The sequence below is a fragment of the Kitasatospora sp. NPDC101176 genome (assembly GCF_044768035.1).
In the GTDB taxonomy this organism is placed as follows: Bacteria; Actinomycetota; Actinomycetes; order Streptomycetales; family Streptomycetaceae; genus Kitasatospora.
The window spans coordinates 479180-534853 of sequence record NZ_JBIWPA010000002.1; the positions used below are offsets into that span (position 1 = coordinate 479180).

Annotated in this window: 56 protein-coding genes (2 of these 56 only partly in view); 43 read left to right on the forward strand and 13 right to left on the reverse strand. The window is 73.2% G+C overall.

Annotation, left to right across the window (positions count from 1 at the left end; translation table 11 throughout):
• The 6 genes from ftsZ to ACIRS1_RS04930 all read left to right on the forward strand — a co-directional run.
• A protein-coding gene (gene ftsZ / locus ACIRS1_RS04905) for a cell division protein FtsZ (RefSeq protein WP_360207333.1) crosses the window boundary here: on the forward strand, nt 1-472 show its 3' end. Its footprint begins 752 nt before the window's first position; the window shows 472 of its 1224 coding nt (coding positions 753-1224); the start codon falls outside the window, past its left edge; its stop codon occupies nt 470-472.
• Nucleotides 469-1200 carry a peptidoglycan editing factor PgeF gene (gene pgeF / locus ACIRS1_RS04910; RefSeq protein WP_402836803.1) on the forward strand — a complete coding sequence of 244 codons (732 nt, stop codon included), beginning with the start codon at nt 469-471 and terminating at the stop codon, nt 1198-1200. The genes ftsZ and pgeF overlap by 4 nt, the downstream gene beginning before the upstream one ends.
• Nucleotides 1200-1988: a YggS family pyridoxal phosphate-dependent enzyme gene (locus ACIRS1_RS04915; RefSeq protein ID WP_360207328.1), complete on the forward strand. Its 789-nt coding sequence runs from the start codon at nt 1200-1202 to the stop codon at nt 1986-1988. Before pgeF ends, ACIRS1_RS04915 begins: the two co-directional genes overlap by 1 nt.
• A 295-nt stretch (nt 1989-2283) precedes the next feature.
• Nucleotides 2284-2886, forward strand: coding sequence for a cell division protein SepF (locus tag ACIRS1_RS04920; RefSeq protein WP_360207325.1), 603 nt, complete (start codon nt 2284-2286; stop codon nt 2884-2886).
• Between the two features lie 98 nt (nt 2887-2984).
• Nucleotides 2985-3266 carry a YggT family protein gene (locus ACIRS1_RS04925; protein ID WP_360207322.1) on the forward strand — a complete coding sequence of 94 codons (282 nt, stop codon included), beginning with the start codon at nt 2985-2987 and terminating at the stop codon, nt 3264-3266.
• Between the two features lie 59 nt (nt 3267-3325).
• Nucleotides 3326-4654 carry a DivIVA domain-containing protein gene (locus ACIRS1_RS04930; protein WP_387898424.1) on the forward strand — a complete coding sequence of 443 codons (1329 nt, stop codon included), beginning with the start codon at nt 3326-3328 and terminating at the stop codon, nt 4652-4654.
• Between the two features lie 145 nt (nt 4655-4799).
• On the opposite strand, the gene ileS is transcribed toward ACIRS1_RS04930, so the two are convergent.
• A complete protein-coding gene (ileS, locus tag ACIRS1_RS04935) occupies nt 4800-7928 on the reverse strand; it encodes an isoleucine--tRNA ligase (RefSeq protein WP_402836806.1) in 3129 nt (1042 codons plus the stop codon).
• Nucleotides 7929-8547: 619 nt separating this feature from the next.
• Here ileS and ACIRS1_RS04940 point away from each other — a divergent pair.
• The 6 genes from ACIRS1_RS04940 to ACIRS1_RS04965 all read left to right on the forward strand — a co-directional run bounded on the left by ACIRS1_RS04940 (nt 8548) and on the right by ACIRS1_RS04965 (nt 15139).
• Complete coding sequence (locus tag ACIRS1_RS04940) at nt 8548-9015, forward strand: TraR/DksA family transcriptional regulator (protein WP_360207314.1); 468 nt, start codon at nt 8548-8550, stop codon at nt 9013-9015.
• Between the two features lie 162 nt (nt 9016-9177).
• Nucleotides 9178-9813, forward strand: a complete 636-nt coding sequence (lspA, locus tag ACIRS1_RS04945) for a signal peptidase II (RefSeq protein ID WP_387898680.1) — start codon at nt 9178-9180, stop codon at nt 9811-9813.
• Between the two features lie 72 nt (nt 9814-9885).
• The gene (locus ACIRS1_RS04950) at nt 9886-10824 is read left to right on the forward strand and encodes an RluA family pseudouridine synthase (protein WP_360207309.1); all 939 of its coding nucleotides are present in this window, start codon (nt 9886-9888) and stop codon (nt 10822-10824) included.
• Between the two features lies 1 nt (nt 10825).
• A complete protein-coding gene (locus ACIRS1_RS04955) occupies nt 10826-11287 on the forward strand; it encodes a GNAT family N-acetyltransferase (RefSeq protein ID WP_360207306.1) in 462 nt (153 codons plus the stop codon).
• 163 nt (nt 11288-11450) lie between these two features.
• On the forward strand, nt 11451-14267 hold the full coding sequence (locus tag ACIRS1_RS04960) for an alpha/beta fold hydrolase (protein WP_402836809.1): 2817 nt from the start codon (nt 11451-11453) through the stop codon (nt 14265-14267).
• Nucleotides 14264-15139, forward strand: a complete 876-nt coding sequence (locus ACIRS1_RS04965; RefSeq protein WP_387898432.1) for an ABC transporter permease — start codon at nt 14264-14266, stop codon at nt 15137-15139. The genes ACIRS1_RS04960 and ACIRS1_RS04965 overlap by 4 nt, the downstream gene beginning before the upstream one ends.
• Before the next feature lie 154 nt (nt 15140-15293).
• Here ACIRS1_RS04965 and ACIRS1_RS04970 read toward each other — a convergent pair whose 3' ends face one another.
• Nucleotides 15294-16997 (reverse strand): alkaline phosphatase D family protein, encoded by a 1704-nt coding sequence (locus ACIRS1_RS04970; protein ID WP_402836890.1) that lies wholly within the window; start codon nt 16995-16997, stop codon nt 15294-15296.
• 267 nt (nt 16998-17264) lie between these two features.
• Between ACIRS1_RS04970 and ACIRS1_RS04975 the strand changes: the two genes are divergently transcribed.
• Both ACIRS1_RS04975 and ACIRS1_RS04980 read left to right on the forward strand, forming a co-directional pair.
• A complete protein-coding gene (locus tag ACIRS1_RS04975) occupies nt 17265-17843 on the forward strand; it encodes a dienelactone hydrolase family protein (protein WP_360207302.1) in 579 nt (192 codons plus the stop codon).
• Nucleotides 17844-17886: 43 nt separating this feature from the next.
• Nucleotides 17887-18282 (forward strand): DUF3052 domain-containing protein, encoded by a 396-nt coding sequence (locus tag ACIRS1_RS04980; RefSeq protein ID WP_402836812.1) that lies wholly within the window; start codon nt 17887-17889, stop codon nt 18280-18282.
• A gap of 86 nt (nt 18283-18368) precedes the next feature.
• Here the strand turns inward: ACIRS1_RS04980 and ACIRS1_RS04985 are convergent, their stop codons facing one another.
• Nucleotides 18369-19277, reverse strand: coding sequence for a LysR substrate-binding domain-containing protein (locus tag ACIRS1_RS04985; RefSeq protein ID WP_402836814.1), 909 nt, complete (start codon nt 19275-19277; stop codon nt 18369-18371).
• Between the two features lie 72 nt (nt 19278-19349).
• On the opposite strand from ACIRS1_RS04985, the gene ACIRS1_RS04990 reads away from it, so the two are divergent.
• A complete protein-coding gene (locus tag ACIRS1_RS04990) occupies nt 19350-19739 on the forward strand; it encodes a RidA family protein (protein WP_387898439.1) in 390 nt (129 codons plus the stop codon).
• A 113-nt stretch (nt 19740-19852) separates the two neighbouring features.
• On the opposite strand, the gene ACIRS1_RS04995 is transcribed toward ACIRS1_RS04990, so the two are convergent.
• Nucleotides 19853-20320, reverse strand: a complete 468-nt coding sequence (locus ACIRS1_RS04995; RefSeq protein ID WP_402836816.1) for a DUF3995 domain-containing protein — start codon at nt 20318-20320, stop codon at nt 19853-19855.
• A 255-nt stretch (nt 20321-20575) separates the two neighbouring features.
• On the opposite strand from ACIRS1_RS04995, the gene ACIRS1_RS05000 reads away from it, so the two are divergent.
• The 3 genes from ACIRS1_RS05000 to ACIRS1_RS05010 all read left to right on the forward strand — a co-directional run bounded on the left by ACIRS1_RS05000 (nt 20576) and on the right by ACIRS1_RS05010 (nt 22571).
• Entirely contained in the window at nt 20576-21082 is a 507-nt protein-coding gene (locus ACIRS1_RS05000; RefSeq protein WP_360207285.1) for an RNA polymerase sigma factor, read from the forward strand.
• Nucleotides 21079-21558 (forward strand): hypothetical protein, encoded by a 480-nt coding sequence (locus ACIRS1_RS05005; protein WP_402836818.1) that lies wholly within the window; start codon nt 21079-21081, stop codon nt 21556-21558. The genes ACIRS1_RS05000 and ACIRS1_RS05005 overlap by 4 nt, the downstream gene beginning before the upstream one ends.
• Nucleotides 21559-21635: 77 nt before the next feature.
• Nucleotides 21636-22571, forward strand: coding sequence for a DUF6193 family natural product biosynthesis protein (locus ACIRS1_RS05010; protein ID WP_402836820.1), 936 nt, complete (start codon nt 21636-21638; stop codon nt 22569-22571).
• Between the two features lie 80 nt (nt 22572-22651).
• On the opposite strand, the gene ACIRS1_RS05015 is transcribed toward ACIRS1_RS05010, so the two are convergent.
• Entirely contained in the window at nt 22652-22864 is a 213-nt protein-coding gene (locus ACIRS1_RS05015) for a cold-shock protein (RefSeq protein ID WP_360207276.1), read from the reverse strand.
• Nucleotides 22865-23451: 587 nt separating this feature from the next.
• Between ACIRS1_RS05015 and ACIRS1_RS05020 the strand changes: the two genes are divergently transcribed.
• The gene (locus ACIRS1_RS05020; RefSeq protein ID WP_402836822.1) at nt 23452-25536 is read left to right on the forward strand and encodes a transglycosylase domain-containing protein; all 2085 of its coding nucleotides are present in this window, start codon (nt 23452-23454) and stop codon (nt 25534-25536) included.
• A 313-nt stretch (nt 25537-25849) separates the two neighbouring features.
• Nucleotides 25850-26845: a ribosome-inactivating family protein gene (locus ACIRS1_RS05025; protein WP_402836824.1), complete on the forward strand. Its 996-nt coding sequence runs from the start codon at nt 25850-25852 to the stop codon at nt 26843-26845.
• A 68-nt stretch (nt 26846-26913) separates the two neighbouring features.
• On the opposite strand, the gene ACIRS1_RS05030 is transcribed toward ACIRS1_RS05025, so the two are convergent.
• Together ACIRS1_RS05030 and ACIRS1_RS05035 are read right to left on the reverse strand one after the other, a co-directional pair.
• Nucleotides 26914-27105, reverse strand: coding sequence for a DUF397 domain-containing protein (locus ACIRS1_RS05030; RefSeq protein ID WP_402836826.1), 192 nt, complete (start codon nt 27103-27105; stop codon nt 26914-26916).
• Between the two features lie 10 nt (nt 27106-27115).
• Entirely contained in the window at nt 27116-27964 is an 849-nt protein-coding gene (locus ACIRS1_RS05035) for a helix-turn-helix domain-containing protein (RefSeq protein ID WP_402836828.1), read from the reverse strand.
• Nucleotides 27965-28157: 193 nt separating this feature from the next.
• Here ACIRS1_RS05035 and ACIRS1_RS05040 point away from each other — a divergent pair, with 193 nt between their 5' ends.
• The 5 genes from ACIRS1_RS05040 to dnaE all read left to right on the forward strand — a co-directional run bounded on the left by ACIRS1_RS05040 (nt 28158) and on the right by dnaE (nt 33819).
• On the forward strand, nt 28158-28520 hold the full coding sequence (locus ACIRS1_RS05040; RefSeq protein WP_402836830.1) for an ATP-binding protein: 363 nt from the start codon (nt 28158-28160) through the stop codon (nt 28518-28520).
• Nucleotides 28517-28774 carry a hypothetical protein gene (locus ACIRS1_RS05045; RefSeq protein ID WP_402836832.1) on the forward strand — a complete coding sequence of 86 codons (258 nt, stop codon included), beginning with the start codon at nt 28517-28519 and terminating at the stop codon, nt 28772-28774. Before ACIRS1_RS05040 ends, ACIRS1_RS05045 begins: the two co-directional genes overlap by 4 nt.
• The gene (locus tag ACIRS1_RS05050) at nt 28762-28884 is read left to right on the forward strand and encodes a hypothetical protein (protein WP_402836834.1); all 123 of its coding nucleotides are present in this window, start codon (nt 28762-28764) and stop codon (nt 28882-28884) included. Before ACIRS1_RS05045 ends, ACIRS1_RS05050 begins: the two co-directional genes overlap by 13 nt.
• A gap of 14 nt (nt 28885-28898) precedes the next feature.
• On the forward strand, nt 28899-30128 hold the full coding sequence (locus ACIRS1_RS05055; protein ID WP_402836835.1) for a hypothetical protein: 1230 nt from the start codon (nt 28899-28901) through the stop codon (nt 30126-30128).
• A gap of 157 nt (nt 30129-30285) precedes the next feature.
• Nucleotides 30286-33819, forward strand: a complete 3534-nt coding sequence (gene dnaE, locus ACIRS1_RS05060; protein WP_402836837.1) for a DNA polymerase III subunit alpha — start codon at nt 30286-30288, stop codon at nt 33817-33819.
• Nucleotides 33820-33898: 79 nt separating this feature from the next.
• Here the strand turns inward: dnaE and ACIRS1_RS05065 are convergent, their stop codons facing one another.
• On the reverse strand, nt 33899-34786 hold the full coding sequence (locus ACIRS1_RS05065; protein ID WP_402836839.1) for a LysR family transcriptional regulator: 888 nt from the start codon (nt 34784-34786) through the stop codon (nt 33899-33901).
• A 72-nt stretch (nt 34787-34858) separates the two neighbouring features.
• On the opposite strand from ACIRS1_RS05065, the gene ACIRS1_RS05070 reads away from it, so the two are divergent.
• From ACIRS1_RS05070 to ACIRS1_RS05095, 6 genes are all read left to right on the forward strand, one after another.
• Nucleotides 34859-35749 carry a dihydrodipicolinate synthase family protein gene (locus tag ACIRS1_RS05070; RefSeq protein WP_402836841.1) on the forward strand — a complete coding sequence of 297 codons (891 nt, stop codon included), beginning with the start codon at nt 34859-34861 and terminating at the stop codon, nt 35747-35749.
• Nucleotides 35750-35862: 113 nt separating this feature from the next.
• Entirely contained in the window at nt 35863-36909 is a 1047-nt protein-coding gene (locus tag ACIRS1_RS05075) for an aspartate-semialdehyde dehydrogenase (protein WP_360207244.1), read from the forward strand.
• A gap of 316 nt (nt 36910-37225) precedes the next feature.
• Nucleotides 37226-38569: an NYN domain-containing protein gene (locus ACIRS1_RS05080; RefSeq protein WP_402836843.1), complete on the forward strand. Its 1344-nt coding sequence runs from the start codon at nt 37226-37228 to the stop codon at nt 38567-38569.
• 161 nt (nt 38570-38730) lie between these two features.
• The gene (locus ACIRS1_RS05085; protein WP_402836845.1) at nt 38731-39729 is read left to right on the forward strand and encodes an ABC transporter ATP-binding protein; all 999 of its coding nucleotides are present in this window, start codon (nt 38731-38733) and stop codon (nt 39727-39729) included.
• On the forward strand, nt 39726-40541 hold the full coding sequence (locus ACIRS1_RS05090; RefSeq protein ID WP_387898474.1) for an ABC transporter permease: 816 nt from the start codon (nt 39726-39728) through the stop codon (nt 40539-40541). The genes ACIRS1_RS05085 and ACIRS1_RS05090 overlap by 4 nt, the downstream gene beginning before the upstream one ends.
• 96 nt (nt 40542-40637) lie before the next feature.
• The gene (locus ACIRS1_RS05095; protein ID WP_402836847.1) at nt 40638-41456 is read left to right on the forward strand and encodes a hypothetical protein; all 819 of its coding nucleotides are present in this window, start codon (nt 40638-40640) and stop codon (nt 41454-41456) included.
• 52 nt (nt 41457-41508) lie between these two features.
• On the opposite strand, the gene ybaK is transcribed toward ACIRS1_RS05095, so the two are convergent.
• The 3 genes from ybaK to ACIRS1_RS05110 form a co-directional block, all read right to left on the reverse strand.
• Nucleotides 41509-42003 carry a Cys-tRNA(Pro) deacylase gene (gene ybaK / locus ACIRS1_RS05100; RefSeq protein ID WP_402836849.1) on the reverse strand — a complete coding sequence of 165 codons (495 nt, stop codon included), beginning with the start codon at nt 42001-42003 and terminating at the stop codon, nt 41509-41511.
• 90 nt (nt 42004-42093) lie between these two features.
• Nucleotides 42094-42822, reverse strand: coding sequence for an LON peptidase substrate-binding domain-containing protein (locus ACIRS1_RS05105; RefSeq protein WP_360207226.1), 729 nt, complete (start codon nt 42820-42822; stop codon nt 42094-42096).
• Between the two features lie 84 nt (nt 42823-42906).
• Nucleotides 42907-44484 carry an oxidoreductase gene (locus tag ACIRS1_RS05110; RefSeq protein WP_402836851.1) on the reverse strand — a complete coding sequence of 526 codons (1578 nt, stop codon included), beginning with the start codon at nt 44482-44484 and terminating at the stop codon, nt 42907-42909.
• A 91-nt stretch (nt 44485-44575) separates the two neighbouring features.
• On the opposite strand from ACIRS1_RS05110, the gene hisD reads away from it, so the two are divergent.
• The 8 genes from hisD to hisF are packed head-to-tail and all read left to right on the forward strand — an operon-like array spanning nt 44576 to nt 50407.
• Nucleotides 44576-45883 (forward strand): histidinol dehydrogenase, encoded by a 1308-nt coding sequence (hisD, locus tag ACIRS1_RS05115; protein ID WP_402836853.1) that lies wholly within the window; start codon nt 44576-44578, stop codon nt 45881-45883.
• Complete coding sequence (locus ACIRS1_RS05120) at nt 45880-47031, forward strand: histidinol-phosphate transaminase (RefSeq protein WP_360207218.1); 1152 nt, start codon at nt 45880-45882, stop codon at nt 47029-47031. The genes hisD and ACIRS1_RS05120 overlap by 4 nt, the downstream gene beginning before the upstream one ends.
• 6 nt (nt 47032-47037) lie before the next feature.
• On the forward strand, nt 47038-47631 hold the full coding sequence (gene hisB, locus ACIRS1_RS05125) for an imidazoleglycerol-phosphate dehydratase HisB (protein WP_360207215.1): 594 nt from the start codon (nt 47038-47040) through the stop codon (nt 47629-47631).
• On the forward strand, nt 47628-47780 hold the full coding sequence (locus tag ACIRS1_RS05130; RefSeq protein ID WP_360207213.1) for a hypothetical protein: 153 nt from the start codon (nt 47628-47630) through the stop codon (nt 47778-47780). Before hisB ends, ACIRS1_RS05130 begins: the two co-directional genes overlap by 4 nt.
• 43 nt (nt 47781-47823) lie before the next feature.
• Complete coding sequence (hisH, locus tag ACIRS1_RS05135; RefSeq protein ID WP_360207210.1) at nt 47824-48459, forward strand: imidazole glycerol phosphate synthase subunit HisH; 636 nt, start codon at nt 47824-47826, stop codon at nt 48457-48459.
• Nucleotides 48460-48489: 30 nt separating this feature from the next.
• Entirely contained in the window at nt 48490-49212 is a 723-nt protein-coding gene (gene priA, locus ACIRS1_RS05140) for a bifunctional 1-(5-phosphoribosyl)-5-((5-phosphoribosylamino)methylideneamino)imidazole-4-carboxamide isomerase/phosphoribosylanthranilate isomerase PriA (protein ID WP_360207208.1), read from the forward strand.
• Nucleotides 49209-49640, forward strand: coding sequence for a RidA family protein (locus ACIRS1_RS05145; RefSeq protein WP_402836857.1), 432 nt, complete (start codon nt 49209-49211; stop codon nt 49638-49640). Before priA ends, ACIRS1_RS05145 begins: the two co-directional genes overlap by 4 nt.
• Nucleotides 49637-50407, forward strand: a complete 771-nt coding sequence (gene hisF / locus ACIRS1_RS05150) for an imidazole glycerol phosphate synthase subunit HisF (protein ID WP_402836858.1) — start codon at nt 49637-49639, stop codon at nt 50405-50407. The genes ACIRS1_RS05145 and hisF overlap by 4 nt, the downstream gene beginning before the upstream one ends.
• Nucleotides 50408-50600: 193 nt before the next feature.
• Here hisF and ACIRS1_RS05155 read toward each other — a convergent pair whose 3' ends face one another.
• Nucleotides 50601-51386 (reverse strand): VOC family protein, encoded by a 786-nt coding sequence (locus tag ACIRS1_RS05155; RefSeq protein WP_396317476.1) that lies wholly within the window; start codon nt 51384-51386, stop codon nt 50601-50603.
• 170 nt (nt 51387-51556) lie between these two features.
• Nucleotides 51557-52543 carry a LuxR C-terminal-related transcriptional regulator gene (locus ACIRS1_RS05160; RefSeq protein WP_402836859.1) on the reverse strand — a complete coding sequence of 329 codons (987 nt, stop codon included), beginning with the start codon at nt 52541-52543 and terminating at the stop codon, nt 51557-51559.
• Nucleotides 52544-52883: 340 nt separating this feature from the next.
• Between ACIRS1_RS05160 and ACIRS1_RS05165 the strand changes: the two genes are divergently transcribed.
• The 4 genes from ACIRS1_RS05165 to ACIRS1_RS05180 form a co-directional block, all read left to right on the forward strand.
• Nucleotides 52884-53129: a hypothetical protein gene (locus tag ACIRS1_RS05165; protein ID WP_402836861.1), complete on the forward strand. Its 246-nt coding sequence runs from the start codon at nt 52884-52886 to the stop codon at nt 53127-53129.
• 37 nt (nt 53130-53166) lie between these two features.
• Nucleotides 53167-53442 carry a hypothetical protein gene (locus ACIRS1_RS05170; RefSeq protein ID WP_402836862.1) on the forward strand — a complete coding sequence of 92 codons (276 nt, stop codon included), beginning with the start codon at nt 53167-53169 and terminating at the stop codon, nt 53440-53442.
• 185 nt (nt 53443-53627) lie between these two features.
• Entirely contained in the window at nt 53628-55025 is a 1398-nt protein-coding gene (locus ACIRS1_RS05175) for an FG-GAP-like repeat-containing protein (protein WP_402836864.1), read from the forward strand.
• A gap of 57 nt (nt 55026-55082) precedes the next feature.
• Nucleotides 55083-55674 carry part of the coding region annotated (locus ACIRS1_RS05180; RefSeq protein ID WP_402836866.1) for an FG-GAP-like repeat-containing protein on the forward strand (this coding region is incomplete at its 3' end). 445 nt of the annotated region lie beyond the right edge of the window, so 592 of the 1037 annotated nt are shown.

The following is a 55674-nucleotide window of genomic DNA, read 5'->3' on the forward strand; positions in this document are numbered from 1 at the left end:
CGACGGCGCCCGCGGCGTGCTGCTGTCCATCTCGGGCGGCTCCGACCTCGGTCTGTTCGAGATCAACGAGTCGGCCCAACTGGTCAGCGAGGCCGCCCACCCGGAGGCCAACATCATCTTCGGTGCGGTCATCGACGACGCGCTCGGCGACGAGGTGCGCGTCACCGTCATCGCGGCCGGCTTCGACGGCGGGCAGCCGCCGGCGATCGTCCGCGACCCGGTGGTCAAGTCCACCCCGGCCGCCGCGACCACCCCGTCCGCCGCCCCGGAGCGCCCGGCCGCCCGGCCGTCCTACGGGAGCATCGGTTCGGTGACCTCCCGCTCGGAGGGCGAGGCCCCGGCCGCCCCGCGCGCCGCGGAGGCCCCGGCCACCGCCACCGCCGCCCCGGTGCCCCCGCAGGTGCAGCCGGCCCGCCAGCCGTACGTGGAGAGCCCGGCGGAGGAGCTCGACGTCCCGGACTTCCTTAAGTGATCGATCACGCGGTACGCGCGGGTGCTCACTTCGCCTTCACCGACCGGTGGGGCGGGGTGAGCACTTCGCCGTACGGGGAGCTCAACCTCGGCGGCGCGGTGGGCGACGACCCGGCGGCCGTCCGCGAGAACCGGGCGATAGCCGCCCGGGAGCTCGGACTGGACCCGGCCGACGTGGTCTGGATGAACCAGGTGCACGGCGCGGACGTCGCCGTGGTGACGGAGCGCCAGTCACTCGGGGAGGCCCCGACGGTCGACGCGATGGTCACCGACCGGCCGCTCGCGCTCGCCGTGCTGACCGCCGACTGCACCCCGGTGCTGCTGGCCGACCCGGTGGCGGGGGTGGTGGGCGCGGCCCACGCCGGCCGCCCGGGCCTGGCGGCCGGGGTGGTGCCCGCGGTGGTGCGGGCGATGGTCGAACTGGGGGCCGAGCCGGGCCGGATCGCCGCCGCGACCGGCCCCGCGGTCTGCGGCCGCTGCTACGAGGTGCCGGCCGCGCTGCGGGCCGAGGTCGCCGCGGTGGTGCCCGCCGCGTTCGCCGAGACCTCCTGGGGGACGCCGGCACTGGACGTGCCGGAGGGGGTCGCGGCCCAGCTGGCCGCGGCCGGGGTCACGGGACCGGTGCGGTCACCGGTCTGCACCCTGGAGTCCGCCGATCACTACTCCTACCGCCGCGAGCAGCGCACCGGCCGGCTCGCGAGCTACGTCTGGTTGGGCCCTGATCACTGATGACGAACGACATCTACGGACCGTTCCCGGGGAGCGCGGACTTCCTGGACGCGCTGACGGAGGGCCAGCGGGCCCGGTACGAGGAGCTGGGGACCAACCTCGACGTGGTGGAGCGGCGGATCGCCGACGCCTGTGCGGCCGCCGGACGGCCGCGCGACGAGGTCACCCTGATCGTCGTGACCAAGACCTACCCCGCCGAGGACAGCGCGCTGCTGGCCGGCCTGGGGGTGACCGACGTCGCGGAGAACCGCGACCAGGACGCCGCACCCAAGGCAGTGCAGTGCAGAAACCTTCCTCTTGACTGGCACTTCGTCGGACAGCTGCAGACCAACAAGGTCCGCTCGGTCGTCGGCTACGCCAACCACGTGCACTCGGTGGACCGGCTGCGGCTCGTGGAGTCGCTCTCGGCCGCGGTGCTGAAGGCGGAGCGCCCCGAACTCGGCTGTCTGGTGCAGGTGGCCCTGGACAAGGAGCACGGCGAGGGCGGGCACCGGGCCGGGGTCGCCCCGGAGGACGTCGCGGAGCTCACCGACGCGATCGCCGACACGCCCGGGCTCCGGCTGGACGGTGTGATGACCGTCGCCCCGCTGGCCGGACCGCTGGCCGGGGACCCGGCCCGGGCCTTCGCGCGGCTGGCGGAAATCGCAACCGCCGTACGGACGGACCATCCTGCTGCCACCATGGTCTCCGCAGGGATGAGCGGTGACCTCGAGCAGGCGATTGCCGCCGGGGCGACACATGTGCGCGTCGGAACGGCGGTACTCGGAGTGAGGTCACCCCTCAGGTAACGTCACCGGGTAGTAGATCAGACTGCAGGACAAAATAGGACAGAATCTAGCAGCTCCCCGGAGCGCTAGCGAACCGTGGATCGCAGCTCCGCGGCCCCCACCCCACGAACTCTGAGCGGCCGTCGGCCTGACGCGCCGTCGTGGGTGGACCGCGGAATCCGCGGGCAGGGCCGTAACGGCCTGGCCGCCGGGACGGAGTCGGTCCGCACGGAGCGAGCGACCACCGGAAGGTGCGCGTTTCGCGAAGCAGCCACCGGGCGCCTGCGCGGTGGCCATGAGCGGAGGAGACAGGAGCATGGCCGGCGCAATGCGCAAGATGGCGGTCTACCTCGGCCTCGTGGAGGACGAGACGTACGACGGCCAGGGGTACGACCCCGACGACGACTACGACGCGGACCCCGAGCCGATTCGCACGGGACAGCGGACCGAGGACATTCCCCGGCCGGCCCCCGCGCCCGCCCCGGTCTCCTCGATCACCCCGCAGCCGGTGCCGGCGGCGGTCCCGATCCGGCAGGAGACCCCAAGGATGGCACCAGTGTCGTCCATCACACCCGAACGCCGCCACAACCTGGAGAAGAGCGCCCCGGTGATCATGCCCAAGGTAGTGAACGAACGAGAGCCCTACCGCATCACCACGCTGCACCCCCGGACCTACAACGAGGCCCGTACCATCGGGGAACAGTTCCGCGGCGGGACCCCTGTGATCATGAATCTCACCGAGATGGACGACACGGACGCCAAGCGGCTCGTAGACTTCGCCGCTGGACTCGTCTTCGGTCTGCACGGCAGTATCGAGCGCGTGACACAGAAGGTGTTCCTGCTGTCGCCTGCTAACGTCGATGTCACGGCGGAGGACAAGGCTCGGATCGCCGAGGGTGGGTTCTTCAACCAGAGCTGACCCGGCCACGACTTTACGTGTGGATCCGATCAACAGTGGGTTAGCGACAGGCGACGAGCGGCAGGCCCCAGGGCCGGACCGGGGAGAGGGAAAACGCGATGGACATCGTGTGGGCGGTGCTCTACTACGCCCTGACCGTCTTCCTGGTGTTCCTGCTTGCACGGCTGGTCATGGACTGGGTCTTCCAGTTCGCGCGTTCGTGGCGGCCGGGCAAGGCCATGGTCCTGGTCCTGGAGGCCACGTACACTGTCACGGATCCGCCGCTCAAGCTTCTTCGGCGGTTCATCCCGCCGTTGCGTTTCGGGGGCGTGGCGCTCGACCTGTCCTTCTTCGTACTGATGATCATTGTGTATGTCCTGATCTCGCTTGTGCGGCCCTAGTCGTAGGTGAGCGATGCGACAGGATGCCGGTGTGCCGACGATCACGTTGAGGTGAAGAGATGCCATTGACCCCCGAGGACGTTCGGAACAAGCAGTTCACGACCGTCCGCCTGCGCGAAGGCTATGACGAGGACGAGGTCGATGCCTTCCTCGACGAGGTCGAGGCGGAGCTGACCCGCCTGCTCCGCGAGAACGAGGACCTGCGCGCCAAGCTGGCGGCCGCCACCCGTGCCGCCGCCCAGAACCAGGCCAACATGCGGAAGGAGCCGCCGCAGGACAGCCGTCCCGGCGCCCCCGTCCCGGCCGCCATATCCGGCCCGCCGGTCCCCGGCCAGCAGGGCCCGGGCGGCCCGCAGCAGATGGGCGGCCCCGGTGGCCCCCAGCAGCAGCAGATGGGCGGCCCGCAGCAGCAGATGGGCAACCAGCCCCTCGGCCTGCCCTCCGGTGCCCCGCAGCTCCCCGCCGGCCCCCAGCAGATGGGCGGCCCGCAGCAGCAGATGAACCAGACCATGGGCGGCCAGCAGCAGCTGGTCCAGCCGATGGGCGGTCAGATGCTGCAGCCCATGGGCGGTCCCGGTGGCCCGCAGCAGATGGGCAACCCGATGGGCCAGGGCATGGGCCAGCAGCAGATGCAGCCGATGGGCGGCCCCATGGGCGGCCCGCCGCAGCAGATGGGCGGCCCGATGGGCGGCCCCATGCAGCAGCAGGGCCCCGGTGGCGACAGCGCCGCCCGCGTCCTGGCACTCGCTCAGCAGACCGCCGACCAGGCGATCTCCGAGGCCCGCTCCGAGGCCAACAAGATCGTCGGCGAGGCGCGCAGCCGGGCCGAGGGCCTGGAGCGCGACGCCCGTGCCAAGGCCGACGCCCTGGAGCGGGACGCGCAGGAGAAGCACCGCGTCGCGATGGGCTCCCTGGAGTCCGCCCGCGCCACGCTGGAGCGCAAGGTCGAGGACCTGCGGGCCTTCGAGCGCGAGTACCGCACGCGTCTGAAGTCGTACCTGGAGACCCAGCTGCGCCAGCTGGAGTCGCAGGCCGACGACTCGCTCGCCCCGCCGCGGATCCCCGCCACCGCGTCGCTGCCGCCGGCGGCCTCGTCGATGGCTCCGGCCGGTGCCGGTTCGATGGGCGGCGCGCCGTCCTTCGGCGGCAACCAGCCGTCCTTCGGTGGCAGCACGCCGTCGTTCGGCGGTCAGAGCTCCTTCGGCGGCAACGCCCCGGCGCCGAGCTTCGGTGTGCCGGCCCCCGGTGGCAACACCGGTGCGCCGCAGATGCAGCCGGCCGGGATGACCCAGCCGATGGCCGCGGTCCGTCCGCAGCCGCCGCAGCCGATGCAGCAGGCCCCGGCGCCGATGCGCGGCTTCCTCATCGACGAGGACGGCGACAACTGAGGTCCTAGCCCGACCTTCCGGAGCGCCCCCCGTCCGACCCCCAGGGTCGGGCGGGGGGCGCTCCCGTCGTTGGAGGGGGCGGCCGGACGGAAACGGCGGAGCCGCCGCCACCCCGGCGAGGGGTGACGGCGGCTCCGGGTGTCGGTCAGGCCTTGCGGAGCTGGAAGGCGAGGCCGAGGGAGTCGTCGGAGAAGGTCTCGGAGTCCCAGTCCGCCGCGCCCGCGGCGAAGTCGGTGGCGAGGACCTCCTCGGCGACCAGGGGGCCGTGCTCGGCGATGGCCTCGGCGGTCTCCTCGGCGGTCGCCCGCCAGCGCAGGACGATGCGGTCGGCGACGTCCAGGCCGGAGTTCTTCCGGGCCTCCTGGATCTGGCGGATGGCGTCGCGGGCGACGCCGAGCCGCTTGAGCTCCGGAGTGATCGCCAGGTCGAGCGCGACGGTGGCACCGGACTCGTTGGCGACGGCCCAGCCCTCGCGCGGGGTCTCGGTGATGATCACCTCGTCCGGGGAGAGCGTGACCGTCTCGCCGTCCAGCTCGACCGAGGTCTCGCCGTCGGCGCGCAGCTCGGCGGCCAGGCGGGCGGCGTCGGTGGCGGCGACCGCCTTGGCGACGTCCTGCACGCCCTTGCCGAAGCGCTTGCCCAGCGCACGGAAGTTGGCCTTGGCGCTGGTGTCGACCAGCGAGCCCCCCACCTCCGCCAGGGACTCCAGGGCGGAGACGTTGAGCTCCTCGGCGATCTGCGCGCGCAGGTCGGCGGGCAGCTCGTCCCAGCCCTGGGCGGCGACCAGCGCGCGGGACAGCGGCTGGCGGGTCTTGACGCCCGACTCGGCGCGGGTCGCCCGGCCGAGCTCGACCAGGCGGCGGACCAGCGCCATGTGGCGGGAGAGGTCGGCGTCGACGAGCGACTCGTCGGCCACCGGCCAGGCGGACAGGTGCACCGAGGCCGGGGCGTCCGGGACGACCGGGACGACCAGGTCCTGCCAGACCTGCTCGGTGATGAACGGCGTCAGCGGCGCCATCAGGCGGGTGACCGTCTCCAGCGCCTCGTGCAGGGTCGCGAGCGCGGCGGCGTCGCCCTGCCAGAAGCGGCGGCGGCCGCGGCGGACGTACCAGTTGGACAGGTCGTCGACGAAGCCGGAGAGCAGCTTGCCGGCGCGCTGGGTGTCGTACGCCTCGAAGGCCGCGTCGACCTCGCGGACCAGGGTGTTGAGCTCGGAGAGCACCCAGCGGTCCAGCTGCGGGCGGTCGGCCGGGGCCGGGTCGGCGGCGGAGGGGGACCAGCCGGCGGTGCGCGCGTACAGGGCCTGGAAGGCGACGGTGTTCCAGTAGGTGAGGAGGGTCTTGCGGACCACCTCCTGGATGGTGCCGTGGCCGACCCGGCGGGCCGACCAGGGCGAGCCGCCGGCCGCCATGAACCAGCGGACGGCGTCGGCGCCGTGCTGGTCCATCAGCGGGATCGGCTGCAGGATGTTGCCCAGGTGCTTGGACATCTTGCGGCCGTCCTCGGCCAGGATGTGGCCCAGGCAGACGACGTTCTCGTAGCTGTTCCTGTCGAACACCAGGGTGCCGACGGCCATCAGCGTGTAGAACCAGCCGCGGGTCTGGTCGATCGCCTCGGAGATGAACTGCGCCGGGTAGCGCTTCTCGAACAGCTCCTTGTTCTCGTACGGGTAGCCGTACTGGGCGAAGGGCATCGAGCCCGAGTCGTACCAGGCGTCGATGACCTCGGGCACCCGGGTGGAGCTGCCGCCGCACTCGCGGCAGCCGAAGGTCACGTCGTCGATGTACGGGCGGTGCGGGTCGAGGGCGCTCTGGTCGGTGCCGGTGAGCTCGGAGAGCTCGGCCAGCGAGCCGACGCAGGTGAGGTGGCCCTCCTCGCAGCGCCAGATCGGCAGCGGGGTGCCCCAGTAGCGGTTGCGGCTGAGCGCCCAGTCGATGTTGTTGTTCAGCCAGTCGCCGAAGCGGCCGTGCTTGACCGTCCCGGGGAACCAGTTGGTGGCCTCGTTCTCGCGGATCAGCGCGTCCTTGACGGCGGTGGTCCGGATGTACCAGGACGGCTGCGCGTAGTAGAGCAGCGCGGTGTGGCAGCGCCAGCAGTGCGGGTAGCTGTGCTCGTACGGCAGGTGGCGGAAGAGCAGGCCGCGCTCCTGGAGGTCCGCGACCAGGGCCTCGTCGGCCTTCTTGAAGAACTGGCCGCCGACCAGCGGGACCTCGGGGGCGAAGGTGCCGTCGGCCAGCACCGGGTTGACCACCGGCAGGCCGTACCTGCGGCAGGTCGCGAGGTCGTCCGCGCCGAAGGCGGGCGACTGGTGGACGATGCCGGTGCCGTCCTCGGTGGTGACGTAGTCGGCGTTGAGGACGTAGTGCGCGTCCTCGATCTCGACCAGGTCGAAGGGGCGGCGGTAGGCCCAGCGCTCCATCTCGGCACCGGTGAAGGACTCGCCGGTGGTCTCCCACCCCTCGCCGAGCGCCTTGGCGAGCAGCGGCTCGGCGACGACGAGCTGTTCCGTCCCGTCGGTGGCCACCACGTAGGTGACCTCCGGGTGGACGGCGGCGGCGGTGTTGGAGACCAGGGTCCACGGGGTGGTGGTCCACACCAGCAGGGCGGCCCGGCCGGCCAGCGGTCCGCCGGTCAGCGGGAAGCGGACGAAGACCGAGGGGTCGACCACGGTCTCGTAGCCCTGGGCCAGCTCGTGGTCGGACAGGCCGGTGCCGCAGCGCGGGCACCAGGGGGCGACCCGGTGGTCCTGGACCAGCAGGCCCTTGTCGAAGATCTGCTTGAGCGACCACCAGACGGACTGGACGTACGACGGGTCCATCGTGCGGTAGGCCTCGTCGAGGTCGACCCAGTACCCCATGCGGGTGGTCAGCTCGGCGAACGCGTCGGTGTGGCGGGTCACCGACTCGCGGCACTTGGCGTTGAACTCGGCGATGCCGTACGCCTCGATGTCCTGCTTGCCGGAGAAGCCGAGCTCCTTCTCGACGGCGAGCTCGACCGGGAGGCCGTGGCAGTCCCAGCCGGCCTTGCGGGCGACGTGGTAGCCCTTCATCGTCCGGTAGCGGGGGAAGACGTCCTTGAAGACGCGGGCCTCGATGTGGTGGGCGCCGGGCATGCCGTTCGCGGTCGGCGGGCCCTCGTAGAAGACCCACTCGGGGCGGCCCTCGGACTGCTCCAGGCTGCGCTGGAAGACCTTGTCGTCCTGCCAGAAGGACAGGATCCGGTGCTCGAGGGCAGGCAGGTCGACCTGTGCGGGGACGGGGTTATAGGTGCTCATCGCTGGCGTCTACCTCCGGCGGATGCGTGGGCTGGATCCTCCGGAGGGACGAGACGGCGTGCCGTCCCGCGGTACCACCCTCCTTGGCCGCGATGGTGACTGCGGCCCTCTTGTTTGGGCTTGCTGCCGGGTCTACCGGGCCGCCGGGGGGCGGCCGTTCTTCCGGCGGCTCCGGGGTGATCTTCCCGCCGCGCACACCCCCGGGCTCGCACCGTCCCCGGGTCGCTGGTGGCTGCGTACGTCGGTACTCGTCCCATCTGCGCCTTGCACGGCCAGTGTATCGGCCGGGCGAACCCGTTTGTCCAAACCGTTTCCCGGGGGCCCGTCCAGGGGGTGGGAAGGGGCGGTTAGGCGGGGGTGATCTGGGCACAAGTCTGGTCAGCGCGCGGGGCGTGGCGGCTGGGGCGGCTGCCTGGGTGGGATCATCGTGAGGCGTCGGTATGTCATGTTGTGACCGGTTTTGATCGGGATTATCGTTCCGGCACTGGAGGCCGCCGGGAACCGGCGGCTCGATTCGTTCGTAGATGGGGTCGAAGCCATGGCTGAGAAGGCAACCGGCGCGGGTACCGCCACCAAGCGGGCACGCAAGGCCGTGGCGGCCGATCCAGGGGAGGGGACCGTGACCACTACCGCACGGCAGAACAGCAGCACCGACACCGTCACCGTGACGCGCGGCGCGGAGTCCGTCGACCCGGCCACGCTGCCGATCCGGCCCGGCGAGGACCCGTGGACCACCGGCGAGGTGCACGAGCTGCACACCGAGCTCATCAGCGAACTGGACCGCCTGCGCAACGAGATCGACGCCGCCGAGGCCGCCATCTCCGGCCTGATGCGCGACTCCAACGACGGAGCCGGCGACGACCAGGTGGACGCCGGCACGAAGAACATCTCCCGGGAGAGCGAGCTCGCGCTGGCCAACAACGCCCGGGACAGCCTCGCCCAGACCGAGCGCGCCCTGGCCCGGCTGGAGGGCGTCGGCTTCGGCACCTGCGAGTCCTGCGGCAAGGCGATCGGCAAGGCCCGGATGCAGGCCTTCCCCCGGGCGACGCTCTGCGTGCAGTGCAAGGCCAAGCAGGAACGCCGCTGAACCGACCGACCGGCGCGACGCGGGGGGTCGGGCTTGCCGTACGCTCGACCCCGTAACGTCGCCCGACCCCTGCAGCGCATCCGGCCCGGATGCGCCGGGCCCGGCGACCAGGGCCCACCCTCCCCCGCTCCGGACGGGGGAGCTCCATCGGCAGCGGAGCGGATCATCAGTACGCAAGGTTCCCCCCAGACCCGGGACGACGCCGTCCCGACCCCCGCCGAAGCCGTGGAGGTGGCCGTGGCCGAGCCCACCGAGCCCACCGAGGCGCCCGCTCCGGTCGCGGCGGAGGCGCCGAAGGGCCCCCGGCGGATCGGCGTGCTGCTGGTCGTCGCCCTGCTCGCCTTCCTGATCGACTTCGGCAGCAAGCTGCTGGTGGTGGCCCGGCTGGAGAACCACTCGGCGATCAAGGTGATCGGCGACGTCGTCACCTTCCAGGTCATCCGCAACTCCGGCGCCGCCTTCGGCATGGGCCAGGCGCTGACCGTCGTCTTCACGATGATCGCCTCGGCCGTCATCGTGGTGATCTGGCGGATCGCCCGCCGGCTGTACAGCCTGCCCTGGGCGATCGCGCTCGGGCTGCTGCTCGGCGGCGCCCTGGGCAACCTCACCGACCGGCTGTTCCGCGCGCCGGGCGTCTTCCGCGGGCACGTCGTCGACTTCATCTCCGTCCAGCACTTCGCGGTGTTCAACCTCGCCGACTCGGCGATCGTCTGCGGCGGCATCCTCGTGGTGCTGCTCTCCTTCCGGGGCAGCAACCCGGACGGCACCGTCCACCAGCAGAGCGCCAAGGGCGAGTAGCGGGCCCTCCCGCCAGGGGCGGGCGGAGCTCGGCGGACGGGGGCGGCCCGGGTTTCCGGCATACTCGTACGGGTGAGTACCGCAGCGCAGATCCGCAGCCTCCCCGTACCCGACGGCCTGGAGGGCGAGCGCCTCGACGCCGCCCTCGCCCGGATGTTCGGCTTCTCCCGGACGAAGGCCGCCGAGCTGGCCGCCGACGGCAAGGTGACGCTCGACGGCGCCGTGGCCGGCAAGTCGGACCGGGTGACCGCCGGCTCCTGGCTGGAGGTCGAGATCCCCGCCCCCGCCGCCCCGGTGCAGATCGTCGCCGAGCCCGTCGAGGGCATGCGGATCGTCCACGACGACGAGGACATCGTGCTCGTCGACAAGCCGGTCGGCGTCGCCGCGCACCCCAGCCCCGGCTGGACCGGCACCACCGTCATCGGCGGTCTGGCCGCCGCCGGCTACCGGATCTCCACCTCCGGCGCGGCCGAGCGCCAGGGCATCGTGCACCGGCTCGACGTCGGCACCTCGGGCCTGATGGTCGTCGCCAAGTCCGAGCGCGCGTACACCGACCTCAAGCGGCAGTTCCACGACCGGATCACCGAGAAGCGCTACCACACGCTCGTCCAGGGGCACCCGGACCCGATGAGCGGCACCGTGGACGCGCCGATCGGGCGCCACCCCAGCTCCGACTGGAAGTGGGCCGTCACCCGCGACGGCAAGGCCTCCATCACCCACTACGACCTCATCGAGGCGTACCGCGCGGCCTCGCTGCTCGACATCAAGCTGGAGACCGGCCGCACCCACCAGATCCGGGTGCACATGTCCGCGCTGCGCCACCCCTGCGTCGGCGACCTGACCTACGGCGCCGACCCGACGCTCGCCAAGCGCCTCGGGCTGACCCGGCAGTGGCTGCACGCCGTCTCGCTCGGCTTCGAGCACCCGGCGGACGGGCAGTGGGTCGAGTTCAAGAGCGAGTACCCGGCCGACCTGCGGAAGGCGCTCGACATCATCTCGGCGGAGAGCTGACATGGCGGTGACCGTCCGGGTCGCCGAGGGCGAGGCGGACCTCGCGCTGGTGCACGGTGTGCGGCGCGCGGTGTTCATCGTCGAACAGGGGATCCCCGAGGACGAGGAGTGGGACGACCTCGACCCCACCTCGGAGCACCTGCTGGCCGTCGGCGCCGACGGCACCCCGCTGGGGACGGCGCGGCTGATCCACGGCGAGCAGGCCCTGAAGCTCACCGGCGGCGTCGAGGGGCGGGTGCTGCTCGGGCGGCTCGCCGTCGTCGCGGCGGCCCGGGGGACCGGGCTCGGCGCGGACCTGGTGCGGGCGATCGAGGCGGCCGCACTGGCCCGCGGCGCCCGTGAGGTGGAGCTGCACGCGCAGGTGCAGGCGCTCGGGTTCTACGAGCGGCTCGGGTACGCGGCGGAGGGGCCGGTGTACCAGGACGGCGGGATCCCGCACCGGACGATGACCCGGGTGCTGTAGCCGCCCCCCTCCGGAGGGCCGTCAGACGGTTCCCCGTGCCCGGTCAGGGCACGGGGAACGCGGCTTTCCGGGCGGTGCGGGGCGGAGTCGGAGGGCGGCCCCGGCGGGCGGGGCGGCCGGCTTTATCGGACGCCTACCGCTGCGGCGGATACGATCAGCCCCCATGGAGTTCGGTGGGGCGTGGCGCCGGTGGCGCGGCCGGGGTACGACGGTACGGCGCAGGCTGGTGGCCGGTGCGGTCGCCCTGGTGGCGGTGGTCGGGGCCGGTACGGCCGCGGTGGCGTCCGGCGGTGAGCAGGCGGTCCGACAGGAGGACCGGTTCCTGAGCATGCCCGAGACCCCCGGCAGCGACCGGCAGGTCCAGCTGGACACCTCCTTCTTCACCACCGGCAGCGGCCCCAGGCCGGCCGTGCTGCTCGCGCACGGCTTCGGCGGCTCCAAGGAGGGCGAGCGCGAGCGCGCCCAGCAGCTGGCCCGGCAGGGCTACGCGGTGCTGACCTGGTCGGCGCGCGGCTTCGGGCGCTCCGGCGGCAAGATCGGCCTCAACGCGCCCGACCGCGAGGTCGAGGACGTCAAGCACCTGGTGGACTGGCTGGCCCAGCGGCCCGAGGTGCAGCTCGACGCGCCCGGCGACCCGAGGGTCGGCATCACCGGAGCCTCCTACGGCGGCGGCGTCGCCCTGCTCGCCTCCGCCTACGACCACCGGATCGACGCCGTCGCCACCCAGATCACCTGGTGGAACCTGGCCGACGCGCTGTTCCCGCAGGGCGTCGAGGGATCCGGCGCGGTGGACGGCGTCTTCAAGAAGCTCTGGGCCGGGATCTTCTTCACCACCGGCGCGGCCGGCGACCTCGGACCCTCGGGCGGCGCCCCGCGCGGCGGCGGGACGGCGGCGCGGCCGGGCGGTGCCCCGCAGGCTGGCCCGTCCCAGGACGCCGAGGTCGGCTGCGGCCGGTTCCTGGACACCCTGTGCCAGATGTACGACCGGGTCGCCACCGCCGGGCACGCGGACCCGGAGGCCGTCGCCCTGCTGGAACGCTCCAGCCCGTCCTCGGTGGCCGGGCAGCTCAAGGCGCCCACGCTGGTCGTCCAGGGGCAGCAGGACTCGCTGTTCCCGCTCGACCAGGGCGACCGGATCGCCCGGGCGGTCGCCGCCAACGGCGCGCCCGTCTCGGTGGACTGGTTCGCGGGCGGGCACGACGGCGGCACCGACACCAGCGCCCGGGTCGACGACCGGGTGACCGCCTGGTTCGACCACTACCTGCGCGGCCGCGGCAACGACACCGGCCCGGCGTTCCGGGTCACCCGCACCGGTGGCGTCGACTCCACCGGCTTCCAGGCCGTGCTGCGCGGCGCCAGCGCCGACCGCTACCCCGGACTGGGCGGCACGGGCAGCCGGTCCGTCGAGCTCACCGGCGGTGGCGGCGACGGCGAGCGGACCTTCGCGAACCCGCCCGGCGGCGCCCCGCCCGGGATCTCCACCGTGCCCGGGATCGGCGCGCTCAGCCAGGCCGCCTCGCTCGGAGCCGGGCTGGCGCTCGACTTCCCCGGCCAGAACGCCGCCTTCGACTCCGCGCCGCTGGACCGCCCGCTGCACCTGACCGGGCAGCCCACCGTGCCGCTGCGGGTGCAGGCCGACCGGCCCGACGCGGTGCTCTTCGCCAAGCTGTACGACGTCGGACCGGACGGCAAGGCCGTGCTGCCCCAACAGCTGGCCGCCCCGTTGCGGGTCACCGGCGCCGACGCGGGCCGCACCGTCACCGTCGCGCTGCCCGCCGTCGACCACACCTTCCCGGCCGGGCACCGGCTGCGGCTGGTCGTCGCCGCCACCGACCTCGCGTACGCCTCGCCCGTCGAACCGGCCACCTACCGGGTCGCGCCCGCCGGGGCGCTCGCCGCGCCGACCGTCGAGCAGCTCGTCACCGAGGCCGCGCCGCTGCCCGCGCGCACCTGGGTGCTGCCGCTGGTCGGCGTCGCGGTGGCCCTCGCCCTGGTCCTGCTGCCCCGGCTGCGGCGCCGCCGGACGCCGGGCGCCGGGCCGGCGTACGACCCGGCGCTCGCCGCGGTGCCGCTGCAGATCAGCGGCCTCAGCAAGCGCTACAAGGGCTCCCAGGACCGCTACGCCGTCAAGGAGCTGGGCTTCCGCGTCGAGCAGGGGCAGGTGCTCGGCCTGCTCGGGCCCAACGGTGCCGGCAAGACCACCACGCTGCGCATGCTGATGGGCCTGATCCGGCCCGACGCGGGCGAGATCCGGATCTTCGGCCACCTGGTGCGCCCCGGCGCTCCGGTGCTCTCCCGGGTCGGCGCGTTCGTCGAGGGGGCCGGGTTCCTGCCGCACCTCACCGGCCGGGCCAACCTGCGGCTGTACTGGCAGGCCACCGGGCGGCCGGAGCAGGACGCCCACCTCGACGAGGCGCTGGCGATCGCCGGGCTCGGCGAGGCGCTCGACCGCGCCGTGCGGACCTACTCGCAGGGCATGCGGCAGCGGCTCGCGATCGCGCAGGCGATGCTCGGCATGCCGGACCTGCTGATCCTGGACGAGCCGACCAACGGGCTCGACCCGCCGCAGATCCGCGAGATGCGCGAGGTGATGATCCGGTACGCGGCGGCCGGGCGCACCGTCATCGTCTCCAGCCACCTGCTCGCCGAGGTCGAGCAGAGCTGCACCGACCTGGTCGTGATGGACCGCGGCCGACTGGTCACCACCGGTGCGGTCGGCGAGATCGTCGGCGCCGGCGAGCAGCTGCTGATCGGCGTGCCCGCCCCGTACGACCCGGAGTCGGTCGTCGAGAAGGTCGGCGCGCTGGCCGGGGTCGGTTCGGCGGAGGCCGTCGAGGGCGGGCTGCTGGTGCGCCTGGACGGGCTGGCGGCCAGCGAGCTGCTGGCCGAACTGGTGCGCCTGGGCGTGCCGGTGGAGAGTGCGGGGCCGCAGCGCCGGCTCGAGGACGCGTTCCTGTCGTTGATCGGAGGTGCGGCGTGAGCGACGTCGCGCAGGCGGAGCACACCGTGTCGGCGGACCACGCCGAGGGCTACCGGGCGGGCCGGACGCTGCCGCTGCGGGTGGAGGCCATGCGCCAGCTGCGGCGGCGCCGCACGCTGGTGATCGGCGCGGTGCTCGCGGCGATGCCGCTGGTCATCCTCGCCGCGTTCCAGATCGGCGGCACCCCGAGCCGCCCGGACCGGACCACCTTCATCGACCTGGCCACCGCCTCGGGCCCCAACTTCGCGGCCACCATGCTGTTCGTGGGCACCGGGTTCATGCTGGTCATCCCGGTCGCGCTGTTCTGCGGCGACACCGTCGCCTCGGAGGCCAGCTGGTCCTCGCTGCGCTACCTGCTGGCCGCGCCGGTGCCCCGGGCCAGGCTGCTGGCCCGCAAGTTCGCGGTCGGGCTGGCGTTCTCGGCGGTCGCGGTGGCCCTGCTGCCCCTGATCGGGCTGCTCGTCGGCACCGCCGCGTACGGCTGGGGGGACCTCAGGCTGCCCACCGGGGCGAGCCTGTCGGCCGGCGAGGCGCTGCCCCGGCTGGCCCTCGCGGCGGCCTTCGTCTTCCTCAGCGAGATCGTGATCGCGGCGCTGGCGTTCTGGCTGTCCACCGCGACGGACGCCCCGCTCGGGGCCGTCGGCGGGGCGGTGTTCGCCTCGATCATCACCGGGGTGCTGGACGCTGTCACGGCGCTCGGGGACCTGCGGGAGTGGCTGCCCGCGCACTGGCAGTACGCCTGGGCGGACGCGCTGCAGCCGCAGTTGGAGTGGGGCGGGATGGTGCAGGGGGTCTCGCTGTCGCTCTCGTACGCGGTGGTGCTGCTGGCGCTGGCGTTCCGGGGGTTCGCGCGCAAGGACGTGGTGTCCTAGGGAGGTGTCCCGGGGATCGTCGGACACGCCTCGGGGAGTGCCTCGTCGGGTCGGGGCCGTCCGGGCCCGCCGGGGTGCGGCGGGCCCGGGCCGGTGGGCGCGGGCCGACGGGGGCCGGTGGGGCGTCAGCCGACCGGGGCGTCGGCGCGTCGTGTCAGCCGACCGGGGCGTCGACGCGTTCGATCCGCTGGGTGCCGCTGCGGGTGCGGTAGGAACGGACCCAGCTGCTCGTGGCGTCCTTGCGGGTGCGGTCGGACAGGACGTAGTAGTCCATCTGGGCCCGCTCGGGCGTGACGTCCAGGACGCCGTAGCCGTGCGAGTCGAGGTCGACCCACTTGATGTGCGGGTTGGCCGTCCTGAGCGCGGTGGCCGCCGCCAGCGAGACGGTGTGCGGCGCGACCTTCAGGGTGTCGTCGATGTTGTCCGAGGTCGTCGAGGTGACCACGAACTCGGTGGCCACGCTGCCGGACAGCGGATACGTGGCGGCCTCGTTCGGGACGTCGGCGGCCCAGGCGGAGTGGATGTCGCCGGTCAGGAAGACGGTGTTGGTGATGCCGTTCGCCCGGAGGTGGCCGAGCAGCTCGCGGCGGTCGTGGGTGTAGCCGTCCCACTGGTCGGTGTTGACGGCCACGCCCTCGCCGGGCAGGCCGAGCAGCTTCGCCAGCGGGCGCAGCAGGTAGTCCGGGAGCGAGAGGAAGGCGACGGGGGAGATCATCACCTCGTTGCCGACCAGCCGCCAGGTGGTGTCGGACGCGGCGAGCCCGGCCTTCAGCCAGTCCATCTGGGCGCGGCCGGTGATCGTGCGGTCGGCCGCGTCGACGGCGCCGTCGCCCACCTTGACCTGCTGGGAGCGGAACGAGCGCTGGTCCAGCAGGTGCAGGTCGGCCAGCCGGCCGTAGCGCAGCCGGCGGTACGTCGTCCCGGCGACGGACGGGCGCACCGGCATCCACTCGAAGTAGGCCTGCTTGGCGGCGGCCATCCGGGCCGCCCAGTCGCCCTCGGTGCCCGGGGTGTGGTTCTCGGCGCCGCCGGACCAGGCGTCGTTGGCGAACTCGTGGTCGTCCCAGATCGCGATGACGGGGATCCTCGCGTGCAGGGAGCGGAGGTCCTCGTCGGTCTTGTACTGGCCGTGGCGGGTGCGGTAGTCGGCCAGGGTGACGATCTCGTGGGCGGGGGAGTGCGGGCGCACGACCGTGCCGCGGGCGCAGTACTCGCCCGTCCGGTACTCGTAGACGTAGTCGCCGAGGAAGAGCAGGGCGTCCAGGTCGCCGCGGGCGGCGAGGTGGCGGTAGGCGGAGAAGTAGCCGGCCTCCCAGTTGGAACAGGAGGCGACACCGAAGCGGACCCGGGCGGGGGTGGCGTCGGTGGCCGGGGTGGTGCGGGTGCGGCCGACGGGGGAGACGGTGGCGCCCGCGGTGAAGCGGTACCAGTAGGTGGTGTCGGGGGCCAGTCCGCGGACGTCGGCCTTGACGGTGTGGTCGGCGGCGGCGGTGGCGGTCACCGTGCCGCCGGCGGTGACGCGGGTGAAGGCCTGGTCGGCGGCCAGCTCCCAGCGGACCTCGGTGTCGGGGCCGAGGCCGGAGCCGGGGACGGCCTCGGGGGCGGGGGTCACCCTCGTCCAGAGCAGGACGCCGTCGGGGAGGGGGTCGCCGGAGGCTATGCCGTGCAGGAAGCGCGGGGCGGGGGCCGCGGGGTCTGACCCGGTGGCAGTGGCAGTGGCGGGGGCCGGGGCCGGGGCGGCCGGCGTGGCCCCGGCGGCCTCGGCGGGGGTCGTGAGGGCCAGCGGGAGGGCGGCACCGCCCGCGACCAGTGCCCCGGCCTTCAGCAGCCGGCGGCGGCCGGGGCGGGCGGGGGTCATGGCATCGACAAGATCGTTCACGGCCGAAGGCTACCGGTTGGTAAAGCGTTGGTAAATCGGCGACCTGACGGTCCGTCGCGGATCGGCCGGATCCGGCCCGGGGGCGGGGGCGGGCGGGCGTGGTTCGGACGCGGTCCGGGTGCGGTTCGGGCTAGGTCCGGGCGTGGTTCCGGCGCGGTCCGGATGCCGTTCGGGCCGGGAGGAGACCGGCCCGTCCATGGGAGATCATGGAGGAGTACCCGCCCCCAGCCGTCGAAGGACCCCGCCGTGGCCCAGATCGTCCTCTTCCACTCCGCCCTCGGGCTGCGTCCCGCCGTGCACGCCGCCGCCGACCGGCTGCGAGCGGCCGGGCACACCGTCCACACCCCGGACCTCTACGACGGGCGGACCTTCGACGACATCGAGGCCGGGATCGCCCACCAGGACGAGCTCGGCGGCAGCGAGGAACTGCTCCGGCGGGCCGTCGTCGCGGCGGCGCCGCACTCCGACGGCGGCCTGGTGTACGCCGGGTTCTCGCTCGGCGGCTCGCTCGCCCAGAACCTCGCCCTCGCCGACGAGAAGGCCCGCGGCCTGCTGCTCCTGCACGGCACCTCCGACCTGCGCGAGGACGCCGCCACCGAGATCCCGGTGCAGCTGCACGTCGCCGAGCCCGACCCGTTCGAGACCGAGGACTGGCTGAACGCCTGGTACCTGAACATGCGCCGGGCCGGGGCCGACGTCGAGGTGCACCGCTACCGGGGCGCCGGGCACCTGTTCACCGACCAGGACCTCGCCGACTACGACGCCGAGGCCGCCGAGCGGGCCTGGGCCGTCGCGCTGGACTTCCTCGCCGAGCTGGACGCCTGAGGGCCCGGCGGAGCCCGGATCTCCGGAGCAGGGAGGCGGAGCGGTGGCCGGTGAGCAGGGGACGCCACTGGCGCGCAAGCTCGGCATCCGGGCGGGCGACGAGCTGCTGCTCGCCGGTGCGCCGGACGGCTTCACCGTGCCCGAACTGCCCCCGGGCGTCAGCCTGGTGACGGAGGGGCCGTTCGACGTCTGCGTGTGGTTCCCGGCCGGGCGCGCCGCCTACCGGGCCGGGCTCGCCGACCTGCGGGCGCTGATGCGGCCGGCGGCCGGGCTGTGGGTGGCCTGGCCGAAGAAGTCCTCGGGGGTGGTGAGCGACCTCGACGGGGACGGGGTGCGGAAGGCCGCGCTGCCCACCGGGCTGGTGGACAACAAGGTGTGCGCGATCGACGCGGTGTGGTCGGGGCTGCGGTTGGTGATCCGGCGGGAGCTGCGGGGCTGAGGCGTTCCGCCGCTCGCCCGGGGTGGTGGAGGCCCTCCCCCGATCGGGGCAGCGGCTCCTCCCTCCTCCGGGCCCGGGCGGGAGCGTCAGGACGCGGTCGGCCGGTCCTGGGTGACGGCGGTCAGCAGCTGGGCGACCAGGGGGTTGCGGTCGGCGCCCCGCCAGGCCACCGCGACGCGGGTGCGGGCGCCGGCCGGGGAGATCCCGCGAAAGGCGACGCCCCGGAGGCGGATGCGCCGGATGCTCGCCGGTGCCAGCGAGACGCCGAGCCCGGCCCCGACGAGCGCGCAGACCGTCTGCCACTCCACCGCGTGCTGGACGATGCGCGGGGTGAATCCGGCCGCGGTGCACAGGCCGGTGATCCGGTCGTACAGCTGCGGGCCGACCTCCCGGGGCAGCAGGACGAACGGCGAGTCCGCCAGTTCCCCGACCGGCAGGGTGCGCCGGGCGGCCAGCGGGTGGGCCTTCGGCAGCACGGCGACGAAGGGCTCGCTGAGCACCGTCCGGAAGTCCAGCCCCGGCTCGGCGGCGGGCGGTTCGCGCAACAGGCCGACGTCGACGGCGCCCTCGCGCAGCGCGGCGAGCTGCGGTGCGGTGGTCATCTCGCGGATGTCCAGCTCCACGGCAGGGAAGCGTTGCCGGAAGGTGTGCAGCAGGCCGGGCAGGACGGTCAGGGCCAGCGAGGCGGAGAACCCGATCCGCAGCCGGCCGGCCTCGCCGGTGCCGACGGCGCGGGCCGCCGCCAGGCCGTCGGCCAGGCCGGTGAGGGCCGCCCTGGCCGCGGGCAGCAGCTCCCGGCCGGCCGGGGTGAGCGCCACCCGCCCCGGCTCGCGGGTGAACAGCGGATGGCCCACCTTCTCCTCCAGCCGCCGGATCTGCTGGCTCAGCGGCGGCTGGGCGACGCCGAGCCGGGGGGCCGCGCGGCCGAAGTGCAGCTCCTCGGCGAGGACGACGAAGGCGTGCAGCTGGGGGAGGGGGATCTCGGGGCGGTCCATACGCCCAGGGATATCAGGAGAAGGCCTCCGGAGTATTGGACGTATCGGTACCGCCCGCCTAGCGTGCGGCGCATGACAGAGCGACGCGCGATCCTCGGCGGTTCGACCTTCGAGGAACGGATCGGCTACGCCCGTGCGGTCGTGGACGGCGACCGGGTGCACGTGTCCGGGACGACCGGCTTCGACTACGCCACCATGACCATCTCCGACGACGTGGTGGAGCAGGCCGAGCAGTGCCTGCGCACCATCGGGGCCGCGCTGGCCGAGGCCGGCTGCGGCTTCGCCGACGTGGTGCGGGTGCGTTACCTACTGCCGGAGCGTGCGGACTTCGAGCCCTGCTGGCCCGTGCTGCGCCGCTGCTTCGGCGACGTCCGGCCGGCCGCCACCATGATGGTCTGCGGCCTCGCCGACCCGCGGATGCGGATCGAGATCGAGGTGGAGGCCCGGCGGCCGGGTGCCTGAGCGCAGGAAGTCGGACCGGCCGACTTCCTGCGCCTGGCCGACGTCCTGTGCCCGAGTGCTTCCCTGTGCCCGGGCGACTGAAGGGGACCAGGCGACTACTGGGGCCCGGCTGCCTACTGTGCAGCGGGTGCAGGTGCGGGTGCCGGTGCGGCGGACAGCCGCCACGCGGTGCGGCCCAGCACCAGGCAGAGCGGGGTGTAGAGCAGCAGGTTGAGCCAGTAGAAGGTGTCCCCCGGGTCGGCGCCCGCTCCCGTCGCCCACACCAGCCCGACCGCACCCCGGGCCAGCAGGCCGCCCGCCACCACCCCGGTCGCCAGGCGCGGCAGCACCGGGGGCAGCCGGCGGGCCAGAGCCGGCAGCCGTCCGCCGTGGGCCACCACCAGCGCCGCCCCGGACAGCAGCACCCCGGCGAGCGGGACCAGCACCTGCGGGGTGAAGGGCACCTGGAGGTTGAGCACCAGCTGGGAGAGCCGGGCGGTGTCGGAGGCCGGCCAGGTCCGGCCGGTGGCCCAGTACAGGTGGACCAGGCCGTCCACCGCCAGCACCGTCCCCACGGCGGCGGCCCCCGCTCCCGTCCGCACCGGATGTGCAGGGTTTTTGGGGCGGGGTGTTCCCTCAGGTCGCAGGATCCTTCGTGCCGCACGCTGCTTCATGTCGTCACCTCGCGGAGTGTCAGGCGGAGTGCCAGGACGTTCGGACACCCGGAGGAGCGCCCCGCCCGCCGGTCCGTTCCTGTGACGAGGAACACTGCGGCCGGACGGAAGACGCAGGGAACGTTCCGCCCGATCGGGCCCTCCTTCCTCGGACCCCTGTCGCCGACCGACGGAGAGCACGCCATGCAGGAGCCGCCACCCGGCCTCGCGGAGCTGGTCCGGGCCGCCCAGGCCGGCGACCAGATCGCCGCCGGCCGGCTGCTGGACCTGGTCACCCCGTACGTCCGCCGGCTCTGCGGCCCGATCGCGCTGGACGACGGCGCGGACGCGACGCAGGAGGCGCTCATCGTCGTCCTCCGCAAGCTGCGCCAACTCCGCGAGCCGGAGGCGCTGTTCGGCTGGGTGAGGGCCATCGCGGTGCGCGAGGCCGTCCGGCACGCCACTCGCTCGGCGCGCACCCGGCCCGCCGAGCTCGGCGACCTGCCTGCTCCCGGCGACCCCCAACTCGCCGCGGACGTCCGCGACGTGCTCTCCAGGCTCTCGCCCGAGCACCGCGCCGTGCTGCTGCTGCGCGACCTGGAGGGGCTGGACGAACGGCAGACCGCGGCGTTGCTGGCCGTCGCACCCGGGACGGTCAAGTCCCGGCTCTCCCGGGCCCGACTCAGCTTCCGAAAGGCGTGGCAGCAGTGACCGAGCACCCGACACCGCCGTGGCCCGTCGCCGAGTTCGACCCGGTGCGGCGCCTGCACGTGATCGCCGCCACCGCGCCCGGCGCGGCCCGGATCGGCGAGGCCGTCATCGACGCGCCCTTCGAGCGGGTCTGGGCGCTCGCCCGGGACCTGGAGCGCACGATGCCGCTGTGGATCCCGGACGTGCGCACCGTCCACCTCGGCGCCCCCGCGCCGGACGGCTCGCTGCGGGCGCGGATCCACGGCCACACCCGGCTGCGGGCCACCTTCGACATCGACCTGGCCCCCGGCTGGTGCCTGATGCAGAGCCGTCTGGTGCTCGGCGGCATGGCGGCCCGCCCCGAGAGCGAGGGCACCACCCGCTTCGCCTTCCTCGGCGGCCTGCGCTTCCGCGGCGCGCGGCTGCTCGCACCTGCGCTGCGGCCGTTCACGGGGGACCCGTTGGTGCGCTTCGCGGCGCTGGTGGGGGAGGGGTGAGGCCGGGCCGGGGGTGGGAAGTCGGCCCGGCCGACTTCCGGTGCTGCGGGAGGGAGGCCTCCGGGCAGACTGGGGGCATGACGGACTCTGGGGCGGGGCTCGACGGTGACGGGAACGGCGGGAACGGCGGGAGCGACGGGAACGGCGGGAACGGCGGGAGCGGCGGGAACGGCGGGAACGGCGGGAACGGCGGGAGCGACGGGAACGGCGGGAGCGGCGGGAACGGCGGGAACGGCGGGAACGGCGGGAGCGACGGGAACGGCGGGAGCGTGGAGGTCGTCGAGGGGTGCGAGGGCTGCGAGAACTGCGAGGACGACGAGCGCGACGACGGCTGGCTCGCGGAGCTGTTGGAGCGGACGGCGGAGGGACTCGGCCTCCGGCTGCCCGCGCCGGCCGGGGCGTGGAAGCGCATCGTGGAGTACGCCGACGCCGGGACGGGGCGGCGGGTGGTCGTGTACCCGCCCGAGGGGAAGCACCCCTACCAGGTGCGGCTCCAGGGCCACGGCGCGCCGCTGGCAGGGGGGTTGACCGCGGACGTGGCCGAGGTGGCCCGGGCGACGGCGGCGTGGGCGGGCGGCGCGGGGCTGGCGGAGACCAGGGCCGCCGCGCCGTTCGTCCGGTACCGGGACTGGGCCCTCGCCCACGAACGGGAGCGGCTCGACCCGGTCGAACTGGAGTGGCGGATCAAGCTCGACCGCGTCCACACGCCGCCCTACGACCGGCACCCCCGGGTCCACGCGCTGGTGGCCGCGGCGTACGCGCAGCCGGTGCTGCGGGGGCTGATGCCGGTCCACAGCCACTTCAACCTGTGGTTCTCCACCGCGGTCGAGCGGCCCTGGACGGACCGGACCGGGTACGTCCTCCTCCCGTACGAGGAGGGGGCGTACGGATCGGAGGAGGGGGCGTACGGGGTGCACACCGGCGGGGAGTTGATCGCCCGCACCGAGACCGCGGAGGAGGCCGTCGCCCTGGTGGTGGCCGCGCTGCCGGAGGGCCTCGGCCCGGCGCGCTGAGCGGGGTGCCGCCGGGAACGGCGCCGTCCCCGGCCCCTGCGGATGCCGCCGAGGCCGGGGACGGTGAGAACGCCGCGGCCCTAGCTCACGACCTGGACCTTGTCGGCCTGCATGCCCTTCTGGCCCTGGACGGCCTCGAAGGTGACCTTCTGGCCCTCCACCAGGGACTTGAAGCCGGCGCCCTCGATCGCCCGGAAATGGACGAACAGGTCGGGGCCGCTCTCCGGGGTGATGAAGCCGTACCCCTTCTCATCGTTGAACCACTTCACGGTGCCGTTCTGGCGTTCGGCCATGGCTGTCCCCATCACGATCTGTCGACTGTCGGTTCCTGCGAAAGCTGAGCCGATCATGGCACGCGTGAGCGCTGAGTGGTGGCGAATCGGCGGAGAGTCACCGGGGAGCTGCCGCCGCACCGGCCCGACCGGCGCGCGCACCCGGCACGGGAAGTCGGCCCGTCCGACCTCCCGTGCCGGCCGCGCCAGGTGCTCGGAGGTCGCGACCCCCGCGTCGGGGAGAGGTGGCCGCGTGCGAGCAACGTTTTGCCCTCCTCGCGGCGTCAAAAGGGAGAGGGGGTGCGAAGGGGGAGGGGCGCGGGAGGGAAGGGCGCCGCGCGGGGCGGGTGCCACCGGTGCAGAATTCCGAATTCCTCCCGATTGCCGAGTTCGTATGCGATGCGTCCTGCCGGGGTCGGATTCGGCGTCTGTAGCACGGCTGTGACAGTCGCCCGCGAAAAACCGTTCGACCGGAGAGGTTCGGGAGTTAGCATTTCGCAATGGAATCGAACGAATCCCCGATAGGGAATTCCCTCGACGGTGAGGACTCCCGCCCGCCCCGGAACGCTCCGCTCCGGCTGGCCCGTTTCGGTGCGACCTTCATCGGCGTGAGCGTCGTGTCCGGCGTGCTGCTGGCAGGCCTCGCCCTGCCCGCCGTCGGCGGCATCGGGCTGACCGCCAAGGGCACGGCGGAGGGATTCGAGGACATCCCCGACGACTTCAAGACCCCGCCGCTCACCCAGGCGACCCAGATCTTCGACGCCAAGGGCGGGCTGATCGCCAAGGTCTACGAGCGCGACCGCACCGTCATCACCGCCGACCAGATGTCGCCGTCCATGCGACAGGCCCAGGTCGACATCGAGGACGCCCGGTTCTACGAGCACGGCGCCGTCGACCTCAAGGGCGTGCTGCGCGCCATCAGCAAGAACGCCGAGAGCGGCACCGCCTCCCAGGGCGCCTCGACGCTGACCCAGCAGTACGTGAAGAACGTCAACGTCGAGAAGGCCGGCGACGACCAGGCCGCCGTCCTGGAGGCCCAGCGCAAGACCCTGGGCCGCAAGATCCAGGAGCTCAAGGTCGCGATCAAGCTGGAGGAGGAGCTGCCCAAGGACCAGATCCTCACCAACTACCTGAACATCACCTACTACGGGAACGGCGCCTACGGGGTCGAGGCCGCCTCCCAGCGCTACTTCGGCAAGAGCAACAAGGACCTCACCGTCGCCGAGGCCGCCACCCTCGCCGGGCTGGTGCAGAACCCCTCCCAGTACGACCCGAAACTGCACCCCGTGGCCGCGCAGAACCGCCGCAACGTCGTGCTCGACAAAATGGTCGAGAACAAGCACATCACCGCCGAGCAGGCCAAGGAGGCGAAGGCCGCCCCGCTCGGCCTGAACTTCAAGGACCCGCAGAACGGCTGCATCACCGCGAAGGCCGGCATGGGCTTCTTCTGCGACTACGTGCGCCACGTCGTCAAGCAGGACCCGGTGTTCGGGAAGAACGCCGCGGACCGCAAGAAGTTCTGGGACACCGGCGGCCTGAACATCTACACCACGCTGGACCCGGACAAGCAGGCCGCCGCCCAGAACGCCGTCAGCAGCAACGTGCGGGTCACCGACAGCGTCTCCGCCGCCGCCACCATGGTCGAGCCCGGGACCGGCAAGATCCTCGCCATGGCCCAGACCCGCCCCTACGGCCTGGCGAAGGACAAGAACCAGACCGTCGTCAACCTCAACGTCGACGCGGCGATGGGCGGTGGCAACGGCTTCCAGCCCGGCTCCACCTTCAAGCCGATCGTCGCCGCGGCGGCGCTGGAGGCAGGCCTGCCGCCGACCCAGGAGTACTCCGCGCCGAACAAGCTCGAGTACCCCACGATGAAGACCTGCGGCGGCACCTGGAAGAACGACTCCCGGCCCAAGGCGGTCGTCCCCAACGAATCCTCCGGCGAGAAGGGCCCCTACCAGCTGAAGATGGCGATGGCCCTCTCGGTCAACACCTACTTCGTGCAGATGGAGCAGGAGATCGGCCTCTGCGAGGTCAAGCAGATGGCCAACAAGCTCGGGATCACCACCAAGGCCAGCGGCAAGCCGCTGGAGGAGGTCCCGGCGATGGCCCTCGGCGTCGAGGAGATGAGCCCGCTGACGATGGCCAACGTCTACGCGACCTTCGCCGCCCAGGGCACGCACTGCGCCCCGATCGCCGTCACCAGGATCACCACCGTGGAGGGCAAGGACGTCCCCGCTCCGGCCGGCCAGTGCGAGAAGGCCTTCTCCGAGGACACGGCGCGGGCGCTGAACACCGTCCTGAACGGCGTGACCGAGAACGGCACCGGCAAGGACCTCGGCCTGGACGACGGCCGGCAGATCGCCGGGAAGACCGGCACCTCGGACAAGAAGCGGGCCGCCTGGTTCAGCGGCTACACCCCGCAGCTGGCCACCTCGGTCTGGCTCGGCGGCCCCGACGGCGGCGTCGAGATGCGCAACATCAGGATCAACGGGGACTACCACACCGAGGTGTTCGGAGCGGACGGCCCCGGGCCGATCTGGCGGGACGCCATGAACGGCGCCCTGCGGGGCACGCCCAAGCAGCGGCTGCCGCTGGCCGACATCCCCGACCCGGCGCCCAAGCCCGACCCGACCGGCACCCCGAGCGGAACGGGCTCACCGGCCGGCACCCCCACCGGCCCGCAGCACTGACCGCGGCCGCACCGCCCCCGTCGCCCCGCCGAGCTGCCGCTCGGCGGGGCGATGCGCAGCGCAGGAAGTCGGCCAGGCCGACTTCCTGCGCTGCGACGGTTCTGGCCGGTGGAGCGGTCACGGTCATCCACGTGCAGTCAGATGACTGATGTGCGGCCGCGATGCGGTGGAGGAGGGTGAGAGGGCTGATCGGCTGATGGAACGCCGAGGGCGCGGGACGTGCGGTGGCCGTGATGTCGGCGGCCGGCCGGTGCACGTCCGTCGAGGAACCGCGTCCACCGACGCGGATCCCCCTTGATCAAGGACAGATGACATGCATTTCGCACCTTCGCGGCACCCGGCGTCCGGCCGGAACCTGCGGACCAGGATCACCGCCCTGCTCGTGGCCTTCGTCGCCGGCGTGGTGACCCTGGTGTCGGGCGCCGGCGCCGCCCACGCCAACACCGGCGACTACCGCGTCGCCCACTGCTGGGTGACGATGACCGGTGAGTGGCAGAACCCCGGCCAGATGTCGAAGGACTGGGGCACCTTCCTCCAGAGCCTCCGGCAGGCCTCCGGGAGCCGTTGGAACGGCGAGACCTACATCACGCAGGGCTCCAACTCGGTCTCGCTGATCCGGGCGGACCTGAACGCCGTCAACGGCGGCGGCCGCCAGATGACGCTGCGGCTCTGGTTCACCCCGGACAACCTGTACCTGCGCGGCTTCACGACCACCCCGGTCGACGCCCGGCCCGGCGACGGCGACATCACCTACGCCTTCAACGACGAGGGATTCAACCTCGGCCGGACCATGGACGCCCTGCGGAACGGCCCCGACGGCGGCCTGATCCCGCCGGCGACGTACCGGAGCCTCTCCTACGACGGCAGCTACCCGCAGATGGAACGGCCGCAGCGCCAGGGCGGCCCGGGCGTGAGCCGGGACGACACCGGCATGAGCTACAGCTCGCTGATGAACTCCGTCTTCCAGCTGGCCTACCTCGCGCGCGGCACCGAGCAGAACGGCGGGAACCAGTTCCAGGCCACCGCCCGGTCGCTCCTGCGCATGATCCAGGTGACGTCCGAGGCCGCCCGGCTCCGCGACGTGCAGGGCATCGTCATCCAGATGATGGCGAACCACGGTATGGCGTACACCATGCCCGCGCGGCAGCAGGAGCTGGAGAACGGCTGGAGCAGGCTCTCCCGCTACGCGGCCGCGGGCCAGAACGGCGCCGGCATCGACCTCGGCCCGCACGTGCCCCACGTGGAGAACGTCGCCCGGGCGCTGGCCTATCTGGCGCTGGCACTCGCGCCGACGGTGAAGGGCCGGTAGTCGGGCGGCAGCTCCGTATCCCTGCGCAGGAAGTCGGCCCGGCCGACTTCCTGCGCAGGGGCTTTTGCTTAGGCGTGGTGGTGGTATTCGCCGTTCTTGATGGCGCGGACGAGGGTGGCGAGGGTGGTGGGGGTGGTGCGGAGGATGGTGTGGGCGTCGTCGGATTCGCGGAGTTCGATGGCCTCGCCGACCGCACGGACCTCCACGCAGTCACCACCGGATCCGCTGAAGCTGGACTTCTGCCACTCGGTGTCGGTCATGTTGGGCCTTTCAAAGGTTTCGTGCGATCTTGCGGATCAGGTCGCGAGAAGCGCTCTCGCCGAGAGCTGTGGACTCGGTGCGCTTGAAGATGGACCGGTAGCTGGTCAATTCGCTGGCGGCATCGAGGTGTATGGGGCCTTGGGAGGATTCAACTTCAACGGTGTCAAGCTCTGGCACGCTGCCAAAGGCGTAGGTCAGGTTCTCGACCGCTCCGGGGAAGGTGTCGATGTCGAACGGCACGACTCGAATGGTCATCCAGGGCTGCTCGGAGTCCTCGATTAGCGAATCGAGCTGCTCGCGGAGAATCGCGGTGCCGCCGAACCGAGTCCACAGGACGGACTCGTAGATGAAGCAGGTGATCGGCTTCTGCTCGCGGCGCAGGTCGGCCTTGCGCTGCATCCTGAAGGTGGTTCGAGCCTCCAGTTCATGCCGAGGAAGCGGAGGGATCAGGCGCCCGAAGACTGATGAGGCATAGCTAATGGTCTGGCAGGGGCCTGGCATGTGGGTGACTACCCACAACATGAGGCTCTGGGCGCTCTTCTCCAATTCGGCGACCTCAAGGAATCCGTCCGGGATAGTGCCGCGGTACTCCTCCCACCAGCCCTTGGAGCGGTCCTGGACGGCAGCTTCGAGGGCGTCCATCAGGGACTGGTTCATGCACTTGCAGGCCGCGGCGAAGGAGCGGAGGCGTTCGGGGCTGATGCCGACCTTGGCCGCCTCCATCTGGCTGACCTGGGTCCTGTCGATACCGAGAGCTCTGCTCAGGGTGGAGACCGACAGGCCGGCAGCCTCGCGCATCTTCCGAAGCTCGGTGCCGATGCGGCGTTGACGGAGCGTTGGGTTGAGTCGGGGCGGCATTGGTTCCTTCCTTGCCGATGTGGCCCAAGTCTGCCGCGCAGGCTGGCACGGGGTCCACTTGAGGATGAACCCATCCAGATTTGGGATCACATGTGATGTCGCTGCGGTATGGTCAGTGGCACGTCGATCCGATGGATCGTCAAGTCGGCTTCTGGACAAGCCGATTACTCCTTCGCGCCTCGGGAGAAGTCCCATGCGCCACCTCAACACGCCCTCGCTCGCCATCGCCCGGCAGTCGCTGCGCGACGCGATGTCCCGCTCGGGCTGGCCCTCCTCCGTCATCGCGGACGCTGAACTGGCCCTCACGGAACTCCTCGTGAACGCCTGGCGGCACGGTGGGACGCCCGCGCCGGTCGTGCTCATCCTTGCGATCGACCGCACCCTCCGGGTCTCCGTCTCGGACGAGAGCCCGCTTCCTCCCCTGCCGCAGGCGCCCGCCCTCCTCGGCGAATCCGGCCGGGGGCTCCAACTGGTCGAGGGCCTCACCCACCGCTGGGGCGTCGACCCCCAGCAGCGCGGCAAGTCGGTCTGGTTCGAGCTGGACGCCGCCGCGTGAACGGCCGCCGACCGATGCTCCCCACCGACCCCCGGATCCGTCACTACACCGACGACCACGTCCGCGCCCTGCTCGCCGAACTCCACGAGCGCGGCCGGAAGGTCGGCCTCCTATGGCCTTCCTCCTCCACCGACCGGACCCTCGACGGCCGTGTCCTCGTCCGCTTCGGTACCGCCCCCGTCTCCACCCTCCTCAACCTCCTCACCCTCCTCCTCGACGCCGAACGCGACGCGGGCACGACGTGCGGTTCCTGATCGGCGCCGCCTTCGCCGTCCTGCTCGCCCTCGCCTTCGCCACCGTCGCCCTCGGTGTCGTCACCGCGCTGCGGGCACACCCACCCGACGAGGACCGCCCCCGCCCCTGAGGCAGGATGGGCGCGTGAGGAGACACGCATACGCCCCGGCGAACACCCTGCCGGGGCTCCTGCAGCGCGGCCGCGGCCTCGGCGCGCTGATGGCAGCCGAGGACCCGTCCTCGGCCGCGGACCTGGTCCACGGCTGCATCCGCTGGGAGTGGCGCTGGGACACCACCGTCGACGAACGCCACCGCTACCTGGCCCGCCTCGTCCGCGACCTCGACCTGCCGCTCCAGCCCGTCGTCGACCTCCTCTCCGCCGACGAGGACGCCTGCGAGCGCGCCACCCGCGTCCTGGAGCTGCTGGCGCTCTCCGGCTCGGCCGAGGCCCGCGAGGCCCTGCGCTCCCACGTCGCCGACGGTGAGCACTGGCTGGCCGTCCTCGAATCGGTCGCCGACCGCTGGCCCGCCGAGTGGTGGGACGACCTGGCGGACACCGCCCGCGCCCGGCTGGCCCGGGGCGGGGAGCCGACGCCCTGGGCGAAGGTCTGGGCCCACTGGGGCATCGAGGTGCCCGCCGCAGCGCGCGGGCCCGAGCGGCCCGACCCGCTGACCGGGCTGTCCGGTGCCGCCCTGCTGGAGCTGCTGGCCGACCCGGCCGAGCCCGACGCGAGGAAGACCGACGCGCTGGCAGTGCTCCACGGGCGCGACCCGGAGCCCGCACTCGTCCCCCTGGTACCCGCCCTCGGGACCGCCGACGGCGAGTTCCCGCTGCCGCTGCTGCCAGCAGTGGTCCGGGACCTCGGCCCCCGGGCCATGCCGGCCGCCCGCGACTGGGCCGTCTCCGGCACGCCCTGGCTGTCGCGGCTCGGCCACGAGGTCCTCGCCCGCCATGGCGAGGAGCAGGACGCCCCGGCCCTGGTCGCCGACCTGGAGCGGGACTGGGTGGAGCGGACCTGGTGCGGCCCGATGCACACGGCCCGGGGCCTGGCCCGGCTCGGCCCGGCCGCCGCGGACGCGGTGTCCCTGCTGCGCCGGTTCTGGCTGCAGACGCCGCACTCCTACGAGCGCCCCGCCTACCTGGCCGCGCTGGCCGCGATCAGCCCGGCCGGGACGGCCGAGGCGTACACCGAGTCGCTCTGGGACTGCGAGCGTGACGCCCGTCTCCTGGGCGTCGCCCACGCCCCCGACCGCCCGCACGTGCGGGAGCGGCTGGCCGCCCTGCGGGACGACCCGATGGAGGCGACCGAGGTCGCGAACGCGGCCGGGGCGCGACTCGCCGGGCTGACCTCCGAAGCCTCCGACCGGGAGTAGCGGGCCGCTCGGCGGGGGCTAGAGTAGACGGGTGAACGTGTGAGTGATGGTCCGGACCCCGTGAGGTGGTTCGGACCACATCTGTTTCCAGGGCATCCCCTGTGACCTGCGCGTTCGCCGGCCCACCAGACCAGCACGAGCCTCCGGAGGCCCCGCCTTGAGCGACCAGCCGTTCGCGCATCTGCACGTCCACACCGAGTACTCGATGCTGGACGGTGCCGCCCGGCTGAAGCAGATGTTCAAGGAGGTCGAGCGGCTGGGTCAGACCCACGTCGCGATGACCGACCACGGGAACATGTACGGCGCCGCCGAGTTCCACCGGCAGGCCACCGACGCCGGCATCACCCCCGTCATCGGGATCGAGGCGTACGTGGCGCCCGAGGCCCGCTCCAACACCAAGCGCATTCTGTGGGGCCAGCCGCACCAGAAGCGGGACGACGTCTCCGCGTCCGGCGCGTACACCCACAAGACCATCTGGGCCCGGAACAAGGAGGGCCTGCACAACCTCTTCAAGCTGACCTCGCGCTCCTACGCCGAGGGCTGGCTGGTCAAGTGGCCCCGGATGGACAAGGAGCTGATCTCCGAGCTGTCCGGCGGCCTGATGGCCACCACCGGCTGCCCGTCCGGCGAGGTGCAGACCCGGCTGCGCCTCGGGCAGTTCGACGAGGCGGTGAAGTCCGCGGCCGACTACCAGGACATCTTCGGCAAGGAGAACTACTTCCTGGAGCTGATGGACCACGGCCTGGACATCGAGAAGCGGGTCCGCGACGGGCTGCTGGAGATCAGCAAGAAGCTGAACATCCCGCCGGTCGTCACCAACGACTCGCACTACACCACCGAGGCCGACGCGGGCGCGCACGACCTGCTGCTCTGCGTGCAGACCGGCAAGAACCTCTCGGACCCGGACCGCTTCCGCTTCGACGGCACCGGCTACTACATCAAGTCGGCCGCCGAGATGTACGCCCTCGACTCCTCGGACGCCTGGCAGGAGGGCTGCCGCAACAGCCAGCTCCTCGTCGCCTCCCGGGTCGACACCGAGGGCATGTTCAAGTTCAAGAACCTCATGCCGCGCTTCCCGATCCCAGAGGGCTTCGAGTCCGAGGCGGACTTCTTCAAGTCCAAGGTCTGGGAGGGCATGGACTGGCGCTTCCCGGACGGGTACGACGAGGAGCACAAGAAGCTCGCCGAGTACGAGATGGACACCATCATCCAGATGGGGTTCCCGGCGTACTTCCTCGTGGTCGCCGACTTCATCATGTGGGCGAAGAGCCAGGGCATCGCGGTGGGCCCCGGCCGTGGTTCGGCGGCCGGCTCGCTGGTCGCGTACGCCATGGGCATCACCGACCTCGACCCCATCCCGCACGGCCTGATCTTCGAGCGCTTCCTCAACCCCGAGCGCATCTCCATGCCCGACGTCGACATCGACTTCGACGAGCGCCGGCGCGGTGACGTGATCCGGTACGTGACGGAGAAGTGGGGTTCCGACAAGGTCGCCATGATCGTCACGTACGGCACCATCAAGGCGAAGGCCGCCATCAAGGACTCCTCGCGCGTCCTGGGCTACCCGTACGCGATGGGCGACCGGATCACCAAGGCGATGCCGCCGGACGTCATGGGCAAGGGCATCCCGCTGTCCGGCATCACCGACCCCTCGCACCCGCGCTACGGCGAGGCCGGCGAGATCCGCGGGTTGTACGAGACCGACCCGGACGTCAAGAAGGTCATCGACACCGCGCGCGGCATCGAGGGCCTGATCCGCCAGCCCGGCGTGCACGCGGCCGGCGTCATCATGTCCGCCGAGCCGCTGACCGACCACATCCCGGTCTGGACCCGGCACACCGACGGCGTCACCATCACGCAGTTCGACTACCCCACCTGCGAGGGCCTCGGCCTTCTGAAGATGGACTTCCTCGGCCTGCGCAACCTGACGATCATGGACGACGCCGTCAAGGCGATCGAGAAGAACAAGGGTGAGAAGATCGAGCTGCTCAAGCTGCCGCTCGACGACAAGCCGACCTACGAACTCCTCGCCCGCGGCGACACGCTCGGCGTCTTCCAGCTCGACGGCGGGCCCATGCGCTCCCTGCTGCGCCTGATGAAGCCCGACAACTTCGAGGACATCTCCGCCGTCCTCGCGCTGTACCGACCCGGCCCGATGGGCGTCAACTCGCACACCAACTACGCGCTGCGCAAGAACGGCCAGCAGGAGATCACCCCGATCCACCCGGAGCTGGAGAAGCCCCTGGAGGAGGTGCTGCGGCCCACCTACGGCCTGATCGTCTACCAGGAGCAGGTGCAGAAGGCCGCGCAGATCCTCGCCGGCTACTCGCTCGGCCAGGCCGACCTGCTGCGCCGCGCCATGGGCAAGAAGAAGAAGGAGATCCTGGAGGCCGAGTTCGTCCCGTTCCAGAAGGGCTGCCGCGAGCGCGGCTACTCGGACGCGGCGATCCAGGCCGTGTGGGACGTCCTGGTGCCCTTCTCCGGCTACGCGTTCAACAAAGCGCACACCGCCGGGTACGGGCTGGTCTCGTACTGGACGGCCTACCTCAAGGCCAACTACCCGGCCGAGTACATGTCCGGCCTGCTGACCTCCGTCAAGGACGACAAGGACAAGTCCGCGGTCTACCTGAACGAGTGCCGCAAGATGGGCATCCAGGTGCTGCCGCCGGACGTCAACGAGTCGGACTCGGACTTCACCCCGCACGGCAGCGACACCGTCCGGTTCGGCCTCACCGCCATCCGCAACGTCGGCGGCCCGGTGGTCGAGTCGATGATCCGCACCCGGAAGGCGAAGGGGAAGTTCAGCTCCTTCCCGGACTTCCTGGAGAAGGTGGAGTCGGTGGTCTGCAACAAGCGGACCGTCGAATCGCTGATCAAGGCGGGCTCGTTCGACTCGCTCGGGCACACCCGCAAGGGCCTCAGCGCGCAGTTCGAGCCGATGATCGACAACGTCGTCGGCGTCAAGCGCAAGGAGGCCGAGGGCCAGTTCGACCTGTTCGGCGGCGACGCCACCTCCGACGAGCCGAGCTTCGGCCTGGACGTGGTCTTCTCGGAGGACGAGTGGGAGAAGTCCTTCCTGCTCACCCAGGAGCGGGAGATGCTCGGCCTGTACGTCTCCTCGCACCCGCTGCACGGCATCGAGCACGTGCTCGCCGACAAGGCGGACTGCGCCGTCGCCGACCTCGCGGAGCGGCCGGACGGGACGATCATCACCATCGGCGGCATCATCTCCGGCCTGCAGCGGAAGATGACCAAGCAGGGCAACGCCTGGGCGATCGCCACCGTCGAGGACCTGGCGGGCTCGATCGACTGCATGTTCTTCCCCGCCAGCTACCAGCTGGTCTCCTCCCAACTCGTCGAGGACGCCGTGGTGTTCGTCCGCGGCAAGCTGGACAAGCGGGAGGACGTGCCGCGGCTGATGGGCATGGAGCTGTCCGTCCCCGACCTGTCGAACGCGCACGCCGACGCGCCGATCATCATCAACATCCCGAGCGGGAAGATCACCCCGCCGCTGGTCGCCCGGCTCGGCGAGGTGCTGGGGAGCCACCGGGGCACCACCGAGGTGCGGGTGCGGCTGGAGAGCCGCACCAAGACCACCGTGCTGCGCCTGGACCGGCACCGGGTGAAGTCCGACCCGGCGCTGTTCGGCGACCTCAAGCAGCTGCTCGGCCCGAGCTGCCTGGTCGTCTAGGGCCGGCTCCCGGATCTCCGCCGGGCCCGGGGTGCCCACGGGTGCCCCGGGCCCGTTCCGCGCGTGGGACGGGCCCGGCTCAGGACCAGCCGCCCAGGCCCGCCGGGACGGCCGCGTGCAGGGCCGAGACGAAGGCCGAGATCGCCGGGTGGGAGCCGGCGCCCGCCCGGAAGGCGGCGCGGGTGCGCCGGTACATCGGCAGCCGGGTGAGGACCACCCCGGGCGGGGGCTGCGTGGTGCCCAGGTGCGGCACCAGGGCGACGCCCTGGCCGGCCGCCACCAGGGCCAGGACCGTCGCGAAGTCGTCGATCCGGTGCCGGATCCTGGGCGCGAACCCGGCGGACTCGCAGGCCCGCACCGCCATGCTGTGGCAGAGCGTGCCCGGCGGGGACACGATCCAGGGCGCGCCGCGCTGCTCGGCGACCGTGCCGGGGGCCCGGGCCGCCAGGTACATCGGCTCGGTGAACACCGGGCGGGTCACCGCCAGGCCCGGCTCCGGATCGGCCGGGACGAGGTCGTACTCGTGGACCAGGGCGACGTCCAGCTCTCCGGCGCGCAGCGCCGCCCCGACGGCCGCCGGATCCACCTCGGTGACCATCGGCTCCAGGCCGGGGTGCCAGCCGGCCAGTTCGGCGAGGACACCGGGGATGACCGCCCGGGCCGCCGACGGGTAGGTGCCGATCCGCAGCGGCCCGGCCAACCCCTGCCGGGCGTGCGCGAGTTCGGCACCGGCCTGCTCCAGCAGGGCGAGCACCGCCTCGGCGTGCCGGACGAGGTTGCGCCCCGCCGGGGTGAGGGTGACCCGCCGCCCGGTGCGCTCCAGCAGGGGGACGCCCGCCTCCCGTTCCAGCACGGACAGCTGCTGGGACACCGCCGACGGGCTGAAGGACAGCGCCTCGGCGACGGCGGCGATGGTGCCGAGGTGGGCGAGTTCGCGCAGCAGGCGCAGGCGTCGGACGTCGAGCATCGGCTCAGCTTACGAGAAGCATCACGAACGTGAACTGGACCTGGGCGATCGGCCGGCCGCAGGATCGTGACCATGGAACTCACCGGCATCCACGTCCCCCTGATCACGCCCTTCGCCGCGGACGGCTCGGTCGCGCTGGACGCGCTGGCCGCACTCGCGGACGAGCTGCTGACCGCCGGCGCGGCCGGCCTCGTCGCCCTCGGCACCACCGGCGAGCCCGCCGCGCTGACCGAGGAGGAGCGCTGGGCGGTGGTCGACGTGGCCGCGGCCGCCTGCGCCGCGTACGGGGCGACGCTGACCGTCGGCGCGCACGGAGGCGACACCCGCGCCACCGCCGAGGCGGTGGCCGCCATCCGCGAGCGGGTGCCGCAGGCGGCGGCCGCGCTGGTCACCGTCCCCGGCTTCGTGCGGGCCGGCGAGGCCGGCACCGTCGCGCACTTCCGCGCGCTGGCCGCGGGCAGCCCGCTGCCGCTGGTCGTCTACCACATCCCGTACCGCACCGGGCAGCAGCTGTCCGGCGCGGCCCTGCTGGAGATCGCGGCGATCGACGGGGTGGTCGGGGTCAAGTACGCGACCGGCGGGCTGGACGAGGCGGCCGTGCAGCTGCTCGCCGCCGCCCCGGACGGCTTCGCCGTGCTGACGGGGGAGGACGCCTTCCTCTCGCCGCTGCTGGCGCTCGGCGCGGCGGGCGGCATCCTCGCCTCGGCCCACCTGGCCACCGCCCGGTTCGTCGAGCTGGCGGCCGCCTGGCGGGCCGGGGACGCCGCCCGGGCCCGGGAGCTCGGGCACCGGCTCACCGGGCTGGCGCTGGCGGCCTTCGCCGCACCCAACCCGGCGGTGACCAAGGGCGTGCTGCACGCCCAGGGCCGGATCCCCACCCCGGACGTCCGGCTGCCGCTGCTGCCGGCCGGGCGGGCGGAGGTGGACGCGGCGCTGGCGCTGGTCAGTGGTCTGGACCAATGATCGGTCTGACAGTCCCCTCTCACACCGTGGAATACCAGGTGGCCCCACCCGCATGACAAGGCATGATGGGCGGAGTGCGGCTGTGAACAGCACCATCCAGAGGAGTAGTCGGAATGAAGATCGGCATTGTCGGAGCCACCGGCCAGGTCGGCGGCGTGGTCCGCGAGATCCTTGCGGAGCGCGCGGGGCGCCCGGGCGGAATCGGCCCGGTGGAGCAGCTGCGGCTGTTCGCCTCGGCCCGCTCGGCCGGACGCACCCTGCCGTGGCAGGGCACCGAGGTCACCGTCGAGGACGCCGCCACGGCCGACTACACCGGCCTGGACATCGTGATCTTCTCCGCCGGCGGCGCCACCTCCAAGGCCCTCGCCCCCAAGGTCGCCGCCTCCGGCGCCGTCGTCATCGACAACTCCTCCGCCTGGCGCCGCGACCCCGACGTCCCGCTGGTCGTCTCCGAGGTCAACCCGCAGGCCGTCGCCGACCGCCCCAAGGGCATCATCGCCAACCCGAACTGCACCACCATGGCGGCCATGCCCGTGCTGCGCCCGCTGCACGAGGAGGCCGGCCTCGCCGCGCTCGTCGTCTCCACCTACCAGGCCGTCTCCGGCAGCGGCGTGGCCGGCGTCGCCGAGCTGCAGGACCAGGCCGCCAAGGTCGTCGACGGCGCCGCCGCCCTCGCCCACGACGGCAGCGCGGTCGAGTTCCCCGAGCCCAAGGTCTACCGGCGCCCGATCGCCTTCAACGTGGTGCCGCTGGCCGGCTCCATCGTCGAGGACGGCTCCAACGAGACCGACGAGGAGCAGAAGCTCCGCCACGAGAGCCGCAAGATCCTCGGCATCCCGGACCTCAAGGTCGCCGGCACCTGCGTGCGCGTCCCCGTCTTCTCCGGCCACTCGCTGCAGATCAACGCCCGCTTCGAGCGCCCGATCAGCCCCGAGCGCGCCGTCGAGCTGCTCACCGGCGCCCCCGGCGTCGAGCTCTCCGAGATCCCCACCCCGCTCCAGGCCGCCGGCAAGGACCCGAGCTACGTCGGCCGCATCCGGGCCGACGAGACCGTCGACCACGGCCTCTCGCTGTTCCTGTCCAACGACAACTTGCGCAAGGGCGCGGCCCTCAACGCCGTCCAGATCGCCGAGCTGGTCGCCGCCGAGCTCAAGGCCTGACCCCGCCGCCGAAACCCGGGCGCCGGGCCCGGGTGCCGGGCCCGCACCGGGCCGCGCACCGGCCGGCGTGCCGGGCCCGGCCCCGCCCCGCGGAGTGACCTCGGGCGGGCCCCGTCGTTGAACGGGGCCCGCCCTCGCGTTTCCGTCGGCGGCTGTTGCGGTACCGCGACAGCCTCCGAGGTTCGGCGCGCCGACCGGGGGGAAAAGGTGACCCAACGATCGGGCGGCCATCGGGGGCCCCTCACCCCGCGCCCGCACCCCGGGCGGACCGCGCCCACCCGGCCTGACCCCGAGGGCGAGCGGAAAGAGGTGTGCGATGGACCGCTGTGTCGTCCTGGTGGACGCGGGATACCTGCTGGGTGCCGCGGCCAGCCTGCTCGCCGGCGACCCCTCCCGCTCCCGGGTCACCGTCGACCACACCGCGCTGATCACCGCGCTGCGCGAACGTGCCGAAGCCGAGACCGGGCTGCCGCTGCTGCGGATCTACTGGTTCGACGCCGCCCCCGACCGCCGCCCGATGCCCGAACACCGCCGGCTGCGCGTCCTGCCCCGGGTCACCGTCCGGCTCGGCGCCCTCACCCGGGCCGAGGGCCGCTGGGTGCAGAAGGGCGTCGACGCCGCCATGCACGCCGAACTCTCCGAACTCGCCCGCAACCGGGCCTGCGCCGACGTCGTGCTGATCACCGGCGACGGCGACCTGCTGCCCGGCATGATGTCCGCCAAGGAACACGGCGTGGTCGTCCACCTGTGGGCCCTGCAGGCCGCCGACGGCGACTTCAACCAGTCCGAGGACCTGGTCGGCGAGGCCGACGAACGGCGCGTCCTCGACCGGGAGTGGATCGAGGGCTCCTTCAGCCTCCGCGAGAGTGCCACCGTCTTCCCCGCGCCCGGCGCCCGGCAGGAGATCGCCAAGATCCTCGCCGCCCCGCCCGCCGCCGCGCCCCTGCCGGCCCCGCTGCCCGCCGGGGTGCCCGCAGCGGTGGCCCCCGCCGCCCCGGCCTCCGCCCCCGCCGGCCCGGCCGGCACCCCCGCGGGAGCCCCGGCCGCCGACGGGCGGCCCCAGCCCCCCGCGGCGCTCAAGGTCGTCCCCACCCCCAAGGACCTCGCCGGGCGCGTCGCCGCCACCCCCGGCGCCCACGCCGTCAACGGGCACGGCCCGCTCGGGCACCCGGCCGCCCACGGCCCGGCCAACGGGCACGCGCCCGCGGCGGCCAACGGGCACGCGCACGGGCCGACCGGGCCCGTCCTGCGCTGGTCCTCCGACCGCGGCTGGGTCGACCGGCCCACCCCGGAACCCGCCGTCACCGCCGGCGACAGCCTCCCCACCCTCGCCCAGCTCACCACCTCCGAACAGCGCTGGGCCGACCGCGAGGAGGACATCACCACCATCGGGGGCGACGCCCACGAAGTCGGCCAGGTCTTCGCCCGCCGCTGGAGCGACCGCCTCGGCGACGTCGAACGGCTCACCGTCCTGTGGCCCGACTACCCGCGCATCCCGCACCGGGTGGACGGCGAACTGCTCCGCTACGCCGCCCGCTTCGGCCTGCTCGCGCACAAGGACGACCAGATCGACGAACACGACCGCTACGCCATCCGGGCCGGGTTCTGGAAGGAGCTCGCCGCCCGGGTCCCCGGCGGATCGATGGTCGTGGACGACTAGGGAGCCCCGGCAGGTCCGTCCGGCGGGCCCTCCTGCGCGTACCCGCCGGGTCCGGGGAGGTTCCCGCGGCAGCCGGACCCGGCTCCCGGGGCCCTTCCGGGGCCGTGGTGATCCGGCCCCCTTGTCCGGTTCGCCCGTGTGAGCGCGTAGAGTCTCCGGTCGTGAACGAGACGGCCGGGCGAGCACCCCACGACACCCCGCCGTGCGTCGCCGTGCGCGACCTGGTCAGGACCTACCGAACCGGCCGCGGCGACGCCGCCACCGAGATCCGGGCCAACGACGGGATCAGCCTCACCGTCCGGCAGGGCGAGATCTTCGGACTGCTCGGGCCCAACGGCGCCGGCAAGTCCACCCTCGTCCGGCAGCTCACCGGACTGCTGCGCCCCGACTCCGGCAGCATCGAACTCCTCGGCCACGACGTCGTCCGCCACCCCGAACGGGCCGCCCGGCTGCTCGGCTACCTCGGCCAGGAGTCCAGCGCCCTCGACGAGCTGACCGTCGCCCTCGCCGCCGAGACCACCGGGCGCCTGCGCGGCCTCACCCGGAGCCGGGCCCGCGCCGAGGCCGCCGACGTGCTCACCGAACTCGGCCTCGAACCGATCGCCCGGCGCCCGCTCGCCAAGCTCTCCGGCGGCCAGCGCCGGCTCGCCTGCTTCGCCGCCGCCCTCGTCGGCGACCGGCCGCTGCTCGTCCTCGACGAACCCACCACCGGTATGGACCCCGTCGCCCGGCGGGCCGTCTGGACCGCCGTCGACCGGCGCCGCCGCGAACGCGGTGCGACCGTGCTGCTCGTCACCCACAACGTCATCGAGGCGGAGACCGTGCTCGACCGGGTCGCCGTCGTCGACGACGGACGGATCATCGCCTGCGACACCCCCGGCGGCCTCAAGGCCCTCGTCGACGGGCACGTCCGGCTCGACCTGGTCTGGCGGGACGAGGCGCCGCTCGCCGTCCCCGCCGTCGCCGAACTCGCCGGCCGGGCCGAACGCGCGGGCCGCCGCTGGACCATCCGCACCACCCCCGAACAGGCCCGCGAACTGGTCGCCGCCGTCACCACCGGCCCGGCCTTCGCCGCCCTCGACGACTTCACCCTCGCCACCCCGAGCCTCGAGGACGCCTACCTCGAGCTCGGCGGCCGCCACGGAGGACTGGCCAAGTGACCCTGCTCTCCGTGCCGCCCCAGGCCGCCGCCCCCGCCGCGGACGGCACCCCCGCCCCGCTCGCCCCGGCGGCCCGCCTGCTGCCCGCCCTCGCCGCCGTCTACCGGGCCCAGCTCGCCCGGGCCAAGGTCGCGCGGATCCCGCTGCTGTTCGTCGCCACCTTCCAGTCCGTCGGCATCCTGGTGATGATGCGCGGCGTGGTGGACGCCGGGCAGACCTCCGAGGCGCGGTCCGTGGTGGCCGGCTCCAGCGTGCTCGTCGTCGCCTTCGTCGCGCTCAACCTGCTCGCCCAGTACTTCGGCCGGCTGCGGGCCACCGGCGGCCTCGACCACTACGCCACCCTGCCGGTGCCCGCCGCCTCCGTGGTCCTCGGCGCGGCCGCCGCCTACGCCTCCTTCACGCTGCCCGGGACCGTCGCCACCGCCGTCGTCGGCGCGGTGATGTTCGGGCTGCCGCTCGGGCAGATCTGGGTGCTGCTCGCCGTCGTCCCGCTCGCCGGGGCCGCCCTGTCCGGGCTCGGCGCCGCCTGCGGGCTGCTCGCGCCCCGGCAGGAGATCGCCACCATGCTCGGGCAGCTGGGCATGTCGGCGGCGCTGCTGCTCGGCGTGCTGCCCGTCGACCACCTGCCGCAGCCGGTGCTGTGGCTGCGCGACCTGCTGCCGTCCACGTACGGCGTCGAGGCCTTCGCCCGGACCTTCACCCCCGACCCCGACTGGGCGCTGGTCGCGGGCGACCTGGCGGTCTGCGCGGGCGTCGGCGTGGTCTCCCTGGCGGTCGCCACCTGGGCCTACCGGCGCGCCGTCGCCCGCTGAACACCGCCGGGCACCGGCCGCCCCGCCCGGCCCTCCCCGGCCCCGGGGGAGCGGTGCAGGGCCCGCCGGAGCAGCCGTCGTGAAACGATGGGGCCCGTGACCGTACCGAACACACCTCCGGATCCCACCCGCGCCGACGTGGACGCGGTGCCGGGCGCCACCCCCGACCCGTTCGCGCCGCCGGCCCCGGACGCCGGGACCCAGGAGCCCCCGGCCGGCCCGGCCGCGGAGCCCCCCGCGGGGCCCCGGCTCATGGAACGGCTGCTGCCGGAACTGCGGATCGGCGCGGGCACCGTGCTCGTCTGCATCCTGGTCGGGCTGGTCATGGCCGGCGTGTGGGCCTGGCTGGCGCCCAAGGTGCCGCTGGTCGTGGACGGTGACCGGATCCTCTACGCCGACCCCGAGGGCGAGCAGCGGGCCGGCGCCGACGCCGTCTTCGTGCTCGCCGGGCTCGGCGCCGGCATCCTCACCGCGCTCGGGGCCTTCCTCGTCACCCGGCGGCGCGGCGGCGGCATCGGGGTCACCCTCGGGCTCGTGATCGGCGGGCTGCTCGGCTCCGTCGGCGCCTGGCGGCTGGGGCGGTGGCTCGGGCCCAGCGACAACCTGATCGGCGAGGCCCGCCGGGTCGGCAACGGCGGACACTTCGACGCGGGCATCGACCTGGGGGCGATGGGGGCGCTGCTGGCCTGGCCGATGGCGGCCATGGTGGTGCTGCTGGCGCTCTCGGCGGCCTTCGGGAAGCGGGAGGAGGACCCGCCGCCGTACTGGGCCGGGCCGGCCCCGCACGGACAGCAGCCGGAGCCGTACCCCGGGCAGCCGCAGGGACAGCCGTACGGGCAGTCCTACGGGCAGCCGCAGGGGCCGGCGGGCGGGTTCCCGGGCGGAGGCACCTCGGGGCCCGAGGACCGGGCCTAGGGTCTGTCCTGACGCCGGGCCGCGGCGGCCCGGTGGGGGGTTCCCGCCGGGCTCAGCGGGCGATCGCGGCGGTGGCGGCCCCCGTCAGTGCCACCAGGTCGGCGGGGGCGAGCTCGACCTCCAGACCGCGGCGGCCCGCCGAGACGTAGACGGTCGGGTGGGTGAGGGCGCTGTCGTCGACCACGGTGCGCAGCGGGCGGCGCTGGCCCAGCGGGGAGATGCCGCCGCGGACGTAGCCGCTGCTGCGCTCGGCGGCCGCCGGATCGGCCATCGCGGCGCGCTTGCCGCCGACGGCGGCGGCCAGGGCCTTGAGGTCGAGCTGCCCGGCCACCGGGACCACGCCGACGGTGAGCACGCCGTCCACGTCGGCGACCAGGGTCTTGAAGACCCGCTCGGCGGTCACGCCCAGCGCCTCGGCGGCCTCGCCGCCGTAGGAGGCTGCGGCCGGGTCGTGCTCGTAGGCGTGCACGGTGAACGGGACCGCGGCGCCCTCCAGGGCCACGGTCGCGGGCGTTCCCTGCCCGCCCTTCTTCGCTTTCCTCGCCATCACGGGATCCCTGGCTCGTCGGGGCTGTGCTCGTCGGTGCTGTGCGTGTCCGGGTCGTGCGCGATCCGGGTGGGGCTCGTCGGGGCTGTGCTAGTTGGGGCTGAAGGACTGGCGGGTGAGGTCGACCGCGGGCAGCGACGGCAGCCAGCTGAGCACCGAGGTCTCCCGGCGCAGCAGGTCGAGTTCGGCGCGCAGCCGCTGGGCGGTGTCCGGGCAGGCCAGCAGCTGCTGCTTGACCGGGGTCTCGAACACCGAGGCCGCGGCGACCAGGTAGGACAGCACCTGCGGGTCGTCGGGGAGCTCCTGGCGGCCGACGGTGCTCGCCTCGCGGGCGCCGGCGAGGCGCTTCTGGTAGACCCGGAAGGCCCGCTCCACCTCGGCCGCGAGCGCGCCGGAGCCCTCGCCTGGGGCCTCCTCGACCAGCTCGGCCTCGCCGGTCAGGTACGGGCCGGAGACGTCCACCGAGCGGAGCCGGAACCGGGTCGTGCCGGTGACCAGCAGCTCGTACCGGCCGTCCGGCTGCTCCTGGACGGAGGCGACGTCGGCGACGCAGCCGACGGGGAAGACCGCCTCCAGCGGATCCCCGGTGACGGTGCCCAGGCCGTCCAGCGGCCCCGCCGGGCCGTCCCCCGGGCGGACCGGGGCGACCTCCCGGCCGTCCTTGATGGCGAGCACGCCGAAGCGGCGCGGAGTGTCGGCCGGGAGTTCGAGCAGGTCGGCGACGAGACGGCGGTAGCGCTCCTCGAAGACGTTCAGGGGCAGCACGAGGCCCGGGTAGAGCACGTTGTTCAGCGGGAAGAGCGGCAGCCGTTCTGTCACGGCGGACAGCGTAGTTCCCCGCACGCCCCCGGCGCCCCGCGGTCGGCCCCGCCGGAGCGTCCGCCACCCCCGCCGGAGCACCCGCTATCCCCGTTGGAGCATCCGCGAGGCTCCGGCGACGACCGTGGTGGCCAGCAACCAGCCCACGATGACCAGCCCCGCCGAGACGTACTGGCTGAGGCCGCCCGGGTTCCAGCCCTGCTGGCCGAGGTCGACGACGGGGACCAGCTGGCTCAGCGTGTACAGCACCGGGTTCCAGTGCGGGCTCTCGTCGGCCTTCAGCGGGGCCAACCGGTGGGTGGCGAACCAGACGCTGCCGAGCGCCCAGGCGAGCAGCAGCCACAGGCCCGCCCGGCCGGGCCGGTAGCCGTAGCCGACGCCGACGTCCTGGACCAGGCCCCAGATCCGGGCCGGCAGCGGCAGGGTCCGGCGGCGGCGGCGCTGCTTGGCGTAGAGCACCTCGCGGGCGTCGTCGTCGGCGCCGTCGCGGCGCAGCGCGGCGGCGAGCTGCTCGTAGGACTCCGGCTGGAACTCGGTGGTGGACCCCTCCAGCCAGGCGATCCGCTGCTGGACGGTGAAGGGCGCGGCCGGGCGCAGGTTCTCGTAGACGAAACCGTTGAGGCCGAGGTGCCGGCCGAGCGGCCAGGCGTCCGGGGCGTCGACCAGGTTGCCGACCCGGGCCCGGGAGAGCGAGACGGTGCCGGTGGGCCGCATCCGGCAGGTGAACCGCAACTCGGGGGTGTGGATGCGGCGCAGCGACAGCTCGTCGTCACCCTCCAGGTGGAATTCCCCGGAGATCAGGCAGGCGCCGTCGAAGCGGGCGTCGGAGAGCCGGACCTGGCCGTGGGCGCGGAACGGCAGGCCCGGCGCGTCGGGCGGCGGCGTCTGCCCGTAGCCGGAGCCGTAGTAGCTGCGGGAGCCGAACCAGCCGCCGTCGAGGGAGCTGGTCAGGTAGCAGGTGTGGCCGACGGTGATGCGGACGGCGTTGAGGCAGATGCGGTTGTCCGGGACGGCGTGCAGCTGGGCGCCGCGCAGCGAGAGTCGGCCCCCGATCCGGGCGGTGCGCAGGCTCAGCTCGCCGTGGACCTCGATCCGGTCGGCCTCGAAGTCCTGGTGGACGGTCATGCCGTCGGCGGAGAGCGCGCGGCCGAAGCGGTCGCAGCCGAGCCGCGTCTGGTTGAGCAGCAGATCGGTGCCGATCCTGGCGTCCGTCAGCCGGACGCCCTCGCGTATTCGGCACCGGGCCAGGTGGAGGTCCCCGGTGGTGGCCAGCCGGGAGGCCTCCATCCGCGGGGCCAGGCAGTCGACGAAGCGCAGGGTGCTGGCCTCCGCCTCGGAGATCAGGATCTTCTGCTCGAAGCGGCACTCGCGCAGCTCGACGTACTGGCGGATGGCGCCGCCCGCCAGGTTGAGCGCCCCGGTCACCCGCACGCCCGTCATCCGCAGCGAGGACACCCGGCCCGGCGCGGCGGCCGGGCCGGCCAGCAGCAGGTGGGCGAGGACCTCGGCCCGGACGGTGCGCCCGGCGCCCCAGACGGCGTCGCCGAAGGGGTCGTCGGTGGCGTGGGCCCCGCACCGCCGGTCGTACACGTCACCCTGGCGGAAGGCCTCCCAGAGCTCCTGCTCGGTGTCGGTCCAGCCCTCCGGAGCGTGCTCCGCCATGGTTTCCCCCGTCCCCCCGGTCGTCTCGCCTTTCGTATCACGGACTGAAATACGGGACCAGCGATTCCGGCCACTCCTTACACTGGGTGGCGTGATCTCTCGAATCGACCTCCGCGGCTCGCTGGACGACCCGCGTGACCTGCTGCCCCGTGCCGAGTTCGACGTCGCGGCCGCCCTGGAGAAGGTGCGACCGATCGCCGAGGACGTACGCCATCGCGGGGTCGCGGCCGTCATCGAGATCACCGAACGCTTCGACGGCGTCCGGCTGGAGTCCACCCGCGTCCCCGCCGGGCAGCTGGCCGAGGCCCTGGAGACGCTGGACCCGAAGGTGCGGGCCGCCCTGGAGGAGTCCATCCGCCGGGCCCGCACGGTGCACGCCGACCAGCGCCGCACCGGGCACACCACGCAGGTGGTGCCCGGCGGCACCGTCACCCAGCGGTGGGTGCCGGTGGAGCGGGTCGGCCTGTACGTGCCGGGCGGCCTGGCGGTCTACCCGTCCTCCGTGGTGATGAACGTCGTCCCGGCCCAGGAGGCCGGCGTGCGCGCCATCGCCGTCACCTCCCCGCCGCAGCGCGAGTTCGGCGGCCGGGTGCACCCGACGATCCTGGCGGCCTGCGCGCTGCTCGGCGTGGACGAGGTCTACGCGGTCGGCGGCGCCCAGGCCGTGGCGATGTTCGCGCTGGGCACCGAGGAGTGCGCCCCCGTCACGATGGTCACCGGCCCCGGCAACATCTACGTGGCCGCCGCCAAGCGCCTCTTCGCCGGCCGGATCGGCATCGACTCGGAGGCCGGCCCGACCGAGATCGCCGTCCTCGCCGACGACAGCGCGCTGGCCTCCGACGTGGCCGCCGACCTGATCAGCCAGGCCGAGCACGGCCCGACCTCCGGCTCGGTGCTGGTCACCGACTCGGCGGCGCTGGCCGACGCGGTCGAGGCCGAGCTGGCCGAGCAGGTCGCCCGGACCAAGCACGCCGAGCGGGTCGCCGAGGCGCTCGGCGGCAAGCAGTCCGGCATCATCCTGGTCGACGACCTGGACCAGGGCCTCGCCGTCGTCAACGCCTACGCGGCCGAGCACCTGGAGATCCAGACCCGGGACCCGCACGCGGTCGCCGACCGGGTCGTCAACGCCGGCGCCGTCTTCATCGGCCGCTGGACCCCGGTCTCGCTGGGCGACTACGCGGCCGGCTCCAACCACGTGCTGCCCACCGGCGGCTGCGCCTGCCACTCGGCCGGCCTGTCCGTCCAGACCTTCCTGCGCGGCGTCCAGGTCGTCGAGTACGACCGGGACGCGCTCGCGGACGTCGCCGCGCACGTCGTCAACCTCGCCGACGCCGAGGACCTGCCCGGTCACGGCGACGCCATCAAGGCCCGCTTCGATTGGACGGTGCCCGGCTCGTGACCGCCATTGACGACCTCCCCATCCGCGACGAACTGCGCGGACAGTCCCCGTACGGCGCACCGCAGCTCGACGTGCCCGTCCAGCTGAACACCAACGAGAACCCGTACCGGCTGCCCGAGGAGCTGGTCGCCCGGATCGCCGAGCGCGTCGCCGAGGCCGCCCGCGACCTCAACCGCTACCCCGACCGGGACGCGGTCGAACTGCGCGAAGGGCTCGCCGCCTACCTCGGCCGCACCACCGGGTTCACCGTCGCCCGCGAGCAGGTCTGGGCCGCCAACGGCTCCAACGAGGTGCTCCAGCAGCTGCTGCAGACCTTCGGCGGCCCCGGCCGCAGCGCGCTCGGCTTCGAGCCCTCCTACTCGATGCACGCGCTGATCTCCCGGGGCACCGGCACCGCCTGGACCTCCGGCCCGCGCAACGACGACTTCACCATCGACGTGGACGCCGCCGTCGCCGCGATCGCCGAGCACCGGCCCAACGTGGTCTTCGTCTGCTCGCCGAACAACCCGACCGGCACCGCCGTCGCCGCCGACACCGTGCTGCGGCTCTACGAGGCCGCGCAGGCCGCCCGGCCCAGCCTGGTCGTCGTCGACGAGGCGTACGTCGAGTTCTCGCACCGGGCCTCGCTGCTGCCGCTGATCGAGGGCCGCCCCAACCTGGTCGTCACCCGCACCATGTCCAAGGCCTTCGGTGCGGCCGGGCTGCGCCTGGGCTACCTGGCCGCCGACGCCGCGGTGGTGGACGCCGTCCAGCTGGTCCGGCTGCCCTACCACCTGTCGGCCGTCACCCAGGCCACCGCGCTGGCCTGCCTGGAGCACACCGACACCCTGCTCGGCTACGTCGGCCGGCTCAAGGCCGAACGCGACCGGCTGGTGGACGCGCTGCGCGGCCTCGGCCTGGAGGTCACCGACTCGGACGCCAACTTCGTCCAGTTCGGCCGCTTCGCCGACACCCACGCGGTCTGGCAGGCCATCCTCGACCAGGGCGTCCTGGTCCGCGACAACGGCGTCCCCGGGTGGCTGCGCGTCACCGCCGGCACCCCGGCTGAGAACGACGCCTTCCTGGAGGCCGTCGCCAAGGCCGTCCAGTCTCCCGCCCCCACCCTTGATCGTGCGCGCTCCGCGCGCGCAGCCAGTCAGGAGCTGTAACCCCGAATGTCCCGCATCGGACGCGTTGAGCGCACCACGAAGGAGACCTCGGTCCTCGTCGAGATCGATCTCGACGGCACCGGAAGGACCGACATCTCGACGGGCGTCGGGTTCTACGACCACATGCTCGACCAGCTCGGCCGCCACGGTCTGTTCGACCTCACCGTCAAGACCGACGGCGACCTGCACATCGACACCCACCACACCATCGAGGACACCGCCCTCGCGCTCGGTGCCGCCTTCAAGCAGGCCCTCGGCGACAAGGTCGGCATCTACCGCTTCGGCAACTGCACGGTGCCGCTGGACGAGTCGCTCGCCCAGGTCACCGTCGACCTCTCCGGCCGGCCCTACCTGGTGCACACCGAGCCCGAGAACATGGCGCCGATGATCGGCAGCTACGACACCACGATGACCCGCCACATCCTGGAGTCCTTCGTCGCCCAGGCGCAGATAGCCCTGCACGTCCACGTCCCGTACGGGCGCAACGCCCACCACATCGTGGAGTGCCAGTTCAAGGCCCTGGCCCGGGCCCTGCGCTACGCCTCCGAGCGCGACGTGCGCGCGGCCGGCATCCTCCCGTCCACCAAGGGGGCCCTGTGAGCAAGACCGCCGTCGCCCTCCTGTTCGTCGGCCTCTTCCTGGCCGGCGGCGTGATCTCGTTCTGGAAGCAGAAGCTGCCCAAGGGCGTCATCCTGGTGCTCGCGCTCGGCTCGGTGATGTGCCTGGCCGCCGGCGCCATGCGCCTGTAGGCACGCCGCCCTCCGGACACGCAGAGAGACTGGACACCTGAACATGGGCAAGAACGTCGTCGTCCTCGACTACGGATCGGGCAACCTCCGCTCGGCGCAGCGCGCGCTCGAACGGACCGGAGCGGACGTCACCGTCACCTCCGACTACGACGCCGCGATGAACGCGGACGGCCTGCTCGTCCCCGGCGTCGGCGCCTTCGAGGCCTGCATGCGCGGCCTGAAGTCCGTCCGCGGCGACTGGATCGTCGGGCGCCGCCTCGCCGGGGGCCGCCCCGTCATGGGCATCTGCGTCGGCATGCAGATCCTCTTCGAGCGGGGCGTCGAACACGGCGTCGAGACCGCCGGCTGCGACGAGTGGCCCGGCACCGTCGAGCCGCTGGACGCCCCCGTCGTCCCGCACATGGGCTGGAACACCGTGGACGCGCCCGCCGGCAGCCGGATGTTCGCCGGCCTGGACCCGCAGACCCGCTTCTACTTCGTCCACTCCTACGGGGTGCGGCACTGGGAGCTGGAGATCCACAGCGAGCGGATCAACGCCCCGCTCGTCACCTGGGCCACGCACGGACAGCCGTTCGTCGCGGCCGTCGAGAACGGCCCGCTCTGGGCCACCCAGTTCCATCCCGAGAAGTCCGGCGACGCCGGCGCCGCCCTCCTGACCAACTGGGTCGACACCCTCTGACGACCCTCTGACGACAGAAGAGTCCTGACAATGAGCCTCGAACTGCTTCCCGCCGTCGACGTCCGCGACGGCCAGGCCGTCCGCCTGGTCAAGGGCGCCTCCGGCACCGAGACCTCCTTCGGCGAGCCGCTGGCCGCCGCCCTCGCCTGGCAGAACGCCGGCGCCGAGTGGCTGCACCTGGTGGACCTCGACGCCGCCTTCGGCACCGGCACCAACTACGCGCTGCTCAAGGAGGTCACCGGCCGCCTCGACATCAAGGTCGAGCTGTCCGGCGGCATCCGCGACGACGAGTCGCTCGCCAACGCGCTCGCCACCGGCTGCACCCGCGTCAACCTCGGCACCGCCGCCCTGGAGGCCCCCGAGTGGGTCGCCAAGGCCATCGCCGAGCACGGCGACAAGATCGCCGTCGGCCTGGACGTCGTCGGCACCACCCTGCGCGGCCGCGGCTGGACCCGCGACGGCGGCGAGCTCTTCGACGTCCTCGCCCGGCTCGACCAGGAGGGCTGCGCCCGCTACGTCGTCACCGACGTCAACCGGGACGGCACCCTGACCGGCCCCAACCTGCAGCTGCTGCGCGACGTCTGCGCCGCCACCGACCGCCCGGTCGTCGCCTCCGGCGGCGTCTCCTCCCTGGACGACCTGCGGGCCATCGCCGGCCTGGTCGGCGAGGGTGTCGAGGGCGCCATCGTGGGCAAGGCACTCTACGAGCAGAAGTTCACCCTCGAAGAGGCCCTGGAGGCGGTTTCAGGATGACGGAACGTCGGATCGTACGCGGCAAGGTCGCCGGATGCTCCCCCTGGGAGGACGCCTTCGGCTACTCGCGGGCCGTCGCCGCCGGGGACCACGTGCACGTGGCCGGCACCACCGCCTGGGTGGACGGCCGGATCGAGCACGAGGGCGACCCGTACCGGCAGACCCTCGCCGCGTTCGGCGTCGGGCTGCGGGCCCTCGCCGCGTACGGTCTGACGGCGGACGACGTGGTCCGCACCCGGATGTACATCACCCACGTCCGCGACGCCGACGAGGTGGGCCGCGCCCACCGCGAACTCTTCGACGCCGCCCGCCCGGTGGCCACCATGGTGGTGGTCGAGGGCCTGATCGACTCCCGGATGATGGTCGAGGTCGAGCTCGACGCCCACCGCACCGGGCTGGCAAAGACCCTGGAAGGCAAACAGCCGTGACCCTCGCCGTACGTGTCATCCCCTGCCTGGACGTCGACGCCGGGCGGGTGGTCAAGGGCGTCAACTTCCAGAACCTGCGCGACGCCGGTGACCCGGTGGAGATGGCCAAGCTCTACGACGCCGAGGGCGCCGACGAGTTGACCTTCCTCGACATCACCGCCTCCTCCGGGGATCGGGAGACCACCTACGACGTGGTCCGCCGCACCGCCGAGCAGGTCTTCATCCCGCTCACCGTCGGCGGCGGCATCCGCGCCGTCGAGGACGTCGACAAGCTGCTGCGGGCCGGCGCGGACAAGGTCGGCGTCAACACCGCCGCCATCGCCCGTCCGGAGCTCGTCCGCGAGATCGCCCGGCGCTTCGGCCGGCAGGTCCTGGTGCTCTCCGTCGACGCCCGGCGCTGCCCGCCCGGCACCGAGACCGCCTCCGGCTACGAGGTCACCACCCACGGCGGCCGCCGCGGCACCGGCCTCGACGCCGTCGAATGGGCCGGCCGCGCCGCCGAGCTCGGCGCCGGCGAGATCCTGCTGAACTCCATGGACGCCGACGGCACCAAGGACGGCTACGACCTGGAGATGATCCGGGCCGTCCGCAAGGCCGTCTCGGTGCCCGTGATCGCCTCCGGCGGCGCCGGCCGGCTCGCCGACTTCGCGCCGGCCGTCGAGGCGGGCGCCGACGCGGTGCTCGCCGCCAGCGTCTTCCACTTCGGCGACCTGCGGATCGGCGAGGTCAAGGACGCGCTGCGCGAGGCCGGGCACCCGGTGCGCTGAGGCAGGCCCGAGGGCCCGTCGTGCCGGTGTGGTGCCGGTGCGGCGGGCCCTCGGTGTGTGCGGTCGTCGGCGGGCGTCGGGGTGGGGGTGGGGCTCCGGGGTCCTGCCGGGATCCGGGACTGTCGGGACTCTGGACTGCCGGGGGCCAGGACTGCCGGCGTCCAGGACTGTCGGGGTTCAGGACTGTCGGGGTTCAGGACTGCCGGGGCTCACCCTTGATCAGCGCGAACGGGGCGCCGTTCGGATCCGCCAGCCAGGCGAGACGGCCCACGTTCGGCACGTCCTCGGCCGGCATCATCACCGATCCGCCGGCCGCCGTCGCCCTCGCGATCACCGCGTCCACGTCGTCCGCGGCGAAGTACGGCGTCCACGCGGACGGCTGCTCCGCGGACATGACCGGCGCGATGCCGCCGAAGCTGGTGGCCTGCTGGTCGCCGTCGGCCGTGGAGAGCACCCGGTAGTTCATGCCCGGCGACGGCTCGAAGTTCTCCACCCGCCAGCCGAAGAGCGCCCGGTAGAAGCCGAAGCCGGCCTCCGGGTCGGCGCTGTGCAGCTCCGACCAGACCAGCGTGGCGTCCTCCGACACCACGTCCAGGCCGCGGACGTCACCCGGCTGCCAGACCGCGAACTCGGCGCCCTGCGGGTCCGTCAGCTGCGCCATCCGACCGGCCGTCATCACGTCCATCGCCGGCACCCGCACCGTGCCGCCGGCCTGCTCGACGGCCTTCACGGTGGCGTCCGCGTCCGGGGTGTGGAAGTACGTCGTCCACGCGGACCTGGCGCCCTGGTCCTGCAGTGGGCCGACCGCCGCGACCGTCCTGCCGTTCAGCTGGAGGAACCCGTAACCGCCCGTCTCCGGACCGGCGGACTCGAACGTCCAGCCGAACACCTTGCCGTAGAACTCGGCGGTGGCCGCCACGTCCGGGCTGCCGAGGTCGATCCAGCAGGGTGCGCCGGCGGGAAAGTCGGTGGTGAGCATGAGGTGGTGCCCCTTCGACGGAGAAGTGACCGGAACGGCCCCCCGAGGACGCGCACACGCCCCCTTCCCGGCCACCTGCGAGTCTGCACCCGACCACTGACATCCGCAGCCGGGACACGGCTGACCTCGCGGATTCGGCGGCTCGGGCTGGGCGGGGCCCCGGCGGGCGGCTACAGCCAGCCCCGCTGCGCCGCCTTCAGCCCGGCCTCGAAGCGGCTGGCGGCGTCGAGCCGCTCCATCAGGGCGGACATCTGGCGGCGCACGGTGCGCACCGAGATGCCGAGCCGCTTGCCGGCGCCCTCGTCCGTCAGACCCGTCCCGAGCAGCCGGAGCAGGTCGCGTTCGGCCGGGGTGAGGCCGGTGTCGTGATGGGTGGGCTGGTCGGCGCCGAGTGGCACGGCCGTGGACCAGGCCTGCTCGAACAGGGCGACCAGCGAGGCGACCAGCCCGGGCTCGCTGGTGCAGAGCGCCCCCAGCCTCGTCCGGGTCGGGTCGATCGGGACGACGGCGGTGTGCCGGTCGAAGACCAGCAGCCGCGGCGGCAGCAGGGGAGCCGTCCGCACCTGGCCGCCCAGCCCGGTCAGCCACTGGGCGTACGCGTGGGTGGCCTGGTCGTTGCGGACGCTGTCCTGGTACAGCGTCCGCATGGCGACCCCGCGCTCCAGCGCGTCCCGGTCGAGCGGACGGGCGGCGTCCATGCTGGCCTGGGACTGCGCCCCGCCCGAGATGGCGGCGAGGAACTCCTCCCGCAGGCCGCGCGCCAGCGTCTCGAGCTTGGCCTGGATCGCGTCCATCCCGACCAGCCGCTCGGTCGCCTCCGAGGTGGTGTTGGGCATCAGGTCGGCGTAGGCGGCGACGGCCCGGGCCACGGCGGCCTTGCTGGCGGCCAACTCCTGCTGGCGGCGGGCGAGGTCGTCCTCCTGGCGGCGGATGACGGCCTCCAGGCCGACCGCCGGGCTGACCGGGCGCAGCGCGCCGTCGACCTCCTGGGAGGGGCGCAGCAGCGTCAGGTCCGCGAGCCGGTCGAGGGCCTCCCGCGCGGCTGTCTCCGAGAGCCGCAGGCGGCGGCAGAGGTCGGCGACCCCGCACCCGGGCTCGACCAGCAGGGCCGCGTAGACGGCCTCCGCCGCCGGGTCCAGTCCCAGCACTTCGAGCACGATTCCCCCCGGATTCGCCGATGCGCGCGGCCAGGTCGTGTCAAGGCCGTCTGCGTGATTCTCACAGTTCACTCATGCGTGTGCAAGGAGATCTGACGGTGCATCGGTGGGGCGGCAGGGGCTGCTGGGCCGGGGCCGCCGGACCGGGGCCGCCGGTCGTGGCGCGATGCTGCCAGGCCTGATGCTGTCGCGGGAAAGGCCTTCCGGCGCGCCGGTCGGGCCTGCAGGATATGGATCACCGAGCCGCAGGGGCGCCGAGCCCCGGGCCGGGCGGGACGACGGGGGCCAGAGCCGTCCGTCCCGACGAACCGACCGACCAGCAACCAGGGGGTTGTTCTCCATGCGGATCTCCGCTCGCGTTCCCGGCGTCCTCGCGACCGCGGCAGTCGTGGCCACGCTCGCCCTGCCGGCCGTCACCGCCGTCGCCGCCGCACCGGACACCGTGGCGGGCGTGTCCGCAGCCGGCGTGTCCGCGGCGGGCGACCCCGGTACGGGCGACCCCGGCACGGGTGGGGCGGGCGCGGGCGGCCAGGGCAAGCCCGGCCTGGGCGACCCGGGCAGCATCAGCTGGGACAACAAGAAGTGACTGCCGCCGCCGGCGACGGCCGCTCGAACCCGACCCGATGCACATCGTCCGCCTGACGCTCACCAGCCCCGACCGGCGACCGGCCAGCGACGCCGACGCCCACGTCCTGAAGGACGTGCTCTGGGCCCACGCCGATCCCGGCGCCGGCCTGGAGCACGTCCAGTCGAGAGCCCGTCAGGACTCCATCGACCTCGTCGTCTTCACCAGCGGCGGAAGTGGCGACCATGCCCCCGCCCACTCGCTGGCCCTCTGTTCCGCCGCGCTCTCGCGCTCCCCGGCCTTCCGGGCCTGGCGCGTCACCGTCGCCGGCTGACGGCCGTCCGCATCCTGCCGGAGCCGCTCCGGCGTTCCTTCCTGCCGGTGTCCCGCCGGCGTCCCTTCGTGCCGGGGCCTCTCCGGCGCTCCTTCCCGCCGGACTCACCCCGGCGTTCCTTCTTCCGGTGATCCGGGCGCCTGCGCGCCGCGCCGGTCCTCCGCATGCCACTTCCAGGAGCATCCATGCCCCGCAAGGCCTATCTCCGCACGTCCGCCGTCGCCCTCGGGCTGGCCGGCTCGCTCTCCCTCGGCCTGGTCGTCCAGGGCGGCACCGCGTTCGCCGCCGATCCCGCCGCCACCGCCGTCGCGGGCGGCGAGTACGGTGGCGCGGGCCAGCCGGTCGGGGCCGCCCAGGCGCCCGCCGCCGGGGCCTCGTCGGCGGCCGCGTCCGTCCTGGCCCCGGCCGTCACCCGCAGTGAGGCCATCCGGCGCGCCAAGACCTGGGTCGGCATCGGCCTCGACTACAGCTGGACCGGCTCGCACAACGGGTACCGCACCGACTGCTCCGGCTACGTCTCGATGGCCTGGAAGCTCGACGACTCGCTGACCACCGACACCTTCGGCCCGCGCGGCGTCACCGAGCAGATCGGCAAGGGCGATCTCAAGGCCGGCGACGCGCTGCTCAACGACAACAGCGGCGCCAACGGCCACGTCGTGCTGTTCGAGAAGTGGACCGACTCCAGCCACTACATGGGCTACGAGTTCACCGGCAGCGGCGTCCACTACCGCGAGATCCCCTACCCCTACTACCCCGGCTACGGCACCTACGTGCCGGTCCGCAACAAGTCCATCCGCGAGGACGGGCCCTCCGACCCGGGGATGACCAACCTGACGGCGGGTGACTTCAACGGGAACGGCAAGAAGGACCTGGTGGCCGTCGAGGTGTCCACCGGCAAGCTGTTCTCCTACCCCGGGACGGGGACGGGGACGTTGGGGAGCCGGGTGATGATCGGTTCCGGTGGCTGGAACGGGATGAGCAACCTGGCGGTGGGCGACCTGAACCGGGACGGTCGGGACGACATCGTGGCGACGGAGAAGTCGACGGGCAAGCTGTGGCTGTACCCGGGCACGGGCAGCGGTGTGGGTGACCGGGTGGAGATCGGGTCCGGTGGCTGGAACGGGATGAACAACACCGCGGTGGGTGACTTCAACGGTGACGGCAAGGACGACGTCGTGGCCAGTGAGAACTCGACGGGGAAGCTGTGGCTGTACCCGGGGACGGGCAGCGGTGTGGGTGACCGGGTGGAGATCGGGTCCGGTGGCTGGAACGGGATGAACAAGATCGTCAGCCCGGGGGACATGAACCGGGACGGCAAGGACGACCTGGTCGCCACCGAGACGTCGACGGGCAAGCTGTGGCTGTACCCGGGCACGGGGCGTGGCCTGGGGGACCGGGTGGAGATCGGCACGGGCGGTTGGAACGGGATCTCCGACTACGCGGGTGCGGACTTCACCGGTGACGGCATCGGTGACCTCGCGGCCGTGGACTCCGACCCGGGCGAGACCGGGAAGCTCTACCTGTACAAGGGCACCGGCAGCGGCCTGAGCTCCCGCACCGAGATCGGCTCCGGCGGCTGGTAGGCCGCGGCACCGTCCCGAACCCACTTGCTCTGCACCACCTCCAGGGGGAGAACACCCATGTCCGCACAGACCCGTACGCCCGCACGGTCCCGCGTGCGCAGGAGCACCGCCGTCCTCGCGCTGAGCCTCGCACCCCTCGTCGTCGCCGCAACCGCCGGAACCGCCGGCGCCGCCTCCGTCAGCACCTGGGACAAGGTGGCGGCCTGCGAGAGCAGCGGCAACTGGTCCATCAACACCGGGAACGGCTACTACGGCGGCCTGCAGATCAACGAGGCCAACTGGCGGCACTACGGCGGCACCCAGTACGCGGCCTACCCGCACCAGGCGACCAAGAAGGAACAGATCCTGATCGCCGAGAGGATCCTCGCCGACCAGGGGGCCGGCGCGTGGACCTGCAGCCCCGGCACCGGGCTCTCCACCGACCACGCGGACCCGTACCCGGCGGGGCCGTCCGACCCGGGGATGACCAACCTGACGGCGGGTGACTTCAACGGCGACGGCAAGAAGGACCTGGTGGCCGTCGAGGTGTCCACCGGAAAGCTGTTCTCCTACCCGGGCACCGGCACGGGGGCGCTGGGGAGCCGGGTGATGATCGGCTCCGGCGGCTGGAACGGCATGAGCAACCTGGCCGTGGGCGACCTCAACGGCG

What these genes read in the sequence shown, in the direction of transcription:
- ACIRS1_RS05075 (WP_360207244.1), top strand. Translation starts at nt 35,863, where the DNA reads ATGAAGATCGGCATTGTCGGAGCCACCGGCCAGGTCGGCGGCGTGGTC.
- ACIRS1_RS05070 (WP_402836841.1), top strand. Translation starts at nt 34,859, where the DNA reads ATGGAACTCACCGGCATCCACGTCCCCCTGATCACGCCCTTCGCCGCG.
- ACIRS1_RS05080 (WP_402836843.1), top strand. Translation starts at nt 37,226, where the DNA reads ATGGACCGCTGTGTCGTCCTGGTGGACGCGGGATACCTGCTGGGTGCC.
- ACIRS1_RS05000 (WP_360207285.1), top strand. Translation starts at nt 20,576, where the DNA reads ATGCAGGAGCCGCCACCCGGCCTCGCGGAGCTGGTCCGGGCCGCCCAG.
- ileS (WP_402836806.1), bottom strand. Translation starts at nt 7,928, where the DNA reads ATGAGCACCTATAACCCCGTCCCCGCACAGGTCGACCTGCCTGCCCTC.
- ACIRS1_RS05010 (WP_402836820.1), top strand. Translation starts at nt 21,636, where the DNA reads ATGACGGACTCTGGGGCGGGGCTCGACGGTGACGGGAACGGCGGGAAC.
- ACIRS1_RS05110 (WP_402836851.1), bottom strand. Translation starts at nt 44,484, where the DNA reads ATGGCGGAGCACGCTCCGGAGGGCTGGACCGACACCGAGCAGGAGCTC.
- ACIRS1_RS05165 (WP_402836861.1), top strand. Translation starts at nt 52,884, where the DNA reads ATGCGGATCTCCGCTCGCGTTCCCGGCGTCCTCGCGACCGCGGCAGTC.
- priA (WP_360207208.1), top strand. Translation starts at nt 48,490, where the DNA reads ATGAGCCTCGAACTGCTTCCCGCCGTCGACGTCCGCGACGGCCAGGCC.
- ACIRS1_RS05175 (WP_402836864.1), top strand. Translation starts at nt 53,628, where the DNA reads ATGCCCCGCAAGGCCTATCTCCGCACGTCCGCCGTCGCCCTCGGGCTG.
- ACIRS1_RS05145 (WP_402836857.1), top strand. Translation starts at nt 49,209, where the DNA reads ATGACGGAACGTCGGATCGTACGCGGCAAGGTCGCCGGATGCTCCCCC.
- ACIRS1_RS04960 (WP_402836809.1), top strand. Translation starts at nt 11,451, where the DNA reads ATGGAGTTCGGTGGGGCGTGGCGCCGGTGGCGCGGCCGGGGTACGACG.
- hisH (WP_360207210.1), top strand. Translation starts at nt 47,824, where the DNA reads ATGGGCAAGAACGTCGTCGTCCTCGACTACGGATCGGGCAACCTCCGC.
- ACIRS1_RS05155 (WP_396317476.1), bottom strand. Translation starts at nt 51,386, where the DNA reads ATGCTCACCACCGACTTTCCCGCCGGCGCACCCTGCTGGATCGACCTC.
- ACIRS1_RS04990 (WP_387898439.1), top strand. Translation starts at nt 19,350, where the DNA reads ATGACAGAGCGACGCGCGATCCTCGGCGGTTCGACCTTCGAGGAACGG.
- ACIRS1_RS04915 (WP_360207328.1), top strand. Translation starts at nt 1,200, where the DNA reads ATGACGAACGACATCTACGGACCGTTCCCGGGGAGCGCGGACTTCCTG.
- ACIRS1_RS05015 (WP_360207276.1), bottom strand. Translation starts at nt 22,864, where the DNA reads ATGGCCGAACGCCAGAACGGCACCGTGAAGTGGTTCAACGATGAGAAG.
- ACIRS1_RS05035 (WP_402836828.1), bottom strand. Translation starts at nt 27,964, where the DNA reads ATGCCGCCCCGACTCAACCCAACGCTCCGTCAACGCCGCATCGGCACC.
- ACIRS1_RS05040 (WP_402836830.1), top strand. Translation starts at nt 28,158, where the DNA reads ATGCGCCACCTCAACACGCCCTCGCTCGCCATCGCCCGGCAGTCGCTG.
- ACIRS1_RS05030 (WP_402836826.1), bottom strand. Translation starts at nt 27,105, where the DNA reads ATGACCGACACCGAGTGGCAGAAGTCCAGCTTCAGCGGATCCGGTGGT.
- ACIRS1_RS05065 (WP_402836839.1), bottom strand. Translation starts at nt 34,786, where the DNA reads ATGCTCGACGTCCGACGCCTGCGCCTGCTGCGCGAACTCGCCCACCTC.
- ACIRS1_RS04985 (WP_402836814.1), bottom strand. Translation starts at nt 19,277, where the DNA reads ATGGACCGCCCCGAGATCCCCCTCCCCCAGCTGCACGCCTTCGTCGTC.
- ybaK (WP_402836849.1), bottom strand. Translation starts at nt 42,003, where the DNA reads ATGGCGAGGAAAGCGAAGAAGGGCGGGCAGGGAACGCCCGCGACCGTG.
- ACIRS1_RS04925 (WP_360207322.1), top strand. Translation starts at nt 2,985, where the DNA reads ATGGACATCGTGTGGGCGGTGCTCTACTACGCCCTGACCGTCTTCCTG.
- ACIRS1_RS04970 (WP_402836890.1), bottom strand. Translation starts at nt 16,997, where the DNA reads ATGACCCCCGCCCGCCCCGGCCGCCGCCGGCTGCTGAAGGCCGGGGCA.
- ACIRS1_RS05025 (WP_402836824.1), top strand. Translation starts at nt 25,850, where the DNA reads ATGCATTTCGCACCTTCGCGGCACCCGGCGTCCGGCCGGAACCTGCGG.
- ACIRS1_RS04955 (WP_360207306.1), top strand. Translation starts at nt 10,826, where the DNA reads ATGGCGGTGACCGTCCGGGTCGCCGAGGGCGAGGCGGACCTCGCGCTG.
- ACIRS1_RS04920 (WP_360207325.1), top strand. Translation starts at nt 2,284, where the DNA reads ATGGCCGGCGCAATGCGCAAGATGGCGGTCTACCTCGGCCTCGTGGAG.
- hisB (WP_360207215.1), top strand. Translation starts at nt 47,038, where the DNA reads ATGTCCCGCATCGGACGCGTTGAGCGCACCACGAAGGAGACCTCGGTC.
- ACIRS1_RS05170 (WP_402836862.1), top strand. Translation starts at nt 53,167, where the DNA reads ATGCACATCGTCCGCCTGACGCTCACCAGCCCCGACCGGCGACCGGCC.
- ACIRS1_RS04930 (WP_387898424.1), top strand. Translation starts at nt 3,326, where the DNA reads ATGCCATTGACCCCCGAGGACGTTCGGAACAAGCAGTTCACGACCGTC.